Annotated in this window: 38 protein-coding genes (2 of these 38 cut by a window edge); 19 read left to right on the top strand and 19 right to left on the bottom strand. The window is 46.3% G+C overall.

The window, feature by feature from the left end; translation table 11 throughout:
• The 3 genes from R8O10_RS11540 to R8O10_RS11530 form a co-directional block, all read right to left on the bottom strand.
• A protein-coding gene (locus tag R8O10_RS11540) for a methyl-accepting chemotaxis protein (protein ID WP_262649351.1) crosses the window boundary here: on the bottom strand, positions 1–568 show its 5' portion. Its footprint begins 1,433 nt before the window's first position; the window shows 568 of its 2,001 coding nt (coding positions 1–568); the start codon lies at positions 566–568; its stop codon lies beyond the left edge, outside the window.
• A 121-nt stretch (positions 569–689) separates the two neighbouring features.
• Positions 690–1,043, bottom strand: coding sequence for a hypothetical protein (locus R8O10_RS11535; RefSeq protein WP_005375589.1), 354 nt, complete (start codon positions 1,041–1,043; stop codon positions 690–692).
• A 432-nt stretch (positions 1,044–1,475) separates the two neighbouring features.
• The gene (locus tag R8O10_RS11530; protein ID WP_318191421.1) at positions 1,476–24,455 is read right to left on the bottom strand and encodes a tandem-95 repeat protein; all 22,980 of its coding nucleotides are present in this window, start codon (positions 24,453–24,455) and stop codon (positions 1,476–1,478) included.
• Positions 24,456–24,637: 182 nt separating this feature from the next.
• Between R8O10_RS11530 and R8O10_RS11525 the strand changes: the two genes are divergently transcribed.
• The 7 genes from R8O10_RS11525 (at position 24,638) to R8O10_RS11495 (ending at position 34,190) form a co-directional block, all read left to right on the top strand.
• On the top strand, positions 24,638–25,006 hold the full coding sequence (locus R8O10_RS11525; protein ID WP_031777210.1) for a hypothetical protein: 369 nt from the start codon (positions 24,638–24,640) through the stop codon (positions 25,004–25,006).
• A 9-nt stretch (positions 25,007–25,015) separates the two neighbouring features.
• A complete protein-coding gene (locus tag R8O10_RS11520; protein ID WP_033906830.1) occupies positions 25,016–26,365 on the top strand; it encodes an HlyD family type I secretion periplasmic adaptor subunit in 1,350 nt (449 codons plus the stop codon).
• A gap of 3 nt (positions 26,366–26,368) precedes the next feature.
• The gene (locus R8O10_RS11515) at positions 26,369–28,600 is read left to right on the top strand and encodes a response regulator (protein WP_318191420.1); all 2,232 of its coding nucleotides are present in this window, start codon (positions 26,369–26,371) and stop codon (positions 28,598–28,600) included.
• Positions 28,575–29,999, top strand: coding sequence for a TolC family protein (locus R8O10_RS11510; RefSeq protein WP_318191419.1), 1,425 nt, complete (start codon positions 28,575–28,577; stop codon positions 29,997–29,999). Before R8O10_RS11515 ends, R8O10_RS11510 begins: the two co-directional genes overlap by 26 nt.
• Entirely contained in the window at positions 29,989–31,575 is a 1,587-nt protein-coding gene (locus tag R8O10_RS11505) for an ATP-binding cassette domain-containing protein (RefSeq protein WP_005389021.1), read from the top strand. The genes R8O10_RS11510 and R8O10_RS11505 overlap by 11 nt, the downstream gene beginning before the upstream one ends.
• Positions 31,572–33,710, top strand: coding sequence for an ATP-binding cassette domain-containing protein (locus R8O10_RS11500; protein WP_262583755.1), 2,139 nt, complete (start codon positions 31,572–31,574; stop codon positions 33,708–33,710). The genes R8O10_RS11505 and R8O10_RS11500 overlap by 4 nt, the downstream gene beginning before the upstream one ends.
• A gap of 105 nt (positions 33,711–33,815) precedes the next feature.
• Positions 33,816–34,190, top strand: coding sequence for a hypothetical protein (locus R8O10_RS11495; protein ID WP_025768457.1), 375 nt, complete (start codon positions 33,816–33,818; stop codon positions 34,188–34,190).
• A 26-nt stretch (positions 34,191–34,216) separates the two neighbouring features.
• On the opposite strand, the gene R8O10_RS11490 is transcribed toward R8O10_RS11495, so the two are convergent.
• The 3 genes from R8O10_RS11490 to R8O10_RS11480 all read right to left on the bottom strand — a co-directional run bounded on the left by R8O10_RS11490 (position 34,217) and on the right by R8O10_RS11480 (position 37,401).
• The gene (locus R8O10_RS11490) at positions 34,217–35,107 is read right to left on the bottom strand and encodes an RNA polymerase sigma factor RpoD/SigA (RefSeq protein ID WP_318191418.1); all 891 of its coding nucleotides are present in this window, start codon (positions 35,105–35,107) and stop codon (positions 34,217–34,219) included.
• A gap of 333 nt (positions 35,108–35,440) precedes the next feature.
• Positions 35,441–36,883, bottom strand: coding sequence for a sensor domain-containing diguanylate cyclase (locus R8O10_RS11485; protein ID WP_318191417.1), 1,443 nt, complete (start codon positions 36,881–36,883; stop codon positions 35,441–35,443).
• 230 nt (positions 36,884–37,113) lie between these two features.
• Positions 37,114–37,401 carry an alternative ribosome-rescue factor A gene (locus tag R8O10_RS11480; protein ID WP_017821594.1) on the bottom strand — a complete coding sequence of 96 codons (288 nt, stop codon included), beginning with the start codon at positions 37,399–37,401 and terminating at the stop codon, positions 37,114–37,116.
• A 365-nt stretch (positions 37,402–37,766) separates the two neighbouring features.
• On the opposite strand from R8O10_RS11480, the gene R8O10_RS11475 reads away from it, so the two are divergent.
• From R8O10_RS11475 to R8O10_RS11460, 4 genes are all read left to right on the top strand, one after another.
• Entirely contained in the window at positions 37,767–37,976 is a 210-nt protein-coding gene (locus R8O10_RS11475) for a cold-shock protein (protein ID WP_005375625.1), read from the top strand.
• A gap of 89 nt (positions 37,977–38,065) precedes the next feature.
• Complete coding sequence (locus R8O10_RS11470) at positions 38,066–38,611, top strand: YaeQ family protein (RefSeq protein ID WP_005375627.1); 546 nt, start codon at positions 38,066–38,068, stop codon at positions 38,609–38,611.
• Positions 38,598–39,140, top strand: coding sequence for a hypothetical protein (locus tag R8O10_RS11465; protein WP_053303766.1), 543 nt, complete (start codon positions 38,598–38,600; stop codon positions 39,138–39,140). Before R8O10_RS11470 ends, R8O10_RS11465 begins: the two co-directional genes overlap by 14 nt.
• 111 nt (positions 39,141–39,251) lie before the next feature.
• Complete coding sequence (locus R8O10_RS11460) at positions 39,252–39,611, top strand: glutaredoxin family protein (protein WP_005375631.1); 360 nt, start codon at positions 39,252–39,254, stop codon at positions 39,609–39,611.
• 191 nt (positions 39,612–39,802) lie between these two features.
• Here the strand turns inward: R8O10_RS11460 and R8O10_RS11455 are convergent, their stop codons facing one another.
• Positions 39,803–40,429, bottom strand: coding sequence for an OmpA family protein (locus R8O10_RS11455; protein ID WP_025768460.1), 627 nt, complete (start codon positions 40,427–40,429; stop codon positions 39,803–39,805).
• 282 nt (positions 40,430–40,711) lie between these two features.
• Between R8O10_RS11455 and R8O10_RS11450 the strand changes: the two genes are divergently transcribed.
• Both R8O10_RS11450 and R8O10_RS11445 read left to right on the top strand, forming a co-directional pair.
• Positions 40,712–41,344, top strand: coding sequence for a thiol:disulfide interchange protein DsbA/DsbL (locus R8O10_RS11450; protein WP_042521488.1), 633 nt, complete (start codon positions 40,712–40,714; stop codon positions 41,342–41,344).
• A gap of 13 nt (positions 41,345–41,357) precedes the next feature.
• Positions 41,358–41,831 carry an FKBP-type peptidyl-prolyl cis-trans isomerase gene (locus R8O10_RS11445; RefSeq protein WP_005375638.1) on the top strand — a complete coding sequence of 158 codons (474 nt, stop codon included), beginning with the start codon at positions 41,358–41,360 and terminating at the stop codon, positions 41,829–41,831.
• Positions 41,832–41,913: 82 nt separating this feature from the next.
• On the opposite strand, the gene cyoE is transcribed toward R8O10_RS11445, so the two are convergent.
• Genes cyoE through R8O10_RS11425 form a run of 4 tightly spaced genes read right to left on the bottom strand, consistent with a single transcriptional unit; the run spans position 41,914 to position 45,154 of the window.
• The gene (cyoE, locus tag R8O10_RS11440) at positions 41,914–42,813 is read right to left on the bottom strand and encodes a heme o synthase (RefSeq protein ID WP_318191416.1); all 900 of its coding nucleotides are present in this window, start codon (positions 42,811–42,813) and stop codon (positions 41,914–41,916) included.
• Entirely contained in the window at positions 42,806–43,825 is a 1,020-nt protein-coding gene (locus R8O10_RS11435; RefSeq protein WP_017635865.1) for a COX15/CtaA family protein, read from the bottom strand. The genes cyoE and R8O10_RS11435 overlap by 8 nt, the downstream gene beginning before the upstream one ends.
• 11 nt (positions 43,826–43,836) lie before the next feature.
• Entirely contained in the window at positions 43,837–44,373 is a 537-nt protein-coding gene (locus R8O10_RS11430) for a cytochrome oxidase biogenesis cluster protein (protein WP_318191415.1), read from the bottom strand.
• Positions 44,363–45,154, bottom strand: coding sequence for an SURF1 family protein (locus R8O10_RS11425; protein WP_165935320.1), 792 nt, complete (start codon positions 45,152–45,154; stop codon positions 44,363–44,365). The genes R8O10_RS11430 and R8O10_RS11425 overlap by 11 nt, the downstream gene beginning before the upstream one ends.
• Between R8O10_RS11425 and R8O10_RS11420 the strand changes: the two genes are divergently transcribed.
• Complete coding sequence (locus R8O10_RS11420; RefSeq protein WP_318191414.1) at positions 45,153–45,389, top strand: DUF2909 family protein; 237 nt, start codon at positions 45,153–45,155, stop codon at positions 45,387–45,389. The genes R8O10_RS11425 and R8O10_RS11420 overlap by 2 nt on opposite strands.
• A gap of 24 nt (positions 45,390–45,413) precedes the next feature.
• On the opposite strand, the gene R8O10_RS11415 is transcribed toward R8O10_RS11420, so the two are convergent.
• Genes R8O10_RS11415 through coxB form a run of 4 tightly spaced genes read right to left on the bottom strand, consistent with a single transcriptional unit; the run spans position 45,414 to position 49,701 of the window.
• The gene (locus R8O10_RS11415) at positions 45,414–46,298 is read right to left on the bottom strand and encodes a cytochrome c oxidase subunit 3 (protein WP_005385214.1); all 885 of its coding nucleotides are present in this window, start codon (positions 46,296–46,298) and stop codon (positions 45,414–45,416) included.
• Positions 46,299–46,349: 51 nt separating this feature from the next.
• Positions 46,350–46,889: a cytochrome c oxidase assembly protein gene (locus tag R8O10_RS11410; RefSeq protein WP_005385211.1), complete on the bottom strand. Its 540-nt coding sequence runs from the start codon at positions 46,887–46,889 to the stop codon at positions 46,350–46,352.
• 20 nt (positions 46,890–46,909) lie between these two features.
• Complete coding sequence (ctaD, locus tag R8O10_RS11405; protein ID WP_005375510.1) at positions 46,910–48,541, bottom strand: cytochrome c oxidase subunit I; 1,632 nt, start codon at positions 48,539–48,541, stop codon at positions 46,910–46,912.
• Positions 48,538–49,701: a cytochrome c oxidase subunit II gene (coxB, locus tag R8O10_RS11400; RefSeq protein ID WP_005385208.1), complete on the bottom strand. Its 1,164-nt coding sequence runs from the start codon at positions 49,699–49,701 to the stop codon at positions 48,538–48,540. Before coxB ends, ctaD begins: the two co-directional genes overlap by 4 nt.
• Before the next feature lie 330 nt (positions 49,702–50,031).
• Between coxB and R8O10_RS11395 the strand changes: the two genes are divergently transcribed.
• Complete coding sequence (locus R8O10_RS11395) at positions 50,032–51,726, top strand: phospho-sugar mutase (protein ID WP_318191413.1); 1,695 nt, start codon at positions 50,032–50,034, stop codon at positions 51,724–51,726.
• A 98-nt stretch (positions 51,727–51,824) separates the two neighbouring features.
• On the opposite strand, the gene R8O10_RS11390 is transcribed toward R8O10_RS11395, so the two are convergent.
• Complete coding sequence (locus R8O10_RS11390) at positions 51,825–52,247, bottom strand: GNAT family N-acetyltransferase (RefSeq protein ID WP_005375519.1); 423 nt, start codon at positions 52,245–52,247, stop codon at positions 51,825–51,827.
• A gap of 79 nt (positions 52,248–52,326) precedes the next feature.
• On the bottom strand, positions 52,327–52,959 hold the full coding sequence (locus R8O10_RS11385) for a LysE family translocator (RefSeq protein WP_086047290.1): 633 nt from the start codon (positions 52,957–52,959) through the stop codon (positions 52,327–52,329).
• Positions 52,960–53,188: 229 nt separating this feature from the next.
• Here R8O10_RS11385 and R8O10_RS11380 point away from each other — a divergent pair, with 229 nt between their 5' ends.
• From R8O10_RS11380 to R8O10_RS11370, 3 genes are all read left to right on the top strand, one after another.
• On the top strand, positions 53,189–54,016 hold the full coding sequence (locus R8O10_RS11380) for an AraC family transcriptional regulator (protein WP_318191412.1): 828 nt from the start codon (positions 53,189–53,191) through the stop codon (positions 54,014–54,016).
• A gap of 79 nt (positions 54,017–54,095) precedes the next feature.
• On the top strand, positions 54,096–54,806 hold the full coding sequence (locus R8O10_RS11375) for an AzlC family ABC transporter permease (RefSeq protein ID WP_318191411.1): 711 nt from the start codon (positions 54,096–54,098) through the stop codon (positions 54,804–54,806).
• Positions 54,806–55,117: an AzlD domain-containing protein gene (locus tag R8O10_RS11370; protein WP_042521501.1), complete on the top strand. Its 312-nt coding sequence runs from the start codon at positions 54,806–54,808 to the stop codon at positions 55,115–55,117. The genes R8O10_RS11375 and R8O10_RS11370 overlap by 1 nt, the downstream gene beginning before the upstream one ends.
• On the opposite strand, the gene R8O10_RS11365 is transcribed toward R8O10_RS11370, so the two are convergent.
• Both R8O10_RS11365 and R8O10_RS11360 read right to left on the bottom strand, forming a co-directional pair.
• Positions 55,114–55,728, bottom strand: coding sequence for a fumarylacetoacetate hydrolase family protein (locus R8O10_RS11365; RefSeq protein WP_017635857.1), 615 nt, complete (start codon positions 55,726–55,728; stop codon positions 55,114–55,116). The two genes, R8O10_RS11370 and R8O10_RS11365, sit on opposite strands and share 4 nt — an antisense overlap.
• 221 nt (positions 55,729–55,949) lie before the next feature.
• Positions 55,950–57,008, bottom strand: a complete 1,059-nt coding sequence (locus tag R8O10_RS11360) for a porin (RefSeq protein WP_017821605.1) — start codon at positions 57,006–57,008, stop codon at positions 55,950–55,952.
• 609 nt (positions 57,009–57,617) lie between these two features.
• On the opposite strand from R8O10_RS11360, the gene R8O10_RS11355 reads away from it, so the two are divergent.
• Positions 57,618–57,671, top strand: the 5' portion of a protein-coding gene (locus R8O10_RS11355; RefSeq protein ID WP_318191410.1) for a porin. The gene runs 924 nt beyond the window's last position; the window shows 54 of its 978 coding nt (coding positions 1–54); its start codon is at positions 57,618–57,620; its stop codon lies beyond the right edge, outside the window.

Raw genomic sequence — 57,671 nt, 5'->3', positions numbered from 1 at the left:
CATTGGCAAGGGAGGTATAACTGTCGGCGTAGACTTTAAACAAACGCTTTCTGTCTCCACCAAATGGATTTCCCGACTCTTCATTGATTAAGCTTTGAAGCTGGTCAAGTGCCACTTCTGCAATGGGTGCCGCTTCGTTAATAAAGAGGTTGTGTGCGGGTAAGTTCTCATCACTGTGGCTAAGTTCAATCAGCTTGTTCAAAGAGACTTTTACCGCGTCCCACTGGCTTTGGATCGCTTGAAAATCCTGTTCAGAGATCAACGCCTGCAACGTCGGAAGTGACTCGTCTGTAGATGCCATGATATTGCGTACGTCCTCACTCAGACGTGCACTCGCCTCTTCATCGCCACCTAGCAACATGTAGGCTCGAATCGAGGACAGCGACGCTTGAACGGACTGTTGGATACCGCGACTGGTGTCGACGGTCGGTAAATCGGATTTAAGTAACGAAGAGGCGTATTGCTCTACGGTAGTGACGTTGCGATACGTGAATACCGCTGATGCCATAAAAAGTACGGCTAGCAGCACAAAACTGAGCTGCAACTTCCCTGATATCGTAAGGTTCATCCATAAACTCCTGACAACGATGAGCCTTAAATATAACGATGTTTACAAAAATGTTAAATACGGGTATCAAAAGTTACTAAGAAAACCATGTAAACCACTATTTCAAGCCAAGAAATGGGACTTATTCGAAGTATGGTATGCGCTCACTACGTAAAATCAGATAATTAACGTAAGTGGTTTCTAAGCAGTCTTGCTCCCACAACGAGAGAATCCGCTTGGTGGCAAAGTAGTAATCTTTATTACGCAGTAGCACGCCCACCGTACGGCTGAGCTGCTCAAAGCGCTGTTGCTCATTAGCAGAGATGTAATTGTCTTCATTCTGAATGATGGGCGCCAATCCATCAGCAAACCAATTGTTCAGAATTTCACGCATCTCAAGCTCTGACTCCGGCACATCGATACTCGACAACTCTCGATGCTGTGGTGGTGGCACTATGTACTTCGATGCTTTTGGCGAACTGACATAACGGTACATGTCGCTCCTCCTTGTAAATGACTCTTATACCCAAGTGACTTCAAGATGCAGGATTCAGAGCGTTGTCATTGATTCGGGGTCAAGGAAAACAACGCAGCGTAATAGTCAGCTCTTTCCAAGTTGTTTGACACAGAAACCGAGTCAATGACACGCTCCCGAAGGGCGAGCTGTCTTGGTTTGTATACTTTGTTGTCGATTCTTGATTTAGACCCACTAGACCTTTAAATCGCCGCCGCGTCTACAAACCAAGCCATTCTCGCTGAACCTAACATCTCGAGGTTACTTGGGTATAAACTAGCTAAGAATACTTTTTTCAATTTCCAAGTTTTTTTCTACAGCTCATAGAAAGAAGCCCAACAAAAAAGCCATGCAAAGTAGGCTCTGCATGGCTTTGGTTCGGGCAGCAATGACACTGCCCTTGTCTAGGACTGGTTACATTGAGCTTTGATCGAAATCGTTGCCTTGGTCAGTACCCGTTTGAGTATCCGAGTCGAAGCTGCCAGAGTCATCCGTGAAGTCGACACCTTGCTCTTGACCTCCCGCACTTGTCCAGTCGCTGCCGCCAGATTCCATACCCGCCATGTCTGGTTGCTGATCTTGAGCAGAACCTTGCATGGTGTATTGATCATCGACTTCAACTTCAACTTTGCCACTCGCACCTTCTACTGCGCTGCCCAATTCATCGTAACCTTGGAATTGGATTTCGGTCGTACCTTCGTAACCTTCTGGTAGGTCAACCGATACTGGTTGGTTCAGGTTGCCACTTAATGTGAAGCTGCCATCGCCATTATCCAGTGCGTTGCTTACTGATGCACCATCAGGTAGACCGGACATTTCTGCATAATCCACCGATTCGTTACCACTGACCTCATCTGGAACCGAGATAGAAATGGTATCGCCTGGTGCTGCAGTCACATCAGCTGTGCTCTCGTCTTCACTGTCTGCACCGTTTGCTGCTTGTTCTTCAGGCTGTTGCGCTTCGCCAACTTGCTGCTCTGCTGATGCTTGAGCAGTTTGGATTTGTGGCTCGTCGCTTTGCGCTGAATCGTCCGCAACTTGGATGCTCAGATTCTGAGTCGATACTTCACCATTGTCGTTGACCTGAACATCCATAGCCAAATTGCCATCGAAGTCATCGTTCGGCCAGTATGTCCACTCTTCATCACCTGATTTCGCAAAGAAACCAGCATCGTTTGCATCGGCGACATCCAACACTTCTGCAGAAGGGCTAATGCCAAGCTCATCAATCAACTGCGCTTCTGTTAGGGTTAGTGAACCATCATCAGCCAGTGCGTAGCCTTCACTGGTTGTGGTTTCACCTTCACCTTGGATGTCGACATTGAAGAAGCTCTCAATGCGGTTTTCACCGTCAGTTGCAATGAAGCCAACTTGAACATCTCCGGTGTAGCCTTCTGCTGGTGTGAATTGGTAGTTACCTTGGTTATCGGTCTCTATCACACCTTGACCTTCCATTAGGCTCACTGACTCAATGCTCAAGCTGTCGCCTTCTGCATCGCTCAAGGTCGATAGCATGTCATCATTGGTGAACGACAAGGTGCCATCCGCTGCCATTTCTGTGGTAGAAATGCTGTCGATTTCTGGAGAAGCATTCTCTTGTGGTGCGTCTTCTTTCACGACCACACCTGTTTGCTCATCATGAAGCACACCGTCTTTATCAATCACATAAGCGATATCCGCTTCACCAGTAAAGCCTGGTGCTGGATTGAATGTCCATGTGCCATCACCGTTATCGACAATCTCACCTTGGCTGCGATCAGCTAGGTGAACGAATTTCACTTCATCACCCGCATCAGCGTCTACGTTTTCTGCCAATCCGATTAGGTCATCAGCGGTTAGGATAACGGGTTCACCCGCTAGGGTTTCGAAGTCACCTGAATCGATGCCATCTTCGAACTCTTCTGGCTCGTCACCGTAATCCACCGTTGTTGCGGTCACGGTTACGAAGAACTCGCCATTAAAGTCAGCCGGAGGCGTCATTTGCAGGTCTGAGATATCCCACTCGTTCAAGTCGATGTATTGACCCGGTTCCGTGATGGTAATGGTGTTCACACCATCCGTAACTTCGAAGCCAACAGGGAAACCAGTCATCACTAGGTTACTTAGCGTTTCTGAATCGTCGATTAGACCAACATTCAAGCCTAGGTGACCTGTTTCGTCCTCACCGAAGACTAACGGACCATCATGGTCGGTTGTGATGACCGCGCCATCCGCAACAGGGCGAACAAACACTGGTACATCAAGAACCGTCTCAAACTCACCGTCACTTACCACAACTTGCAAGTCAGAAACCCCTGCAAAATCGCCAGTCGGTGTGAATGTCCAAGTACCGTCACCGTTGTCTGTTACCTCACCACCATCTTCACCTTCTGCGGTGATAATGCGTGATACGACTAGGTTTTCAGTATCGATATCGCCGAACAAGTTCATCAGGTCGCCAGCGTCGAAGGTGAATGCGCCATCCTCGTCGGTTGCCATAAAGGCATTACCCACATTGAATGGAGCATCGTTGACTGGAATGACATCCACATTCAACGAGCCTTCAACCACTTCTTCACCATCCGTCGCGGTGTAGCCCAGTTCCACCAAACCATTGAAGTCTTGAGTGGTCACCAAGTGGTACATACCATCTGGTTGTTGGGTTAATGTCGCGTTTGCAGGAGCACGAACCGTGATGCTTTCTACGCTGATTTCGTCACCATCAAGATCCGTAACTTGATCAGCGATGTAAGCTGGGTCAATCACCATGACCACATCTTCTTCGCCTTGCATCTGGATGGTTGGCGCTTCTGGTGCATCGTTAACCGCTTCGACGTTTAGATTGCCTTCAACCGGCGTAACTAAATCACCATCGCTGACGCCGAACGACATTGGCACATCACCATTGAAGTTCTCAGCCGGAGTGAATGACCAAGTACCATCACCGTTGTCTAGCAAGTCACCGTATTGCTCATCAATCACTAAGTCGACAGCAGACAGTTCGTCGTAGGTGTTATCGATGTCTGTCGCGTTAACAAGCAACATGTCCTGCGTGATAAGAATGGTGGTATCTTCGGTGCCAGCAATATTCACTGGCGTTGATTGCGGCGCATCGTTAATTGGGTTCACCGTTAGGTCGACGCCCACTTCCACGCTCGCACCATCGTTATCAATCAAGTCGAAGCTTAGGTCGATATCGCCATTGAAGTTCGCATCAGGCGTAATCGTAAAGCTACCATCTTGGTTCTCAACAACGGTTGCATTGGCTACCGCGGTTAAGTTCACTGCTTCTAGATTATCGCTGTCTACGTCACCCGCTTGAGCCAGTAACTGCTCTTGACTCAATGTGATTGAACCGTCTTCATCGACGCTGTAAGCCAAGTCGCCAGATACCGGAGCATCGTTGACTGGCAATACATCAATGTTCGCGTTGGTTGTCGCAGTTGCACCGTCTTCATCAGCGACGACTACGTCTAGGCTTACGCCAGCGTTGAAGTTTTCATTTGGTGCGAAGCTGTAAGTGCCATCGTCATTCGCCGTTAGAATGCCGTCGTTACCACTGTAAGAGACGCTTTCTAGGCTCACGTCGCCTTCCACATCGCTTGATTGCGCTAGCAGTTGCTCTTCCGTGAAGATAATGACTTCGTCTTCATTGACAGAGTAACTTGTCGCACCTGCGATTGGTGGATCGTTCACCTCAAGAACGGTAATACCCGCAGTGGTTGAGTCTGTCGCACCCTCTTCATCGACAACCACAACGTCTAGGCTGACCTCGCCATTGAAGTTCTCGTTTGGAGAGAAGGTGTACGTACCATCACCATTGTCTTGGAACACGCCATCTGCGCCGCTGTAGCTGACACTATCAATCGCGACTTCGCCTTCGACGTCAGATGAGTTAGCCAATAACTGCTCGTTACTGATGGTGATCGAATTGTCTTCATGCACCGTGTAAGACGTGCTGCCTGCAACCGGTGGATCGTTCTCTGGCGTCACACTCACATCAATGTTGGCAGAGGTCGTATCCGTACCGTCTGACACATCGAAAGTGAAGTTCACATCGCCATTGAAGTTCTCGTTCGGCGCGAAGCTGTACGTGCCATCGCCATTGTCGGTTAGGACACCGTCTGCACCTGTGTAAGTCACGCCTTCAACTGTTAGGTTGTCACCTTCTACATCCGTCGCGCCTGTTAGCAAGTCTGCATCTGTAAAGGTAAGAATACCGTCCTCACCCACAGTGAACGCTTGGTCTTGTGGCTCTGGAGCGTCATTGACTGGTGTCACCGTTAGATCGAGACCAGCCGCAACCACTTCTTCGCCATCCGTGACATCGTAACTAAACTCGATGTCACCGTAGAAGTTCTCGCTCGGAGTAATGGTGAAGCTGCCATCCTCGTTCATTTCAACCGTTGCATTTTCATCATTTGTGCTTAAGTTGATTGCGCTCAGATCGTCACCATCGATATCAACGGCATGCTCAAGTAACTGTTCTTGAGTCAGCGTGATGCTGTTGTCTTCGGCAGTGACTGCGGTGATATCACCCGTCACTTCTGGTGCATCATTGGTTGGCGAGATATGAATCGTCACATCTTGCGTCGCTGTCGCCGTTGTACCTGTATCCACATCTGTAGAGGTTGCGTTCACGGTTAGCGTCACATCGCCGTTGAAGTCCGCAGAAGGGATAAACTCTAGTCCTTCTAGCTCGCCTGGTTGTAGTGACCAAGTGCCGTCCCCGTTATCAACACCAGCCGATAGTGCGCTGCCTTCTGGCACATCTTCAATCAAGATAGAGAGGTTTTCTGAACCATCGGTATCGGTTAATACTGCATCGATATCAAGCGGCACTGGCGTATCTTCGGTACCAATGATTTGGTAATCCGCGTCCGCTACCGTGATTTCGATGTTGTCGATACCAAACGATTCATCCCAAACGTCTTGATTCAAGGTTGAACCGAAGCCGAGTTGCAGTTCGCCATCCTCGACAGGAACCGTCAGGTTGATTTGGTGAGCTTGGTCATTCCAACCACTGAAGCCTTCACGTTGAGAGGCTCCATGAATCACTTCACCCACTTCATTACCATCTGAGTCGTAAAGCGTTGTCGTACCATCTTGAGTACGGAACGCGGAGTTTTCCAAGGTGGTTAGCTGTTCGCCACCCACAAAGATTTGGAACGACTCGCCATCCCAAGAATCGATTTCGTAGAAGCTAAATGAGATATTTACTTCATTGACATCGCTTGGGATCTCGTAGGTTTTACTGACCGCTTCATCACCGCCAGTGCCACCAATACGACCCAACATGTTGCCCGTTTCGAAGCCTTGTGAGCTCTCAGTGTTCGCGTTCCAACCGTTCGAGCCAGACTCGAAGTTATCAGACGCAATCACCAAGTCCGAAGCAATCGACAGCTCTGGCATATCAACCACAGATTGAACGTCAATGTTCGCTTCAGCAGGAACAGTTGCAGTGCCATCGTTGACATCAAACGTCACGTTCACGTTGCCATCGAAGTTTTCATTCGGTGCAAAGGTGTACGTGCCGTCACCGTTATCAACCAAAGTACCGCTGTCAGAAGCAACATTTTCAACCGTTAGGTTATCACCATCGATATCACCTGCATTTTGCAGCAGTTGCTCTTCGGTGAAGGTGAAGCTGGTGTCTTCTTGCGTAACAAACTGTGGCTGACCAACCGTTGGCAAGTCGTTTACTGGGTTCACAGTCAGATCGGCAGTCGCTTGAATGGTGGCATCGCCGTCCGTAATGTCGAAGCTCAGATCAATATCGCCATTGAAGTCTGCATCCGGCGTGATAGTGAAGCTACCATCGTCATTCGCAACAACGGTCGCATTGCCATCAACAGTCAGGTTCGATGCGGTTAGGTCATCACCATCCACATCGCCCGCTTGTGAAAGAAGCTGCTCTTGGCTGAGAGTGATAGAACCATCTTCATCCACGCTGTAAGCCAAATCACCTGATACTGGAGCATCGTTGACTGGCAATACATCAATGTTTGCATTGGTTGCTACCGTTGCACCATCTTCATCGGTCACGACAACATCTAGGCTGACATCACCGTTGAAGTTTTCGTTTGGTGCGAAGCTGAATGTACCGTCGCCGTTATCGGTAAAGATACCGTCGGAGCCGCTGTAGCTGACGCTATCAATCGCGACATCACCTTCAACGTCAGAAGCATTCGCCAATAGCTGCTCAGAGCTAATGATGATGACTTCGTCTTCGTTCACTGAGTAACTAGTCGCGCCCGCGATTGGTGGATCGTTAACCTCAAGTACCGTGATACCTGCCGTGGTTGAATCCGTAGCACCGTCTTCGTCTACCACAACAACATCTAGGCTGACTTCACCATTGAAGTTCTCGTTTGGCGAGAAGGTGTAAGTGCCGTCACCATTGTCTTGGAACACGCCATCTGCGCCACTGTAGCTCACGCTATCAACCGAAACATCGCCTTCAATATCCGATGAGTTCGCTAGTAATTGCTCATCGCTGATGGTGATTGAGTTGTCTTCATGCACCGTGTAAGACGTGCTACCTGCCACCGGTGGATCGTTCTCTGGCGTTACGCTTACATCGATATTTGCGGTCACGGTATCCGTGCCATCGGAAACATCGAAGGTAAAGTTCACATCGCCATTGAAGTTTTCGTTTGGCGCGAAGCTGTAAGTGCCATCACCATTGTCGGTTAGGACACCATCTGCGCCTGTGTAGCTCACGCCTTCAACCGATAGGTCATCGCCATCGATATCCGTTGCGCCATCAAGTAGGTCCTCATCAGTGAAGAGCAAGACGCCATCTTCACCAATCGTGAACGCTTGATCTTCTGGCTGTGGTAGGTCGTTAACTGGATTAACCGTTAGATCTGCCGTCGCGACCAAAGTGTCAGAACCATCACTGATATCAAACGTGATATCAATGTCACCATTGAAGTTCGCATCTGGCGTGATGGTGAAGCTGCCATCGTCGTTAGCAGTCACTGTCGCATTACCATCTACAAGCAAGTTTTCAGCAACAAGGTCATCGCCGTCCACATCGCTCGCTTGAGACAACAATTGCTCTTGGCTCAATGTAATGGTGTTATCTTCATCTACGTTGTATGCCAAGTTGCCCGATACTGGCGCGTCGTTGATTGGCAATACATCCACTGTGATATAGGTGTCGACTTCCGCGCCATCTTCATCACGAATAGTCACGTCCAACGAAACTTGACCATTGAAGTTCTCATTCGGTGCGAAGCTACAAGTGCCATCGCCATTTACTGAGAAGATGCCATCTGGACCGTCGTAGCTGATACTTACAAGCTCAACATCCCCTTCGACATCCGAAGCATTCAGAAGCACTTGTGATTCACTGAACGTTAGAACTTGGTCTTCATCGATGGTGTACGCAGTTGGACCTGCGATTGGCGGATCGTTCACCTCAAGTACCGTGATACCTGCGGTAGTTGAATCCGTCGCGCCATCTTCGTCGACTACAACAACATCTAGGCTCACTTCGCCATTGAAGTTCTCGTTTGGCGAGAAGGTGTACGTGCCATCACCGTTGATTTCTAGCACACCATCGTTACCGCTGTAGCTCACGCTATCAATCGATACATCACCTTCAATATCCGATGAGTTCGCTAGTAACTGTTCATCACTGATGGTGATCGAGTTATCTTCATGCACTGTGTAAGACGTGCTGCTTGCCACCGGTGGATCGTTCTCTGGCGTCACACTCACATCGATATTCGCGGTCACGGTGTCCGTGCCATCGGAAACATCGAAGGTAAAGTTTACGTCGCCATTGAAGTTTTCGTTCGGTGCGAAGCTATACGTGCCATCGCCATTGTCAGTTAGGACACCGTCCGCGCCAGTGTATGTGACACCTTCTACCGATAGGTCATCGCCATCGATATCCGTTGCGCCATCAAGCAGATCTTGGTCAGTGAAGGTCAACACACCATCTTCACCAATAGTGAACGCTTGATCTTCCGGCTGCGGCAAGTCATTAACTGGGTTAACCGTTAGGCCCGCCGTTGCAACGATAGTATCGCTGCCATCGTTGATATCGAACGTGATATCAATGTCGCCATTGAAGTTCGCGTCAGGCGTAATGGTAAAGCTACCATCGTCATTAGCCGTAACCGTCGCATCACCGTCAACCACTAGGTTAGAAGCGGTTAGTGCATCACCTTCTACATCCGTTGCTTGTGCCAACAATTGTTCTTGGCTTAGCGTGATTGAGTTGTCTTCGTCGACACTGTAAGCCAAGTCACCCGATACTGGAGCATCATTGATTGGCAGAACATCAATGTTTGCCGTCGTCGAAGCGGTCGCACCATCTTCGTCCACGACTACAACATCAAGATTCACTTCACCATTGAAATTTTGGTTTGGTGCAAAACTGAACGTACCATCACCATTGTCGGTAAAGATACCTTCGCTGCCACTGTAGCTCACGCTATCTAGTGCTACCTCACCTTCAATATCGGAAGAGTTTGCCAACAACTGTTCTGCACTGATGGTAATGACTTCATCTTCATCAATGGTGTAACTGGTTACGCCTGCGATTGGTGGATCGTTCACCTCAAGAACGGTAATACCCGCTGTTGTTGTATCAACCGCGCCGTCCTCATCAACCACGACAACATCTAGGCCAACATCGCCTGTAAAGTTTTCGTTTGGTGAGAAGGTGTAAGTACCATCGCCATTAATTTCTAGCACACCGTCGTTACCGCTGTAGCTCACGCTGCTGATCGCAACATCACCCTCGATATCAGACGAATTAGCCAGTAGTTGCTCGTCACTGATGGTGATCGAGTTGTCTTCATGCACAGTGTAAGACGTGCTGCCCGCAACTGGTGGATCGTTCTCTGGCGTAACTGTTACATCGATATTTGCCGTCACGGTATCCGTGCCATCGGAAACATCGAAAGTGAAGTTCACGTCGCCATTGAAGTTCTCGTTTGGTGCGAAGCTGTACGTGCCATCGCCATTGTCGGTTAGGACACCGTCTGCACCTGTGTAAGTCACGCCTTCAACGGTTAGGTTGTCACCTTCTACATCCGTCGCGCCTGTTAATAGGTCTGCATCTGTAAAGGTAAGAAGACCGTCCTCACCCACGGTGAACGCTTGATCTTGTGGCTCTGGAGCGTCATTGACTGGTGTAACGGTTAGGTCAAGACCAGCCGCAACCACTTCTTCGCCATCCGTGACATCGTAACTAAACTCAATGTCGCCGTAGAAGTTCTCGCTTGGAGTAATGGTGAAGCTGCCATCCTCGTTCATTTCAACCGTTGCATTTTCATCATTGGTGCTCAAGTTGATTGCACTTAGGTCATCGCCATCGATATCAACAGCGTGCTCAAGTAACTGCTCTTGAGTTAGCGTGATGCTGTTGTCTTCGGCAGTGACTGCAGTGATATCACCCGTCACTTCTGGTGCATCATTAGTTGGCGAGATATGAATCGTCACATCTTGCGTCGCTGTCGCCGTGGTTCCGGTATCTACATCCGTAGAGGTTGCATTCACGGTTAGCGTCACATCGCCGTTGAAGTCCGCAGACGGAATAAACTCTAACCCTTCTAGCTCGCCTGGTTGTAGTGACCAAGTGCCGTCACCATTATCAACACCTGCTGATAGTGCGCTGCCTTCTGGCACGTCTTCAATCAAGATAACGAGGTTTTCTGAACCATCGGTATCGGTCAATGCGGCATCAATATCAAGCGGCACTGGTGTATCTTCGGTACCAATGATTTGGTAATCCGCGTCCGCTACCGTGATTTCGATGTTGTCGATGCCGAATGACTCGTCAGGAATACTTTGGTTTAGCGTAGAACCAAAGCCTAACTGAAGCTGACCGTCTTCCACCGGAACGGTTAAGTTAACTTGGTGTGCTTGGTCGTTCCAACCACTGAAGCCTTCACGTTGAGAGGCTCCGTGGATCACTTCACCCACTTCATTTCCATCTGAGTCGTAAAGCGTTGTCGTACCATCTTGAGTACGGAACGCTGAGTTCTCCAAGGTGGTTAGCTGTTCGCCGCCGACAAAGATTTGGAACGACTCGCCATCCCAAGAATCGATTTCGTAGAAGCTAAACGAGATATTCACTTCGTTGACATCACTTGGAATATCGTAGGTTTTGCTGACCGCTTCATCACCGCCAGTGCCACCAATACGACCCAACATGTCGCCCGTTTCGAAGCCTTGTGAGCTCTCAGTGTTCGCGTTCCAACCGTTCGAGCCAGACTCGAAGTTATCAGACGCAATCACCAAGTCCGAAGCAATCGAAAGCTCTGGCATATCAACCACAGATTGAACATCAATGTTCGCTTCTGCTGGCACGGTAGCGGTTCCATCGTTGACATCAAACGTTACGTTCACGTTGCCATCGAAGTTTTCATTCGGAGCGAAGGTGTACGTGCCGTCACCGTTGTCGACTAACGTACCACTGTCAGAAGCAACGTTCTCAACCGTTAGGTTATCACCATCGATATCACCTGCATTTTGCAGCAGTTGCTCTTCGGTGAAGGTGAAACTGGTGTCTTCTTGCGTAACAAACTGTGGTTGACCAACCGTTGGTAGGTCGTTCACTGGGTTCACAGTCAGATCGGCAGTGGCTTGAATGGTCGCATCGCCGTCCGTAATGTCGAAGCTCAGATCAATGTCGCCATTGAAGTCTGCATCCGGGGTGATTGTGAAGCTGCCGTCATCGTTCGCAACAACGGTCGCATTGCCATCAACTGTCAGGTTGGATGCGGTTAGGTCATCGCCATCCACGTCGCCGGCTTGAGCAAGAAGCTGCTCTTGGCTGAGAGTGATAGAACCATCTTCATCCACGCTGTATGCCAAATCACCTGATACCGGAGCATCATTGACTGGAAGAACATCGATGTTTGCATTGGTTGCTACCGTTGCACCATCTTCATCGGTCACGACTACATCTAGGCTGACATCACCGTTGAAGTTTTCGTTTGGTGCGAAGCTGAATGTGCCATCGCCGTTATCGGTAAAGATACCGTCGGAGCCACTGTAGCTGACGCTATCAATCGCGACGTCACCTTCAACGTCAGAAGCATTCGCCAACAGCTGCTCAGAGCTAATGGTGATGACTTCGTCTTCGTTGACTGAGTAGCTAGTTGCACCGGCAATTGGCGGATCATTCACCTCAAGAACAGTAATGCCAGCGGTGGTTGAGTCCGTCGCACCGTCTTCATCTACCACGACAACATCTAGGCTGACTTCACCATTGAAGTTCTCGTTTGGCGAGAAGGTGTAAGTACCATCACCATTGTCTTGGAACACGCCATCTGCGCCGCTGTAGCTGACGCTGTTGATTGCTACTTCGCCTTCGACGTCAGATGAGTTAGCCAATAGTTGTTCGTTACTGATGGTGATCGAATTATCTTCATGCACCGTGTAAGACGTGCTGCCTGCCACTGGTGGATCGTTCTCTGGCGTCACACTTACGTCGATATTTGCGGTCACGGTATCCGTGCCGTCAGAAACATCGAAGGTAAAGTTCACGTCGCCATTGAAGTTTTCGTTTGGCGCGAAGCTGTAAGTACCGTCACCGTTGTCGGTTAGGACACCATCTGCACCAGTGTAGCTCACACCTTCTACCGAAAGACTATCGCCATCGATATCCGTTGCACCATCAAGCAGATCTTCATCAGTGAACAGCAAGACGCCATCTTCACCAATGGTGAACGCTTGATCTTCTGGCTGTGGTAGGTCGTTAACTGGATTAACCGTCAGGTCAGCTGTTGCAACAATAGTGTCGCTGCCGTCGTTGATGTCGAACGTGATATCAATGTCACCATTGAAGTTCGCATCAGGCGTAATGGTAAAGCTGCCATCATCGTTTGCCGTAACCGTTGCATCACCGTCAACCACTAGGTTAGTCGCGGTTAGCGCGTCCCCTTCTACATCCGATGCTTGAGCAAGAAGCTGCTCTTGGCTTAGCGTAATTGAATTGTCTTCATCGACACTGTAAGCCAAGCTGCCCGATACTGGCGCATCGTTGATTGGCAATACATCGATGTTTGCGTTAGTTGCAGCAGTTGCACCGTCTTCATCAACAACCACAACATCTAGGCTCACATCGCCATCAAAGTTGGCGTTTGGTGCGAAGCTGAATGTGCCGTCACCGTTATCGGTAAAGATACCGTCGGAGCCGCTGTAGCTCACGCTATCAATCGCAACTTCACCTTCAACGTCAGAAGCGTTCGCCAACAGCTGTTCAGAGCTAATGGTGATAACTTCGTCTTCGTTCACTGAGTAGCTGGTCGCGCCTGCGATTGGTGGATCGTTCACCTCAAGTACTGTAATACCCGCGGTGGTTGAATCCGTCGCACCGTCTTCATCGGCCACGACAACATCTAGGCTCACTTCGCCATTGAAGTTCTCGTTTGGCGAGAAGGTGTACGTACCGTCACCATTGTCTTGGAACACACCATCTGTGCCGCTGTAGCTAACGCTATCAACCGCGACATCTCCTTCGACGTCTGATGAATTCGCCAGTAACTGCTCGTCACTAATGGTGATCGAGTTATCTTCATGCACTGTGTAAGAGGTGCTGCCTGCCACCGGTGGATCGTTCTCTGGAGTAACTGCGACATCGATATTCGCGGTCACAGTATCCGTGCCATCAGAAACATCGAAGGTGAAGTTCACGTCGCCATTGAAATTCTCGTTTGGCGCGAAGCTGTAAGTGCCGTCACCGTTGTCGGTTAGGACACCATCTGCGCCAGTGTAGCTCACACCTTCTACCGATAGGTCATCACCATCGATGTCCGTTGCACCATCCAACAGGTCTTGATCCGTGAAGGTCAACACGCCATCTTCACCAATGGTGAACGCTTGATCTTCTGGCTGCGGCAAATCATTAACTGGGTTAACAGTAAGGTCCGCCGTTGCAACAATAGTATCGCTGCCGTCGTTGATATCGAACGTGATATCAATGTCGCCATTGAAGTTCGCATCTGGCGTGATAGTGAAGCTACCATCGTCGTTTGCCGTAACCGTTGCATCACCGTCAACCACTAGGTTAGACGCAGTCAGCGCATCACCTTCTACATCCGATGCTTGAGCAAGTAGCTGCTCTTGGCTTAGCGTAATTGAGTTGTCTTCATCAACGCTGTACGCCAAGTTACCCGATACTGGTGCGTCATTGATTGGTAAGACATCGACTGTGATGTAAGTATCAACCTCTGCGCCGTCTTCATCGCGAATGGTCACATCAAACTGTACTTGACCGTTGAAGTTTTCATTCGGTGCAAAACTACAAGTTCCATCACCGTTTACTGAGAAGATACCATCTGGACCGTCGTAGCTGATGCCAACTAGCTCGACATCCCCTTCAACATCGGAAGCATTCAGTAGCACTTGCGATTCACTGAAGGTTAGAACTTGGTCTTCATCGATAGTGTATGCGGTAGGACCTGCGATTGGTGGGTCATTTACCTCAATCACAGTAATGCCTGCAGTGGTAGAGTCCGTTGCACCCTCTTCATCGACTACGACAACATCTAGGCTCACCTCGCCGCTGAAGTTCTCGTTTGGTGAGAAGGTGTAAGTACCATCACCGTTGATTTCCAGCACGCCATCGTTACCGCTGTAGCTCACGCTATCAATCGCCACTTCGCCTTCTATATCAGACGAGTTAGCCAACAGCTGTTCGTTACTAATGGTAATCGAATTGTCTTCATGAACGGTGTAAGCCGTGCTGCCTGCAACCGGTGGATCGTTCTCCGGCGTCACGCTTACGTCGATATTCGCCGTCACGGTATCCGTGCCATCGGAAACATCGAAAGTGAAGTTCACGTCGCCATTAAAGTTCTCGTTTGGTGCGAAGCTATATGTGCCATCACCATTGTCAGTAAGAACACCGTCCGCGCCTGTGTAAGTGACGCCCTCAACAGATAAGTCATCCCCTTCAATATCGGTAGCGCCTGTTAGGAGATCCGCATCAGTAAAGGTCAGCACACCATCTTCACCAATGGTGAACGCTTGATCTTGTGGTTCAGGCGCATCGTTAACTGGTGACACCAATAACTCAAGGTTGGTTGAGACAACATCATCGCCGTCAGACACATCGAACGTAAAGGTGATATCACCATTAAAGTCCGCATCTGGCGTTAAGGTGTAAGTACCGTCGCCATTGTCTGTGATGGTGATGTTTTCATCATCCGTAGCCAAATTCAGCGCTGTTAGTTGGTCTCCATCCAAGTCACGCGCATTAGCGAGTAAATCTTCTTGCGTAATTAGGATTGAACCATCTTCTTCAACCATCGCTGAAACAGGCAATGCTTCAGGCGCATGTTCAATGTGGGCACCTGTTGCATTGACGTAGATGGTTTGAGAAACGGTTTCAGAATCATTATTTGATAGCTCTGTTGCCGTTGCCGTTACATTGATTTCTAGCTGTTGGTTAAAGTCTTCTGGCAATTGAATCTGTAGCTCTTGTTCAATTGCTGTGGTTGGAAGCGTTACAGAACCATCTGGACCGACTGTTACTTCACCGCTGTAGATCTGGCTGTTCACTTCACCTACATCAATGGTGAAGTTGAAGTCGGTGTAATCGGCATCGCCGCCACCGTAGAGATCTTCAAAGCCGTAAACCAGTTCACCGTCTTCGTTCACGGTAGTTCGGGTATGTTCAATGCCATCTTGGTTGAGCTCTGAGCTTGAACCACCATGGAAGACTGCATCACCGAATTGGCTTTGAATTACGGTTTCAGAACCATCAGCACCAACAAACACGAGTTGTGGGTCAACCGTATCCATGTTCGCAGGAGAGCCATCTGCTGCACGGAACTCGTACTGACCATCTTGCATGGATGCAAAGTCATTGAAGTTATGACCGTTAGGAATCAAGAATAGGTTGAAGCTTTCCCCTTCCGAGATTTGGAAGCTGAACTGATCTTGTCCCGGAACGAGGTCACCGCCGCCACCAACTTGAGAGGCGTTTTCGTACACCACTTCAACGCCCGTGATGTTGCCATCTTCATCGACTTTGTAGTAACCCGCTGTGTTTTGGTAACCCGCGGTTTCACCTTCAAACGTAACCGTGATTTCAGTATCGTTGAAACTAGTGATACCGTTGTCTTGATCGTTAAGTACCCCTTCGTTGTCGTAGCTGATCACCGAACCTTCTGGAACACCATCCACGGTCACAGTCAGCGTTTCTGACAAGTCTTGGTCAACCAATGCTGCGGCGATGTTCACTTCAACAATACCGCCTGGCTCAACCAAGATCGCTTGGTCATCCACGTTTCGACCATCGCCATCAGTGATGACTAGGTCTGGCGCATCTGCCACGGCTTCGATAAGGACATTAATGTCTTGCTCAACTTCATCAGTGCCGTCAGAAACCGTAAAGCTGAACTGCAAGTCACCACTGAAGTGCTCTTCTGGTACGAAGCTAAATGTACCGTCACCGTTGTCCGTTACAGTACCTTCATCACCCGAGTAGTTAATGCTGGTAACGGTGAGGTCATCACCATCAATATCAATCGCGCCACTTAGCAGATCTTCTTGCGTGAACAGGATGCTGCCATCCTCTTCAATTTGGTACATGCCAGGCGCAACAATTGGAATGTCATTGACTGGATTCACCGTCAATGTCATTTCATTAGCAACACTTAGTTCACCGTCACTCACTTCATAAGTGAATGCAATGTCACCATTGAAGTTTTCCGACGGTGTCACCGTGAAGGTGCCGTCGCCGTTGTCCACGATAGAGGCATTCGGATCATTGGTTTCTAGTGCCGTTGCGTATAGTTCATCACCATCTTGATCGCTGGCGTTTTCAAGCAGCATTTCTTGTGTCACGAGGATAGAGCCATCCTCGTCCACGTCTGCCACGATTGGTGCTGCTTCTGGTGCGTCGTTGACGAACTCAACTTTCAAGTCGATGTTTGCCGCCACCACATCGGTGCCATCGCTCACATCAAACGTGAGGTCAACATTACCAAAGAAGCCCTGCTCTGGCGTTAACGTGTAAGTGCCATCGCCATTGTCTGTCACTTGAACCGTGTCGCTTAAACTCGTCACGTTAACAACAGACAGATCATCGCCTTCGATGTCCGTCGCTTGAGCCAGCAGCTCTGCTTCAGTAATCGTGATAGCCTCGCCATCTTCTGTAGTGAAGGACAAATCAGGTACATCTGGCAGGTCGTTCACTGGATTAACGGTGAGGTTTAGATCCGCGGCGACGGTTTCGATCGCGTCAGTTACGTCATAAGTAAATTCGATTTCACCAAAGAAGTTTTCGCTCGGTGTAATCGTAAAGCTACCATCAGCGTTCTCAACGATGGTTGCATTAGGATCGTTGGTCGACAGGTTCACCGCTTCAAGGTTGTCACCATCCACGTCCGTCGCGTTCGCCAACAAGTCTTCTTGAGTGATGGTAATTGAGCCATCTTCATCGACGACCGCATCAACAGGACCGCTGACCTCTGGACCTTCGTTGACGATCTCAACATCGATCTTCGCAGTGCTTGGTGCACTTGCTTGACCATCGCTGATGTCGAAGGTCAAGTTCACTTCACCGTAGAAGTTCGAAGTTGGCTCGAAGGTAAAGGTGTTGTCGCCGTTATCTGTCAACGTACCTTGTGACTGGTCAACAAGCAGCAGATTCTCGATATGCAGAATGTCGCCATCCACATCAGTCGCACCTGATAACAGGTCTTTTGCTTCGATGATGATGGTGCCGTTTTCTAGCATTTGAGTATGCAGCGGTGCACCAGGAACTGGCACATCGTTGACCGGAATAACGGTCAGATCTAGATGGGTATCGACTTCATCGGTGCCATCGAAGACTTTGTAGTCAATGTCGACTTCACCATTGAAGTTTTCATTCGGCATAAAGGTGTAAGTGCCGTCGCCATTGTCGACAAGCTCACCGTTGTCACCACTGTAAGAGATATCAGAGATAGACAGCGCATCGCCTTCTACATCACTTGCATTCGCAAGCAGGTCGTCCGCGCTAAACGTAATGCCCACATCCTCATCAGTCGACAATACAATCGGACCAGAAACGATTGGCGCATCGTTTACTGCTTCGAAGTTGATGTTGATGATGTTGTCGTCAGTGAGTTCACCATCCGTAACTTGGTAGCCAAGCTCAATCTCACCGTAGAAGTTCTCATCTGGTGTGACTGTCCATGTACCATCGCCGTTGTCGGTTAACGTAGCGTGCTCCGCGTTATCCCCCACCAGCTCTAGGTTTTGAATATCAAGTACATCACTATCGATATCACTCGCTTGTGCGAGAAGCTGCTCTTCTGTGATTACCACAGAGGCAAACTGCGTAGAACCTTCGGTATCAATGGTCACATTTGGTAGATCAGCAGTCAGTTCGATTTCACTGTCACCTTCACGGATATTCAATTCTACCGTTTCAGTGATTTCCGTGCCATCCACGCCAATAGATGTGAACACCGCTTCATCATGACAAGTTTGCGAAACCGTCATGTTTTGAACCACGTATGTACCGTTACCTTGAATCGTACCTAACTCAAAGTAAGACACCGGCTCGTTCACCGTTAGGGTGTAATCCGTCTCATAGCTACCACGATCTTCTTTGTGGTAAGTCATCGAATCGATCAAATCACCATCGGAGTTGAATGCGCGAATTTCGACTTCGGTAAAGTGGCGAGACTCTTCCATAAACCAGCCGCCTAGACCATCTAGGTGGAAGCTGATTTCGTTGATGTCTTGACCTTCAACGCTCACAGTCAGTTTTTCATCACCACTCAAGCCTTGGCGGTCAGTATCGCCAATACCGTGACCGATGTGTGTTTTACCATTCCACGCACCGAGTGGGTCATCATTACTTTGAACGGTAACTTTCAAATCACCATCAACAAACTCACGTGTGTAAGGGTCAACAGCAGTACCCCAATCATCGAGGCTAGCGTTGTCGTCAAAGGTACCAATTTGACTCGTATGCGTACCGTTCGCTAATGCATCATCATTTGGAATGAAGCGCACTTCCGTGTCTGCAGGAACCTCCTGCCCGACTTCTAGCTGTACCCATTCGTCATTTAGATTTGCTTCAATGATGCCGTTTTCAGGGGCTTGGTCGAGACGTAACGCAGGCTCTTCACGCAGAGAAACACCCACTGTTTGGTCTTCTTCCGCTTGAATAAAGATCTCGTCGCCCGCTTCTGGCGCATCGTTGACAGGGTTAACGGTCAGATCCAGCGTGGTCAAAACATCATTTTCGCCATCGCTGATGTTGTAAGTGAAGTCCAACTCACCGTTAAAGTTTTCGGTGTGCGTAATGGTGAAAGAACCATCGTCGTTGGCTACGATCGTCGCATCTGGGTCATTGGTTTGTAGATTGCTGGCAACAAGGTCATCACCTTCAATGTCTGTCGCATTCGCAAGCAATTGTTCTTGCGTGATGGTGATGGCGTTATCTTCATCCACTTCAGCTTGAATGCCTGACGTTTCAGGTGCGTCGTTCACCGCGATAACATCGATGCCTGCGGTTGTCGTATCTGTTGCACCATCTTGGTCGATGACCGTAACGTCGAGCGAAATGTTACCGTCAAAGTTCTCATTTGGCGTAAAGGTATATGTGCCGTCGCCATTGTCCACGAAGCTACCGTCGTTACCAGAGTAGCTAACATTCGCCAAGGCTACGTCGCCTTCCACATCAGAAGAGTTGGCTAACAACTGCTCGTCACTAATGGTGATTTGACCATCTTCTTGAACCGTGTAAGACGTAGAACCTGCCACTGGTGGATCGTTCACTGGTGTCACGCTGACATCAATGAATGCAGGTGTTGAACCTGTGCCGTCAGACACATCGAATGTGAACTGAACATCACCGTTGAAGTTCTCATTCGGCGCGAAGCTATAAGTGCCATCACCATTATCGGTAAGCACACCGTCCGCACCTGTGTAGAGTACGTTTTCGATAGACAGATCATCGCCGTCAATATCCGATGCGCCTTCCAATAGGTCTGCATCCGTGAACAGCAAGGTGCCATCTTCTTCTACCGAGAACTGTTGATCTTGCGCTTGTGGCAAGTCATTCACAGGATTAACCGTAATATCCAGACCAACTTGTACCGAGCCACCATCGTTATCAATGATATCGAAGGTCAGATCTAGGTCGCCGTTGTAGTTTTCATCCGGTGTGATGGTGTAACTGCCATCATCGTTGTATTGAATTGTCGCGTTGTCATCTGTCGATAGATTGATGGCTTCAAGGTTCTCGCTATCAATATCGCCCGCTTTGGCAAGCAACTGCTCTTGGCTTAGCGTAATTGAGCTGTCTTCGTTGATGGTGTAAGCCAAATCACCCGATACTGGTGGATCGTTGATTGGCAATACGTCGACATTGATGTGCGTATCAACGGTCGCCCCATTTTCATCTTGAATGGTCACATCCAACTGAACTTGGCCATTGAAGTTCTCGTTTGGTGCAAAGCTGCAAGTACCATCACCATTGACGGTAAAGATACCATCCGAGCCTTCATAGCTGATGCCAACAAGCTCTACATCGCCCTCGATATCAGATGCGTTGGCAAGAATTTGTGACTCACTGAATGTCAGTACTGAATCTTCATCAATCGTGTAAGACGTTGGACCGGCAACTGGAGGGTCATTCACTTCAATAACCGTAATGCCTGCAGTTGTTTCGTCAATCGCACCTTGCTCATCCGCCACAATCACATCAAGGCTAATATCACCACTGAAGTTCTCATTCGGCATGAAGGTGTAAGTGCCGTCACCGTTGTCTTGGAATACGCCATCGGTGCCTGAATAGGTCACGCTATCGATGGACACTGCGCCTTCCACATCCGAAGAGTTAGCCAGAAGCTGCTCGTCGGAAATGGTAATCGCGTTGTCTTCATCAACCGTGTAAGACGTAGAACCCGCAACCGGAGGATCGTTCACTGGAGTGACGCTCACGTCCACATTTGCAGGTACGGTCTCAGTGCCGTCAGAAACACCAAAGCTAAAGCTGACATCACCGTTGAAGTTTTCGTTTGGTGCAAAGGTGTAAGTACCATCACCGTGGTCAGTCAACACACCATCGCTGCCTGTGTAGCTAATGCCGTCAACCGTTAAGTTATCGCCATCGATATCGGTCGCGCCAGCAAGCAAGTCTGCATCGGTAAACTGAAGCGTGCCGTCTTCTTCAACACTGAACTGCTGGTCTTGAGGGACAGGAAGATCGTTAACCGGATTAACCGTTAGATCCGCCGTTGCTTGGATAGTGTCTGTGCCGTCCGTAATGTTGAATTGGATATCAATGTCACCATTAAAGTCCGCATCTGGTGTAATCGTGAAGCTGCCATCATCGTTCGCTGTAACGGTTGCGTTTCCATCGACAGTCAAATCGCTAGCAGTCAGGTCATCGCCCTCAATATCAGACGCTTGAGAAAGAAGCTGCTCTTGGCTGAGTGTAATCGCACCGTCTTCATCAACGCTGTAAGCCAAATCACCCGATACTGGCGCATCATTGATTGGCAATACATTCACATTGATGACGGTATCAACTTCTGCTCCATCTTCATCTCGAATGGTCACATCAAGTTGAACTTGCCCGTTAAAGTTCTCGTTTGGCGCGAAGCTGCACGTGCCATCATCGTTAACAGTGAAAATACCATCCGGACCATCGTAACTAATGCCAACAAGCTCTACATCGCCTTCCACATCAGAGGCATTCAACAGCACTTGCGACTCACTAAAGGCCAGAACTGAATCTTCATCAATGGTGTAAGAAGTTGGTCCTGCGACTGGTGGATCGTTCACTTCCAGTACTGTAATGCCAGCAGTGGTGACATCCGTTGCGCCTTCCTCATCAGCGACGACAACATCAAGCGTCACTTCACCATTAAAGTTTTCATTTGGAGAGAAGGTGTAAGTACCGTCACCATTGATTTGCAACACACCATCGCTGCCAGAGTAGCTCACGCTATCAATCGAGACATCCCCTTCTAAATCCGAAGAATTTGCCAACAGTTGCGCGTCAGAAATGGTAATAGAGTTGTCTTCGTGAACTGTGTAGGACGTTGAACCAGCCACCGGAGGATCATTCACCGGCGTGACGCTCACATCTACATTCGCTGAAACCGTATCTGTGCCATCAGATACGTCGAAGCTGAAGTTTACATCGCCATTGAAGTTCTCATTTGGCGCAAAGCTATACGTGCCATCGCCATTGTCAGTTAGAACGCCGTCGGTTCCTTCGTAGCTAATTCCCGTTACAGAAAGGTCATCGCCTTCAATGTCGGTCGCGCCAGCAAGCAGATCCGCATCGGTAAATTGCAGCGTACCATCTTCTTCCACGCTGAATTGTTGGTCTTGAGGAACAGGCAGATCGTTGATTGGATTAACGGTTAGGTCAGCGGTTGCTTGAACGGTATTCGTGCCATCTGAGATATCAAAGCTGATGTCGATATCACCATTAAAATCTGCGTCCGGCGTGATGGTGAAGCTACCATCGTCGTTTTGAGTCACCGTCGCGTTGCCATCTACCGAAAGATTAGATGCCGTCAGTGCATCGCCTTCCACATCGGAAGCTTGCGACAACAACTGCTCTTGGCTCAAACGAATCGAGCCATCTTCGTCCACCGAGTAAGCAAGATTACCAGACACCGGCGCATCATCGACTGGAGTGACGCTTACATCAATGTTGGCAGAAACCGTATCTGTGCCATCGGATACATCAAAGCTGAAGTTCACATCACCATTGAAGTTTTCATTTGGCGCAAAAGTGTAAGTCCCATTACCGTTGTCGGTCAGGATGCCGTCACCACCGTCGTAGCTTACGCCCTCAACTGTTAGGTTATCGCCTTCAATATCCGTTGCGCCAGTAAGCAGGTCTGCGTCCGTAAAGATCAGCGTGCCATCTTCTTCCACGCTGAACTGCTGGTCTTGAGGAACCGGCAAATCGTTGATTGGGTTAACGGTTAGATCAGCGGTTGCTTGAACGGTGTTCGTGCCATCTGAGATATCGAAGCTGATGTCGATATCACCGTTGAAATCTGCGTCCGGCGTGATGGTGAAGCTACCATCGTCATTTTGAGTCACCGTCGCGTTGCCATCTATCGAAAGGTTAGACGCCGTCAGTGCATCGCCTTCCACGTCAGAAGCTTGCGACAACAACTGCTCTTGGCTCAAACGAATCGAGCCATCTTCGTCCACCGAGTAAGCAAGATTGCCAGATACTGGCGCATCATCGACAGGTGTGACGCTTACATCAATGTTGGCAGAAACCGTATCTGTGCCGTCGGACACATCAAAGCTGAAGTTTACATCACCATTGAAGTTTTCATTTGGCGCAAAACTATAAGTCCCATTACCGTTATCGGTCAGGATGCCGTCGCCACCATCGTAACTTACACCTTCAACTGTGAGGTTATCGCCTTCAATATCCGTTGCGCCAGCAAGCAGGTCAGCATCGGTGAAGATCAGCGTACCATCCTCTTCAATCTCAAAGGTTTTATCTTCAGGCACTGGTGCGTCATTGATTGGACGAACAGTTAAATCAATCGAGCTAGAAATGGTTTCTTGACCATCACTGATATCAAACGTTAAGTCGAGTTCACCATTAAAATCTGTATCAGGTGTGACGGTATAAGTGCCATCACCATTATCCACAACCGATGCATTAGCACCCACTTGCACGTTGAATGCGGCAAGATCATCGCCATCAACATCACTCGCGTACCCGAGAAGTTGTTCTTGAGTGAAGGTAATGGTGCCATCTTCATCCATGATGTATGCCAGATCTTGCCCTACTTCTGGCGCGTCATTTTCACCTTCGACTTTAATTTGGAACGTTTCGCTCGTAGTTTCGGAGTCGAAATCGTCTTCTACTTGCGTCGTGGTTTCTTCGCTGGTGTCTTGTACATCCACCGCGAAGCTCTCTTCAGTGGTTTCTGAATCTAGCTCGTCACCACCTTGAGAACCTTCAGAGTCTGAAGAAGCACTTGGCGCAGATGAAGTTTGTACCGCTTGTCCTTGCGCTTCATTGCCTTCTGCGTCCGAACCACCTTCAGAGCCAGAGGCATCACCACCACCGACCGCTTGGGCACCCGCCCCAGAATCCGAACCACCGCTGCCCAGAGCCTCGTCACCTGATTCTCCGCTAGAAGCTACACTATCAACAACATTGGATTGTGCAGCGTCAGAGTCGCTGCTACTTTCAGTATCCTCTTCTTGAACTGCGCCACCCGAGCTCACTGCTTCTTCTTCCGTACCCGCGCCACTAGGATTTTCTTCCATCGCACGATTGGCTTCATCAACAGCATCTGCACTTTCAGCACCAGTCGCTACAGTCGAAGAGACGGTCGACTGCTGTTTTTCTTCTTTTGTCCCCGTATCCTTCGTTTCTGTTTGCTCTACCGCATCGTTAAGCTTTTCATTGTCTTTTTCTTGATTAGTGTCGCCTGCCATTACAGCCTCCGTTGCTTTTAGCTAACTGATCGTATTTAGAGGCAGTAAAGGACACCATTTTTAGAAACCAACTTTTTTATACAACTTTTTTCATACCTTTCGAGTTCCATAAAAACAAAAAAATTTGAAAACCCAGTATAAAGATCCTTACTTGTTGTCATTAAAGCAATTAGTGCGGTGGGATAATGATAAATATGACAAATCTGTTGCGCTCAGTCGACAACAGCCATAAGGGGCTGCAATTGCTATTAGGCGATTTTTACCAAGATTTCAGTGATGCAGGGATTGATATTGAGATGCTGCATAAACAAAACCGTTTTGAAGCACTCAGATGTTATTCAAAAAGGCTAAAGACCATTCTCGTCTTGTTATGTGATGACGACTTACCACCAAAATTGGCAAAGCTTGAACACTTAAACAAACACCATTTCCCTGCTCCTAATGAATTGATCGAGGACGTTAAAACCGAGCTTAACAACGTAAACAAACAAATTAGCCAGCTGTTAAAAATCGAAAATTCAATCGATAGCCGCACAGGTAGTGAATCGTAGGGGTGGCTCATGAGTAATAAGCAAATAGAACATCACCTCAAAAAGGCGCTTGTTTCGAACAACGAAGCGTCGAAGGTAACAGCAGACGATACAATCGTCCTAGCCAGTGCAATGACCAGCGTACACAAAACCTTGCTGGTTATCTTTTTGCTTTCCATGGTGGCTATCGCCGTGGCATCTCAGGCTCGTATCGACATTGTGGTGTCGGTGCGCGGTGAGCTATTGCTCGAATCTGACATCGAAAAAGTGCAACACCTTGAAGGCGGTATTCTAGAAGAAATGCTAGTGCGCAAAGGCGAAGTGGTTTACGAAGGTCAACCTATTGCACGCCTTCGCTCTCTGGATAGAAACACTCAACTTGATACGGTAAACACAGAGATCATTCAGCTTGAGCTAGACAAGATTCGTTACGAAAGCCTGCGCGATATGGTGGAACCCGATTTTTCTGCCTACATCGAAAAGTACCCAGAGTTAGTGCAAGTCAACATGAATACCTGGCAGCAAGAATTTTCTAAAAACCGTTCCAATGAAGAGTTGATCACTCACGATATCCAACATAAGAATTCGCTTATTGATTCAATGCTCAAGCGCCGTAAAAGCTCCGAGAACCAGCTCTCCTTGATACGCAAGCAGCTCAATATTAAGAACACCTTGTACAAAGAGGAAATGGCGTCTTACGTCGATGTTCTGAATATGCAGGTTCAAGAGTCAAACATGGTGCGTGAGATTGAAAACCTTGATGAGTCGGTCATGAATGAGCGCTTCCAACTCGACAAACTAGAGAAGCAGTACCGAGACTTGGTGGAGAATCGTAATGCCGAGTATCAAGCACAAATCATTCAAGCAAACAAGGACTTAAAGTTGAAACGTATATTACGTCCTCAACACTCAGATAAAGTGGATCGCCTCGTGGTTTACGCCCCTATTGACGGTGTAGTAGATAAAGTGCACTTCAACTTCCGCTCCGCTGTGATACCGCCAGGTGAAAGCATCGCGGACATTGCACCGATCAATAACGCCCTTCATGGAGAGGCGAAGATCCCGCGTAAAGACATGGGTTTTGTAGAAATCGGACAAGCGGTCAAAGTGAAGATGGATACCTACAACTTTGCCAAATACGGATTTTTGGAAGGTCGAATTGCATCGATCAGCCGTTCTTCTTATGAAGAAGAAGACGCTGAATTCTACCTCGCGGAAATCCAAATCAGTCAAAACTATCTAGAGCGCGGAGGCACACAATACAAGCTGTCCCCTTATATGGAGTTTACCGCAGACGTGAAAACAGGTTCACGCCGGGTTATCGAATACGCAGCGAAGCCGGTTATGTCGGCTATCGAAGACGCATTCGATGAGAGGTGATGGATGAGTAACAAACCTTCCTACAATATTTCCGTTCCTGTTATGCGCCTAAGCATTGCTTTCAGTTTGGTGCTGGCTGCCCTCGCCTTTTATTTGTATATCTCTTGGGAAAAAGTGGATTCAGTCGAGAAAGTGCAAAACGCGCCTCTGTTGGTTCAAGCTCAACAGCTCAACCAAACTATCGAGTTTGATATTCAAACGCTTCAACGCTGTTTAAGCGCACGTTATTGCAGTACAACAGAGCTTGATTTTGAGGTTCTGAAAGACGAAATTGACCAATTTAAGTCGCTCGCGTCACTCAACAAAACCGAGTTTAGCTTGGTGGGCGCGACCGAATACACGCAGCTTGAACTGGCAATCAATCGCTTCTCAGACAGCCAAAAAACACGCGACGATGTGTTGGCACTGTACCTCTCGCTCACCAATAACTACCTACAAATGGACGACAACTACCGGACCATATTTAACAACCATGCGAGTGACCTAATGATGGAGAAAAACGAGTTCTTCATTTGGTTGTTTGTGGTCGTTGTCGTACTGGTTGTTATCGCCGTCCTATCGAATTTAGTGGCAATCCTAAAACTGAAAAAATCCAGTTCGAATGAGCGAGACATTGACCAAGAGTTCGATGGGCTTTATCAAGAGCTCAAACAACTGGATTTACAAAGGCTGGAAGAGTTGCTGAACGAAGTGAGCATCAATCCGAAGCAGCGTCAGATTTACTCTCACCTAAAACTGATTTTCAGCAAACTCGAAGAACAAAAACGCAATAACGATCTCTACAAGCAGCTCTATGCTCTGATTGGTTACGAGATTCGTGGCATCACCAACACTATTAACGGCGGCGTGCAATATCTCGTACAAGAGACCGATGAGAGCGGCGTGTTGATGGCGCAAGATATAACCTCGGCTGCCAATACCCTGTCTGAATTGGCAGAGAACTACAACCGACTCATTTCACAAGGGACCGAGAGCAAATCGAAAGAGTTTTCACTGCTAAATGTACTGTCTGAATTGATGATTCACATCAGTTCCAAAGTGCAGCGAAATGAAGGTGAGCTAGACTGCTTTATCTCGGATAACCTACCAAACCGTGTTGAAGGACAATCCACCAGCTTATTCTGGGTGTTGTTCCTACAGTTATCGAATGCCATCCAACTCAAAGCCGATAAGAAACTGTTTGTCACCATTGAGTCAGGCGCAGCGTCAGACATTGAAAACACTCGCCTGACCATCAATCTAAACTTCTTAACCACACTGGATGTGCCGTTTGCCAAGCTCAATACCCTACACTGGAGCGACCATAAACAGCACACCGCAACCAAAGACGATTTGGCGAAAAGCGTACTGAAAGATTACGGCTATTACGAGAGCCATTGGTATCAATCGGGCAATCAGGAACGTTTTCAAATTCAGCTCGATTTGAAAGCCAAAAGCTTCCACACCGAGAAAACTCGCTTCGACAATAAGCGCCTATTACTGTGTGCCAACTCTCAGCTGCGCATTGATGTAATGAACAAAATGTTAGTCAACTTGGGCTTGGAGATCACGCCAATTCGAACGCCGAACGAACTCTTCTCTGCTGCAAAAACCTTTGGCGAATACGATGCCATCATGCTGACCGACACGTTCGAGCCAAACAAGCTGCCCTCACTGAGCAAAACGGTGAAATCGCAACTGCGCAATCACCCGAACACCAAGTTGTTGCTTTCAGTCACTAGCACTCAGCAAGCACAAGAGAGCCATACCTTTGTCGACAAGATTCTGAACTCCCCTGTGATTCCGTATGAGTTCATCCCTAACCTATTGGCAATCATGGAAGCGGAAGCCTCTGAAGAACAGATGGAGAACAGCTCATTCCTGATTGTGGAGGATGACCGTGTTCAACAGATTCTACTCAAACGTATTTTGAGCAAGCAAGAATACGAAGCCGACACCGTTGGCGATGGCGCAGACGCCGTTCAGCATTTCATGAATCAGCGCTCGGACATCATCTTTATGGACTGCATCATGCCGGGCATGGGCGGTATTGAAGCAACCAAACGCATTCGACAGTACGAACAAGAAAGCGGACAAAACCCTTGCACCATTATAGGTGCGACAGCATTGACCAGCAGTAATGAACACCAAGCTTGTATCGAAGCTGGAATGGATTACGTGATCAGCAAACCTTATAAAAACGACGAAATCATCAAGGTGATCAACAAGTATGTGGCGGTACAGAAACTTAACTAGCTGTGTATTGGCAGCGCTTACATTGAGCAACGCTCCTTCGGCAATGGCGACCACCTTGCTTGAGGCGGTCAAACTCGGCTTGGAAAACAATTTATCTCTGCGCGCTAGTGACAAAGGCGTAGAAGAAAACGAATACAACATCGACATTAGCCGTTCTAAGTTCCTGCCCTCTTTAAACGGTGCCGCTGATACCACATGGAATGAAAACGAAACCATATTAACGGGAACACCGGATACACGTTCAAGCTACAACTCAAACAGCTACAGCGTATCTTTATCTCAATCGGTGTTTAACCTTGGCGACATCTTCAAATACGGCACCGCGAAGCTTGATTTCAACATTGAAGAAATCAAGCACGAGAACAAAATCCAGAGCACCATTTCTGAAATCGCGACGCAATATTTCGAATACCTCAAAAACAACGCGCAAATCAAAGCCACCCAAGTAGAACTTAAATCGTCTGAAACTCGTGAGCGCCAAATGCGTCGCAACGTGGAGCTTGGCAACACTGCGGCGAGCGAGTTGTATGAGGTAATTGCTCAGAAAGAAGGCATTGCCAATCGTTTAAGAACCTTAGAGAAAGATCGACGTGTAATTTTGAACGGTTTAGAGATTCAAGTTCAATACCCGGTCACCCCATCGCAGGACATCTACGAAAGCGTGCCCTTGGCGGAAATCAGCGAATCCGAACAACGTGCGATTCTTGAACAAGCTTTGAAGCTCAATAACGATTTATTGGTTGCGAAGAAAACCGTCGAACGAAGCCGAAGAGGCTTGAAAGAAAGCGGTTCAAACTTTGTGCCGACTGTATCGCTCTCTGCCAGTTACCGTTACGATGATGCGAACAACTATGACCGAACCGACCCAACCGCAACAGGGGACAGTAATTCCACCAGCGTCGGTTTGAACTTGAATGTGCCCATTTTCTCAGGCGGTTCGGATTACTACGGTTTTCAAAAATCATCGACTGCCATCGAGCGAACGGAGCTGCTGTACCAAGATTCGTTGTTCACGACGCGCAATAGCGTTAACACCTCAGTACTCAACATTAATGACTTCTCCCGCGCCATCAGCAGTTACGAGAATATCATCCGTGCAAACTACGCTTCCTACAAAGGCATTCAACGCGCTTACCAGCTTGGTACGCGAACCATTACCGACTTACTGGCAGCGGAAAGTAAACTGTTTAGCGCGCTACGTGATTACGAGAGCGCGCGCTATGACTACATCATTGAATCGATCAATCTTGAGCAAATCAAAGGCATGCTATCGGTTCAATCTATCGAAAGCATCATGCAGTTGATGAGCGATATCGAAGGCAGAAGCAATCAAGACTTAGTTCCAAAACACCTTCTCTCTAAACCATCGATTAAGAAAGGAGGTCGCAATGCAAACTGAGCACTTTTCCCAAAAGATTAACTTTGCTGACAAGTGTTATCTGACTTTCTCAACGGTCATCTCAACACTGTTTGGTTTAGTGCTGCCCTTTTCGATTCTTATTATCTTTGACCGTGTTTTACCTAACCAAGCCAAAGACACGCTGTTTCTTCTGTTTGCCATTATCTTGATCACCATCTTCCTCGACTATCACTTAAAGAATCAGGAAGAGAAGATTTCGTCGGTGATCATGAAGCAATTCGAAACCAACTTAACCAACAAGGTGTTTCAATCAATCTGTTTGGCTGAGATATCGAAGTTTCGTCGTCTAGAACCCGGTGAATACCTAGAGCGTATTGCGACCATTCCAGAGATTAAATCCTTCTTTGGCGGAGAATCTGTACGGGCATTGATCAACCTTGCCGTCAGCATACTGACCATTCTGATTATCGGTGTGATCAACATTTGGGCGGGAGTGACCATCTTGCTCGCCTCCATCATTTTGGCGGTGTTCGCACTCAGTCTTTCCAAGCAAAAAATCAACAGCTTAGAAAACAAATCCGACATCGAAGGCTTAACTACTTCTAAAATCATCGAGATCATCTCTAGCCCACTCGATATCAAAGCGCGCAATATGGAATATCGCGTTGAGAGCTTGATGACACAAATGGTGGAAGAACGTGAAGTCGAGAACATCAAATACGAGCAAATTGAATCAAACTTCAACCTTATCTTGTCGCTCATACAACAGCTCTCCATCGCTTGTGTGGTGGTGGTTTTGGCAACGGCAGTTATCAACATGCAATCGAGCCAAGGCATCATGGCTGCCATCATCATGCTTACCAACCGCTACTTCGCGCCATACCAGCAAGTAATGCGCACGGTGAGTCGATGGGAGTTGAACAAGCTTCATATTCAACGTATCGCCGAGCTGCTTGAGCTTGCTGCATCTATAGAACAACAAAACGACACGACAGAAGTCGAGCGCATCTCGGTGAAGTATTCGGAAAAACAACGCATTGAGTTTGAACGCGGTCAGGCTTACTTGCTGACGGGGAAAAGCGGCGCAGGTAAAACCCACCTCGCCAATTGCATTACGCGGCAAAACACCGACAGCAAGCTCGATATCCAAATCAACGAGACACCGCTCGATGACGTCAACTACAACGTCTGGCGTAATAGCGTGCTCATGGTCGACAAAACCAGTTCGTTCGTCGAAGGCACCATCATCGACAACTTGACTTGTTTCCGCCCAAGCTTAAATAACACGGCATTTGCGCTTTGCGAAACCATGAACATCAAGGCACAAATCGATGCCCTTCCCGCTGGTTTTTACACCGAGCTTAAAGGACATTTACGCAACCCATTCTCGCGCCAAGTCGCTTATGCCTTGTTGTTAGTGCGTGCCTTACTCGCGAACAAACGTGTGTTGATCTTCGACGACATCGACTGTGTTTATGATGACGACTTTGCTCGATTGGTTTTGACCAGCACCGCCTATCGCGCCAACGACAAAATCCTCATCATCGTCAGCAACAAGATGGACAAACTCAATCATCGCCTCAAACGCGTCAAACTTACCGGAGGTGACCAATGAGTATTTTGGTTGATTTTAATAATGTCCCTCAGCGCTTGTTGGACTTTGAGGCTCGCAGTTATGACGAGCGATACAATGAGTCACCTTTGATTCGTGGTTTAGCTTACACCCTCATAGCGCTTGAATGGGAAGGCACGCCTTCTATCCTCAGTGACGCTTTTATCCCTAAACCAAAAGACAGCGACAGTTTTATCGCTACGATTGAACGCCTTGGTTACCGTTGTGACGTCACCAAACTAAAAACGTTGGAGCACATCGAGGGGCATCCTCATCCTTGTTTTATCGAGATAGAAAACCTCACTGCGATTTTCTTGGGCACTAAAGACGGCAAACTGATCCTGTTTGATTACACAAATAACAACACCATTGAATACCCGCTCTGCAAGAAGCCGTGCTTGTTGGTCTCGATCAGCGAATACTCCCGCTTATTCCGAGAACCGCCACCTGAATCTCAAGACCGCAGTAACTGGATTAAATACGCGTTTTATCGCTACAACAATGAACTCAAAAGCCTGATTATTCTCAGCTTCGTGGTCAGCATTCTCGGCGCACTCCAGCCCTTTTTTATTATGAGCGTGTACAACTTCGCCTTAACCTCTAGCTCGCAAGCCACGCTTTATTGGCTCACGTTATTTGCTGTGATTGTTGGGTTCTCGGAATACTTTTTCAAGAAAATGCGGGTCAACATCATCGCCACATCAGGAAAGGATTTGGCGGTGCATATTTCTCAAAACGTAATATCCAAACTGTTGTGGCTTCCTTATTCGATGACATCTACCGCTGGTGTCTCTTCTCAGTTAGCACGATTGAAGGACATCGACACTTTCCGCCGTTTGGTAACCGCAGAGTCAACATTAAGCTACTTCGACATGCCGTTTGTTATCGTATTCATTATTGCCATTGCTCTTATGTCTGGTACCGCAGCGCTAGTCGTTATGGCGGGGTTGATTCTAATGTTGGTGTTCTGTGTTTATTCTCGTTACATCTACTCGCAAGCCACGTCCAAGAGCTCTCGCGCCAACGCCATGGTTTCTTACCAATGGAATGAGATTCTTCGTGGTATAAAAACCATCCAAGGCTTGCCATTATTGCGTGTTATCCAGTCCCGCTTTAGCGCGTCGCATTTACAAAGCACCAACGATGCAGAACATGTTTCAGTGACTAATAGCAGGGTTCAGGCAGCAGGCGGGAGTTTGATTCAGGTTATTGGTACCGCAAGTATCGTCGCGGCCGTTATCGGCGTGATGGACGGCACCTCCGATGCAGGTGCAATGCTTGCTACCGTAATTTTAGTCTGGAAGGCGTTGGGGCCTATTATGGGCATCTACAACTCTATTTCTAAGTTCCAATCCATTAAGGCGTCTTCTGCGCAAATCAACAACCTTATGGCGATGAATGACGATAAGCTAACGTTAGAGAAAAGCCCCCCTATTCGCCTATTTCAAGGTAGTATCGTCGGCTCTGGTGTGAGCCATCGTTATAGTGGTGCGGCAACAGGCTTAACTAATCTTGGTTTTAAAATTCCACCGGGCGCAAAAGTTGTGATTTGTGGACCAACAGGTTGCGGTAAAACGACGCTCATTTCTATTATCGCTGGGCTAGAGGAACGCTATCAAGGCTCAGTTTCGGTGGACGGTTATAACATCAAACAATTCAACAGTTACCGCTATCGAACCTCGATTAACTACATCCCGTTTAACCTGCATATTTTTGAAGGCTCCTTGGAGACTAACTTCATCTTGCATAATGGGTTAATCCCAACAGAAAAAATGCGTGAAATGGTGAGTTTCTTTGAGCTCGATACATGGTTGCCACAAGGCCTGGAGACTCAATTGAGCGTTGATATCTGTAAAAGTTTACCAAATGGTATTCAACAAAGACTGCGGCTCGCATTAGGGCTAGGCAACTGCGAACAATCTTTGATTATCATTGACGAGCCATTTAATGGTGCAGAGCAAGAAAACTCGCACTACTTCAAGCGGTTATTCAGCGACAAACTACTCAATAAGACCGTTATTTTCTCAACGAATGATCCGGGCATGATCTCTACATCCAACATGAGCTTAGTCTTGGAGCCAGATGGCAACCTGAAATATTTCGGGTTAACCGATAAGTACTTAAAAAGTCTAAGTTAAGTTCGGAATGTGGTGTGGTTCATCATTCATACTTGAGCACGGTCATTGACAAAAATGTAAACGATGAGACTATTTACTCTGTAAGCGCGTACACTAAGGAATTCGATGTATACATTTGTTGCAGACAAATTGGATGTGGTTTATTTATCAACGATACCAGAAAACTACCAGTTACAAGACTTCGATGTGCCTGAAGAAGAACTCGAAATTCGTGAAATTGTAGAGGTATGGTATGAGTGTGCGTTTCTTCCTGACTTTAACCTTCAACACATCGACATCGAAAACAAAACCGCATTGGTCGAGACACAAGCGCAAGTCGTAAACAACTACACTAGTACGCTCGCTTTTTTACTCAAAAGTCGTGCTTATCGCGCAGCACTTAACCGATTATTGAGTGTATGGAGATTGGAGGCAGCAGCTAAAGCACAGCTTGAGCTGCTGTTACTTACGGAAGAACAGAGTAGCAAGCCAGTAAATTAATCGGCTAGGATAAGGGGATAAAAATCTCAAACCCAACCATCGAATCGGAGACGCTTCTGCACGCGTTCAACCGCCTCTATCTGCATCTGACGAACACGCTCGTTAGATACGTTTAATAACAGGCCTATTTCCGACAAGGTTTTCACTCTCTGGTCAAATAATCCGAATCGATGGATCAAGACTTTCTGCAACTTAGTTGGCAAAGTTTTAATAATATTTTCAATAGCTTGAGTAAAGCACTGGTTTTCACAGTCTTGTTGTGGATCTGGCGTATACTCACTTTCACACAGTTCAAGAACAAATGGAACACGATGTAGGTCCGCAGTGGTAGATACATCAATAAAACCACTAAGCGCAACAAGTTCATCTATACGCTCTGCTTTCACCCCTGAGCAGCGTGAGAGTTCAGAAATAGACAACTCCTTGCTCTCACTTTTTGACGCATCGAGCTTTTTTAAAGCCAGGCTATTTATCTCTTTGCACACATGAGCAGGTAAACGTACCGTGCGGCCATTGTTCATTAATGCCGCTTCTATATTCTCGCGAATCCACCATACCGCATAAGTAGAAAAACGGTAGCCTGGCTCAGGATCGAACTTATCGACCGCTTTTATTAAACCAATATTACCTTCTTCTATTAAATCGAGCAGAGTAAAGTTATTACCTGGCCGTTTGAGGTAACCTTTTGCGATTTTCACAACAAGTCGAAGATTAGACTCAATCAACATTTCGCGCGCTTCTTCATCACCAGCTCGATTAAGTTTGGCGTAATGCAACTCCTCCTCACGAGACAACAAATCAATGCCCACAATATCTTTGAGATAGTGAGCATAAGGGTCTTTCCCAACTGACAACGATTCATTCATTGACAGTTCATCCGTGACAGCTCGGAACCTAGCAAAGCATTCGTTGTTCATTCCCCGTCCTTCTCAAGCCAACTTATTTCTTATCTTCTTTAATTGTTTTTGTACAACACTGTATGCATCATGCTTTATATGCATTACTTTACACTGAGTGTAGACAGGGGTTCTGATCTTTACCAAGAAATCGCTTATCACTTTAAAACAATTACTGCTTCTATGATAAAAACGTGAGCAGGTGGGGGGTTATATATATGAAAGTGCGAATATTTGTACGCAAATTGGCCTCAAAGAAAACAACGCAACGTGATCGTTAACGCTTACCACGTTACTCTGACTAAAACTTTGAGGCTTGAGGATGGTTTGAAGTATCAGTTGAATTAGCGAGATCTAATTCACTTGACGAAGCGCAGGTTGAAGCTGACAGTCTGTTATAACTTGGAAAACTGCACGATTCTTTCCTTCAGACTTACCTTGATACATCAACTCATCAGCATCTTGCAAGCTCACGATGTGGGTAAACTCAGGATAGTAAGCACAGCCCAAACTGATACTCAAATGAATTGCTTGTCCGCCCAGTATAACAGGCTGATCGTAAACGGCTTTACAAAGCATATTGGCAAAATTGAGCGCTTCTCGCTCTGACAGAGAAGACGTAACGAGTGCGAACTCTTCTCCTCCAATTCTCGCCAATGTCATTCGGTCATCAGTCATCGACTTAGCGGCATCTGCGATGGCAACTATTGCTCGGTCTCCAGCAAGGTGGCCATATCGATCATTGATTGATTTAAAATCATCAATATCAAACACCATCACCGTTAAGTTTCGCTTCAAATGATTCAGTAGCGCCAATTGCTCAATCAGGTGTCTACGGTTGTATAGCTTTGTGAGAGAATCCGTCAACGTCATCTCCAGCAATTGCTGATTGGCAATCGTTAATTGCCTTGTCCGAAGAGCAACCATACGTTTGAGGGCAAAAATATGATAAAGCGTTGCGACCGCCATAATGAAAATAGCAATAGGGAAAAGATAAAGTGGATAAACCGTTTTCACCAGACTCCAACGGGTGAGGATCCGCTCACGATCCGTATCGATGACTTTTTCAAACGCTCGTGATACCTCTAAAATGGAAGTTGCACTGTGCATTCCTGCGGCAATCCGAAGATCTTTACTATATAAGCTAATTGTCGGGACAAACATACCCGCTCCCGGCGTGGTTGCCATGTAAAAGTTAGCAACTTGCAGGTCTGCAACGAAGTACAGCACCTTTTTATCGACGGCTGCTTGTATCATCGAATCATTGTTAATGTACTCTGCAATAGGTGCATTTGGATAATTCGTCTGAACAAACTCAGACTCGTAACTTCCTTTAACAACGCCAATTGGCAGCGTCATTTCGCCAGTTAAAACACTCCTGATATCAACCGAAAGTACATCTTTATTTACGTACAGTTTGGTTTGGATAGGCATTATGACTGCGCCAAAGTCCATATACTTCGCTCTTTCGGGCGAGTAGACAAGTCCTCCGTGAAAGTCAGCCTTACCCTCTTTTACGGCTTGTAAAGAAGCATCCCAATCCAAAAGGAGAAACTGAACGTCGATTTGGTTGTTCGCCGCGTACTCTTTCCAAAAGTCGATTAAAATACCTTTAGGTTCACCATCTGGGCTAAGGTAAGAGAACGGCTTCCACGCTTTGGAGTTAGCAACAATTAAAGAATGAGACTCTGACTTGTGTGCATGCGCCATCGGACAAATGGACAGCCACAGTAGTAATAAAGAAGCACACGCTTTTTTACATTTGCAACCATAAGTACCATAACTCGTCGATGACATACCTACTTCTCACCAGTCTTTTTAAACCATAATCTCGGCTGTTTGATTAGACTAAAGATATAGTAGAGTTGCATAATACAGGAAGTGACGCTTATTGATATGAATCTAACTTAGTAAGTTTTAGTACTTAATTGGTACTTTCAACGCCTGGTTCGCTGAAGCAGTTGAAGCAGTTGAAGCAGTTGAAGCAGTTGAAGCAGTTGAAGCAGTACATGATAAATTAGGAAAACTTATCTGGTACTAAAAAATTGAATATCATCAGTTTTGCAAACACCTAGTACCAATAAAAAAGCCCTATTCAAAATCCACCTTGGGGAGAACTTTGAATAGGGCTCTTTGCCTCTATGCTTCATTTTACGGCTGAAGCTACCTTTACCTTTTTTCGCTTTAACGACTCGTGTTTGGAACAGCTGACTGGTAACAACCGCTTTTAACGCGTTGTCTTTGATTTCACCTCTGCCGAAGTCGGTCTCATGTTGTGAGCCACTCGGTTGAGGACTGATTTTACGCTTTGCCATAAATCCTCCTTAATGGTCGAACCAGATTGGACAATAATTATATAAATAAGTCAAATTTATAGATTTAGTTGAATTTTATGCTAAAAAACTTCACATCACCGTCATTTATTTGAAATTTAATCAAAAACATGCTGGTTAAATAGTGACTAAATACAAATATTTGCCCATAAAGCACTAATATATGTTGACTCTTCGTGGAATTAACCTAGACTCAAACACGGCTAGAAAGAAAGTTCTTTGTTTTCACATTTCGTTGGATTACTTGTAACCCGTCGTCCTGTGGTACGCAATAGCAATTTATTTTTCCACGCTATAAGCGCCGTTGAGGCGAAAGATTACATTATTTAGATATTTAGGAAATAGACATGTCTAACACAGCTACTGGCACAGTTAAGTGGTTCAACGAAACTAAAGGCTTCGGTTTCATTCAACAAGAAAACGGTCCTGACGTATTTGCTCACTTCTCTGCAATCACTGGTGACGGCTTCCGTACTCTAGTTGAAGGCCAGAAAGTAGAATTTGTTATCTCTCAAGGTCAAAAAGGCCCTCAAGCAGAGCAAATCAAAGTACTTTAATTCTTAAAGAATTTGATACGATAGCCAGCTTTTAAAGCTGGCTATTTTTTTGCCTAAAACTTATTTTGCCAACAAAACGATATAAATCTATGGCTCTTAAACCAACCATTTACAAATTTCGTATCGCCATTTCCGATATGAACAATGACTATTACGATTCTAAAAATCTAACTATCGCCCTTCATCCTTCTGAAAAGCCGCAACGAATGTTGGCTCGCATTCTAGCTTACTGTTTAAATGCTCAAAGCAATCTGGAGTTTACAAAAGGACTCTCTACGATTGAAGAGCCTGATTTATGGCATGTTGGCGATGATCAAAGCATTACTCACTGGATTGAAATTGGCGAACCAGAACCAGACAGAATTAAGAAAGCTTCTCGCCTCGCAAAGCATGTAAAAGTTTACACTTATAACACCAAAGCGGCTGTCTGGTGGGACAAAATGTCAGGAAAGTTCTCAATGCTTCCCGTCAACGTAGAGAGCTTTGACTATGACGCTATCGACTTGATTTGTCAGCACCTTGACCGAGGTACTAGCCTTTCTGTTATGATTACTGGCAGCTCAATTTTTGTTGATATCAATGATCAACATATCGAAGTAACGGTGAAGGAACTAAAAAACCATGACGTCTCTTAGTGAACTGAGTCAAGAGATGGGATTTGAAGAAATCCCCTTTGTTAAAGAACATAAAGCAGCAAAGCGACGTTGGTTAAAAGAACAGTCACAACTATTTACAAAAGTTTGTGAGAACAAACCCACAACAGCACCTACTCTTCACCTGCTTGGCCTTTTGACCAAATCACATATTGAAGCAAGTGCTAACTACGAGCAACATGCTCACTCTACCCAGCGTATGCAGCAAGTTCTGACTGACTCCTTGGGTAATGAGCTCGCGGATAAGTTTACTAACCAATCTGCTGAAGACCTAATCTTAGTCACCCACCTTTGGTTATACACGCAAGGCTATTTAAATATGGATTTCAGCTTGGCGCACGATCATGCCGAGCAGACTCAAAATACATTGCAGCATGAGCTTGTCATAAAACGCATGGACGTTGATGCATTCAGAACCGAACTCATGCAAAGTTTTTATCAAGGTAAAGAAGCCCGTCCGGCTTCAGCAAGTGGCTTTTGGGGTTGGTTTAAACGTCTATTTTCCGCATAAAATACATGGTTTTATCCATTTCAAACAACTGATAGACTTCACGCTCAGTGCAACAAGCATCATGATTGCATTCTTAAAGGACAGTTACCCAATGAACATCAAGGGATCATTATGAAGTTTATCCGTTGGATTTTAGGCAAGGTTATCTTATTGCTGAACGCGGTGTTCTCACCTCGTGGTATTAAGCGCACCGCAGAAGAACAGCAACGTATTGATGAAAAAGCGAAACAATACGCACTTTACCAATTTGAAGCCTGCCCTTTTTGCGTAAAGGTCCGCCGTGCAATGAAGCGTCAATCGGTGAACATTGAGCTACGTGATGCAAAAAATAATCCTACTCATCGAGCTGAACTAGAGCAAGGTGGTGGGCGAGTTAAAGTCCCTTGCCTTCGTATCGAAAAAGATGGCGAAACACAGTGGTTATACGAGTCATCTGACATCGTCGCTTACGTTGAAAAAGAATTTGCCTAAGTTCCCCCTATGAACATTGGCGGATGTAAAAGAGGCACCTAACGGTGCCTCTTTTCTATTTTTTCTAGCTAAATGTTGCCGTGCGAGCTTTCCTTATTCAGTCTTCTTGCTCAACTCCGAACTTAAACTCCACTAAGCAAATAACGGGTATGCAAGAACAACACAACGAAGATTACCACCCAACGTCTGCGTTATTCATCCACGATCAATGTTAGCTCTACGCGCCGATTGCAAGCTTTACCACTCGCTGTCGCATTGCTGCACTTCGGTACATACTCTCCGAAGCCTCTAGAAAACACTCGTTGACGTGGAATACTCGTCGCCAATAATTGTTTTTCTACTTCACGAGCTCGCTTTTCAGATAGCGTGTCGTTGAAACTTTCAGCTCCCGTACTATCCGCATGACCATCAATCACGACATCAACATCAGTTCTTCCCGCCAGATAGTGACCAATGTTTCGAATCCAGTCTTGAGATTGAGCAGATAACCGTGCAGAGCCCGTTTGAAAATGCACTTGCTCTTTCAAACGTATCATCAGGTGACCACCACTGAGCGTCTCGTGAGGAATGTTATGCCTGCTCAGGAACATTTCCAGAGAGGTCACGTTTTGCGACTTTTTTACTGACGCCCTCGCCGTTTGATATGAACGAGGGGAAGAAGCCACATTGGATGCGCTCGGGTATCCCCATTCTGGGTGTCTCAGCTCAGTGTTTGATTTAGGAGCTGTATCTAAAATGTTCCCACCTGGGACCATATCTTGATCGAGGCTACTGCACCCGGCCAGAATGCCACAAACAATTAAAAACCAATGCTTCATACCATTACCAACGTAGAAAAACTCTTGTTCATTGTGTCGACAAAACACGCCGAATCTTTAGCGCTTTTGTCCACCGATTGGTTTGTCTATGCAGCGTTCATGCCACTGGAGTCAATGCCAAATCATCTCTCAAATAAAAAGCAACACTAAAATACCCTACCCTTACAGCCCATACGTCAGGCTAAGTCTGTTACCAATGGTCTCACTTTATTGTTATTTAATGGTTTTAGTCACTATCGTTAACCGATAAACTAACGCAAATTTCTCATTTAGAGCACTACTATGTTAAAAACCATATCGAAAGGCTTTGCTGTTGTTGTTGCCGTAATGGCTTTGTCGGCATGCGATAGCGGCAAGAGTCAGCCTCAGCAAGGCAAACAATACGAAGTTTTGCCAGTATCCCTTGAAGAATATGATTTAGCTCCCCTGACTGAAGCATTCTCTTTAACTTGTGGCCACTGCCGCTCAATGGAAGAGTTTGTCCCTCAAATTGAATCATTGACCGATCAAAGCGTTGAAAAAATGCATGTAACGTTCAATGAAAGTGCACAAGTGAGCGCCATCATCTTTTATACTGCCGTAATGCAGCTTGAATCAACACCAGATAAAGCGTTTATGGCAGATCTTTTTACTGCTGTGCAAATGGGTGCCGATGCAACGGCTGAGGAACGCCAAATCGCTGTTGAGAAAGCCTTTGAGTCTCGCAACCTTATCAGCCCTTACCATTTAGATGAAGCACAGCAAAAAGCGCTGTTTGAGTACATCACTAAGGCAGAAGCGATCACCACGCGAGGCCAAATTAACTCCGTTCCAGCCTTTATCGTAAACGGAAAATATCAAGTAATTACTGGTGGTCATGACAGCGTTGAAGCCATGGCAGAAACCATCAACTTTTTGCTAAAACAACCTAAATAGACAAGGAGATTACGTGTCTAAATTTTTGTTTCCTCTTATTATTTTTATTTTGGCGGGCTTTTTCATTTACCGTACTTGGACAAACCATAAAGTAGCAGACGAAAACTTTGCCAAAGGCCAAGCATTCTTACTAGAAAATGCGAAAAAAGAAGGCGTCATCACAACAGAAAGTGGCCTTCAATACATGGTTCTTGAAAAAGGCGAAGGTGAGGTTCACCCAACGGCAACAAGTAAAGTAAAAGTACACTACCACGGCACCTTGATTGATGGCACGGTATTCGATAGCTCTGTTAATCGTGGTGAGCCTATTTCATTTGGTCTTAACCAAGTCATTAAAGGCTGGCAAGAAGGTCTACAATACATGGTAGAAGGTGAGAAAATCCGCCTTTTCGTACCAAGCACGCTTGGCTATGGTAAGAGTGGCTCTGGCCCAATTCCACCAGCAAGTGTTTTGATCTTTGATGTTGAACTGCTAGAAATTCAATAAATCTAGAAAGCTTTGTCTTAAAGCCAAAGTATCAAAACCAAAAACGCCGCGAACCACGCGGCGTTTTCTGTTTTAAGAGAGGTTAAAAACCAATATAGTGATCCGAAAGCAATGCAATGAACAACGCCAAAAGATGATAGATAGAGAATTTAAACGTCTCCATCGCGGTATTTGGCTCTGGTGCATATTTTAGCTTCCATGCATGGTACATAAAGCCAGCATTGAGTAGTAGCGAGGCAAAAAGATACACCACGCCGACCATACCAACCAAAACCGGTAGGACACAAACCAAAGTCAATAGCACCGTATACAACAGAATAGAAGTTTTGGTGTACTCAATGCCGTGTGTCACTGGCAGCATGGGAATATCTACCTTGCGGTAATCCTCGACACGATGAATAGCCAGAGCCCAAAAATGTGGTGGCGTCCAGATAAAAATGATCATTACGAGCAGCCAAGCATTCGCATGTAATTGCTCTGTTACAGCAGTCCAACCGAGAAGAGGCGGCATCGCACCGGCAATCCCTGCAATGACGATATTTTGGGGCGTAGCACGTTTGAGGTACATTGTGTATACCATCGCATAGCCGAGCAAACTCATCAAAGTCAACCATGCCGTCAGCGGGTTGACCATCGCATAGAGAAGTACAAACCCTAAGACACCTAAAACTGTAGCGAAGGCTATCACCGATGATGGTTTAGTCTCACCCGATGGCAATGGTCGTTTGTGTGTACGTGCCATTCTCGCATCAATTCGGCGGTCAATTAGATGATTAAACGCTGCCGCAGACCCTGCCATCAGACCAATCCCCGTTAGGCCAACTACCGCCTGCAACCAGGGGAAATCATCAACCGGGGCTAAGCTCATCCCTACTACTGCCGTCACCAACATTAACGCCACCACTTTAGGTTTCGTTAACTTCAAATAAACGGAACTTAGTCGCTTTCGCCCATTTAACGACAGCGCGATTTCTTTACTCATAGCGAACTCCTTTCGCGGTGTAATTCCAAGCCGTTTTACCCTGCCACAAGTAAAACTGGCTAACACAAACGAGACTCAACATAACAGCGGCACCAAGGTTGTGCGCCACCGCGACATAGATAGGAAGTTGAAATACTACGTTGCTTACACCCAGCATAATTTGGCACACCAGAGTGAATAACAACCACCCTCCGATTCTCTGTGAATGATGAGAATCTTGCCTCATAAGCCCAATACTATAAGCCAATACCACGGTGGCGGTAACAATAGCGCCTATACGATGAGTGACGTGTATAGTCATTCTTGCCGGATACTCCAAGACACCAAATTCATAATTCTCGAATCCAGTTTGCCAGAAAGAAAACGCTTCTTTCCATGAGAGATGGCTCATCCAGTCTCCCTCACAAATCGGCAGTGTGGTACACATCAGCGCAGCATAATTTGACGAAGTCCATCCTCCAAGGAGCACTTGCACCAAAACAACCAGGAAAACCAACAATGAAAAGCCTCTCAGAGAGCTAGAAGATGGAGAGAAATAGAGATTGTTTTGCGCTTTTAATTGGCAGTAAAAAATCGCCTGTAACGCCAATAAAACAAAACCACCGAGCAAGTGAAGCATCACGATGACGGGCATTAATTTAAGAGTAACTGTCCACATCCCCAAAAGTGCCTGCCCAATCACCAATACGCTTAGCAACATCGGAATGGTTGAATTTACACGCTCAGACCTTACTGATATCGCTGCCATCGCAAAAATGACTAAACCTAACGTTCCTGCAAAATAGCGATGAATCATCTCAAGCCATGCTTTCTCATGCTCTACTGCCCGCTCGGGGAAGTTCAGGTTAGCACGTATGACGTCTTCTTCTTGATGCGGCACAGAAAAGTGCCCATAACAACCAGGCCAGTCCGGGCAACCTAACCCTGCATCTGAAAGGCGAGTATATGCCCCTAGCATGATCACCACGAGAGTTAGGAGCAAACTGAATCTAACCAACTGAATTAATTTCATATGCACTTCCTCTAACCGACTCGTGACAGTTTTAAGAGCTTGCGTAAGTCCGCCAACATACCTTTATTCAATAGGACTAAGTCCTCATTTGGTTTCGGCGAATAAGACATCACCAGTTGCCCAAGAGGATCAACGATCAACATTTGCCCAGGTTTCACTTTTGCGGTAACCAATTCATTCATTTGCATCGCTAACATCGATACTTCCATGGGATCTGAATGCTCAGTCTGCCAAACGACTGGCACTACTCGCTCTTGATACTTACCTAAAGCAACATGGCTTTGCTGAAGCAGGTAAAGCTGCTGTTTACACTCTTCAGTGCATTCGTTAGGCAATACATAAGCGAGTTGCCAACCATGGTCTTTGAGAGGTGACTCTTGATCAAGTTGCTCTAACGTCGTGTATGGTTCGACTAACTCGCCTCTATTGGTCACTCCGCTTTGATACCACCCTTGTGTGAGAATGACTTTTGCAATGACAGCGGGAAGCGCGAACGTACAAACCAGCGCAATCAACATTAGTCGTCCTTTGGTTACTTTAGATGTCATGCTTCACCTCCATGTGACGCAACTTTTTTTGCCAACGAACAAAAACAATTAAAGTCAGTATTAAGAAAACACCTGCCATCGAAAACCATTGAATCGAATAGCCAAAATGTTTGGCACTATTGAGTGGTAATGGATTCCAAGGAAAGTCATAGGGCCAACGAGTTAAATTGTCTGGCTGCAAGACTGCGGGCATAAGTTCAATATTCAGTAGCTGATTCAATTGCGCGATGTTTAGGTTTTGCACGCGAATAACATCACCAACTTCCGGCATTAACTCTGAGCTCAGTGGATTAGTAGATTTTCGGTACAGGCGTCCTGTGATGAAAGTCGGATTATCGAGTTTGGTGACCGTTGGTAACATTGAGCGTTCTGCTCTTCCCTCGACAAAACCAAGCTCCAATAACGCATAGGTACTAGGCTCATCGCTCGTCAATACAATCTGAAATGCTAAATATCCCACACTGCCTTGATGCGTTTGGTTGTCTAACAGAATTACGGGAAACGCCTGAGGAACAACATTAACTTCCACTTTTTTCCCGAGGATACTTTCCTCTCGCCAGTCGTTGTCTTCAAGAACGACGCTTAGTGCTTGGTACGCACTATCCGCACGCGCGAGAATGGCTTGTTCCAATGCTTGTTTTTCTTGCCCTCTCTCAAACTGCCAAAAACCCAGTTTGACCAAAAGAGAAAACACAACCACAGTTAAACCAACTGCAACCCAAAACCGTTTCGATAGCCATAATTGTCTTGATAACAACAATGATGAAACCGGAGGTGCCATGTCCACCGTATTTCTATTCAAACTGACGCTTGTCCTTTTGCTGCTTTTCATTATCTTCAACCTCGCAAAAGCGCTTATCGAAATGGTTCGTGAAGACCCAGATAATCCTGAAAAAAGAGACAAACCCATGAGTCATTACTTAGGCCGTCGAGTCATGTTCTCCGCTTTGGTGGTCGTCCTTTTGCTTATTGCGCTCAGCTCGGGTTCGCTAGCACCAAACCCTCGCCCTTATTAGTCGAACCAAGAGTTCACACTGCGCCTAAAGTACGTAAACAAACACAAACAGACATAACCAAACCACATCCACGAAATGCCAATACCAGCTGCCGGCTTGAAAGGCAAAATGGTTCTTTGGCGAAAAGTGATCTTTAGCGATTCTGAACAGCAGCACGATCAAGAAGATAGTCCCAAGACAAACGTGTAAACCGTGGAACCCCGTCAACATGAAGAACGTGTTACCGTAAATACCGGACTGCAACGTGAGCCCTATGTCTTGATAAGCATGAACATACTCAACCGCTTGGTAATATAGGAAAAAGCCAGCAAGTACGATGGTTATCTCTAACCAAACAATCAGTGCCGTTCTTTTGTCTTGTTCAAGGCTTATATGCGCCATATGTAGCGTAATAGACGACAATAGCAGCAAGATAGTATTGGTAAGGGGTATGCCCTGCCACGGCATAGCTTGTGTTGTTTCTCCTCCCGGCGTCAGTGTGAGTGGCCACATCGCTTCGAAGGTTGGCCACAGGACTTCGTTAGTCATGAAGTTATTATCTGCCCCGCCTAACCAAGGCACAGAAATCATTCTGGCGTAGAACAAGGCACCAAAAAAGGCACCAAAAAACATCACTTCAGAAAAGATAAACCAGCTCATTCCTTGGCGAAAAGAACGAGTAATTTGCGAGCTGTATTTTCCACTCAGTGATTCAGTAATCACATTACTAAACCAACCAGCCAACATGTAAAGCAAGAACAAGAAGCCCACCGCTAGCACAATGCCACCAATGGTTCCCACTGCACCGTCACTTTGTGTCCCCTGGACGGTCATGCCTGCGCCAACAGCAACCAAAAACAGAGCAAATGCACCGATGATCGGCCAGCTACTTTGAGCGGGAACATAATATGTTCCTGGCTTGTTACTCATAATTTCTCTCCTTACTGACCAACCTTGGTCTGTATCTCTCTCCCTGAGTGGCTAAGAGCCTGTAGGAGGGGGAAGTTTATAGAGTGTGTAAGACAGCGTTAACGTGTGTATAGACTCCGGCAAGTCCGGTTCGATATAAAAAATCAACGGCATTTGAGCTTGCTGTTTACCATCCAGAGGCTGCTGGTTAAAACAAAAACACTCAATCTTATTGAAGTAAGCAGCTCCAGTCCCGGGAGAAACAGAAGGAACGGCTTGCCCCACCAACTTCTGCCCGCTTTCATTAAATGCAAGGTATTCGGTTTGTACGACTTCACCTGGGTGAACATCCATCGAAATCACTTTGGGTCTAAACTCCCAAGGCATATCTGGGCTTACATGCGCCATAAATTCTACACGAACAGTTCGGCTCATGTCCGGTTGCATACCTGTCGGTTGAATGGCGGCTACTTCACTTGTCTTTCCATTGATTCCCAGTGCGTCGCACATCACGTCATAAAGTGGGACCAGTGCATAGCCGAAGCCAAACATTAACAGGGTCGCCAAAAGCAACTTCACTGTGAGCTTCTTGTTTGATGGATTCGGTTTCATGTCACTCACCCCACTCTTTGCTAGTCAATCTTAGGCGGTGTAGTAAACGTATGATGCGGCGCAGGGCTTGGCACTGTCCACTCTAAGCCTTCCGCACGTTCCCACGGTTTTGCAGAAGCCTTTTCCCCTCCACGAATACACTTGATCACCAACCATAAGAAGATCAGTTGTGACAACCCAAATGCAAACCCACCAATTGATACTATTTGATTAACATCAGCAAACTGAATGGCGTAATCCGGTATGCGCCTTGGCATGCCTGCTAAGCCTAGGAAGTGCATTGGGAAAAACAGGACATTGACGGAAATAATTGAGCACCAGAAATGCCATAAACTCAGCTTGTGGTCGTACATATTGCCCGTCCACTTAGGTAGCCAGTAGTATGCCGCTGCCATGATCGAGAATACCGCACCAGATACCAACACATAATGGAAATGGGCAACCACGAAGTAAGTGTCATGATATTGGAAATCCGCCGGCACAATCGCCAACATCAGTCCCGAGAAGCCGCCAATAGTAAAAAGTACAATAAAGGCAATGGCAAACAACATTGGCGTTTCAAATGTCAGAGCTCCACGCCACATGGTGGCAACCCAGTTAAAGACTTTAACCCCCGTTGGTACCGCAATCAGCATAGTGCAATACATGAAGAAGAGCTCAGCAAAAACTGGCATCCCCGTGGTAAACATGTGGTGCGCCCACACAAGGAAAGATAACAATGCAATGCTGCACGTCGCGTAAACCATCGAATGATAACCAAACAGCTTCTTACCACTGAAAGCAGGCAGAATGGCGGAGATGATTCCAAACGACGGTAAAATCATGATGTACACTTCTGGGTGACCAAAGAACCAAAAGATGTGTTGGAACATTACCGGGTCACCACCACCAGCTGCGTCAAAGAAGCTAGTCCCGAAATATTTGTCAGTAAGAACCATGGTCACCGCACCCGCTAATACCGGCATAACCGCGATTAGCAAGAAAGCGGTAATTAACCAAGTCCAAACAAACATTGGTAACTTGAACCAAGTCATTCCCGGAGCTCGCATATTTACGATCGTCACGATAACGTTGATCGCGCCCATAATGGAGCTGATACCCATGATATGCACAGAGAATACAAACAGCGCAGTGCTATCCGGGCCATAAGTCGTGGACAGCGGAGCATAAAACGTCCAACCAAAATCAGGACCGCCGCCAGGTAAAAACAACGAGCTCAACAAGATGAGAAATGCAAAAGGTAAGATCCAAAAGCTCAAGTTGTTCATGCGCGGCAGCGCCATATCTGGAGCGCCGATCATCATCGGGATCATCCAGTTAGCAAGCCCCGTAAATGCTGGCATCACCGCACCAAATACCATCACTAAACCGTGTACCGTGGTCATTTGATTAAAAAACTGCGGATCGACTAGCTGTAGCCCTGGCTGGAACAGTTCGGCACGAATGATCATAGCCATCGCACCACCTGTTAGAAACATCGCAAAGCTAAACCAAAGGTAGAGGGTGCCTATGTCTTTATGGCTTGTAGAATACAACCAACGAGTGATGCCCTGGGGTGCATGATGCTCGTGACCATCATCAATCGCAATGGTACTGTTCGCACTGGCTTCTGCTGGCGCAGACTTCACTGCCTTATCTATTGGCTTACTCATATTTCCTCCTTAGCACTGCCTTGTGCTTTAAAGGCATTCACATCGGATGCTTGCACTGTATCGCCAGTATCGTTGCCCCATGCATTTCGTTGATATGTGATAACCGCGCCAATTTCTTTGTCACTTAACTGATTAGAAAAAGCCTGCATTGCGGTGCCCGGGCGACCGTTGACAATAATATCTATGTGCTCTGTAACATCTCCGGTTGCAATAGGACTGCCTTTAATCGCGGGAAATGCACCCGGAATCCCCTCACCATTTGCCTGATGACACACAGCGCAACGCGCCGTGTATATCGATTCGCCTTGCGACATCAATTCATCCATAGATAAGTCTTGAGAGAGCGCTTCTTGTGCCGCCGCTTTTTGAAGTGCGAGTTCTTCCTTCTTACTCGCTAGCCATTCATCGAACTTTTCTTCTTCCATCGCATGCACCACCACTGGCATAAATCCATGTGCACGACCACATAGCTCCGCACACTGACCGCGATATACGCCTGGCTCATCAATTCTTGTCCATGCTTCATTAATAAAACCTGGAATGGTGTCTTTCTTGACGGCAAAGTCCGGTACCCACCAAGAGTGAATGACATCATCAGAAGTCATCAAAAAACGCACTTTGCGATTCACAGGCAACACCAAAGGGTTATCTACTTCCAGTAAGTAATGTGCGCCTTTAGCTTCGATTCCATCAATTTGTTTTTGGCTGGTGGCAAGCAAACTAAAAAACTCAACATCTTCGCCAAAATAGCTGTAATGCCATTTCCATTGCGAGCCTGTGATCTTGACCGTGATATCCGATTGGCTTGTGTCTTCCATTGCTACTAGAGTTTTTGTTGCGGGAATCGCCATAGCGACAAGAATGATGATGGGTATGACCGTCCAAATAATTTCCACTTTTGTACTTTCATGGAAATGTGCGGCAACTGCTCCTTTTGACTTGCGATGACGGAAGATGGAATAGAACATCACACCAAAAACAATCAAAGCAATTACACAGCAGATATAGAAAATCAGCATATGTAATTCATACACTTGCCCACTTATCTCTGTGACCCCTTTTGTCATGTTGTAGTCATTTTCCTTTGACCAACCAAAAGAGGAAAATGTGATTAAAATCACATTCAGTGATAAGGCTAGAGTAGTCGTTAATCTTTTCAAAAGATCTCTCCTCTGCTCAGCCGCTACGCCTACGCGAGCTTCCTTGCGTCCCGATGCAAATATCGAACAACTTTACGAAAAATCACAAAAACTACGATTTCGACACGGTTTGTTATATTTATGTTAAAAGGCTAGTTATAGTTCCAAGGTTCTTCAAGAAATTAAATATGATTAAATTTTGTTCGGATAAGAAAAATTAATTCGGTTTATCGATTGCTCTCTTTGAAATGTAATTGAGAACCATTTACATTGATTTAAAAGAAAACATTGAGATACTTACCAAACGAAGTGTCCAAGAAAGTAGGCTCCCCCTACTAAGGAATGACTGATATGACAGCACTAATTACGCAATGGCTAGAACGAGACCCTGATCCTAAGACTCGTGAAGAGCTACAACACCTCGTCGATACGAACAATGAACAAGAACTTACTGATCGCTTTGGCTCACGCCTTGCCTTTGGTACTGCAGGCTTACGTGGCAAAGTGGGCGCAGGTCCAAACCGAATGAACCGCTTGGTGATTCAAGAGACCGCCACTGGTTTAGGGAACTATTTGCTTGAGCAAGTCAAAGATGCCGCGAGTCGTGGTGTCGTTATTGGCTACGACGGTCGTCCCGATTCAAAACAATTCGCGCATGATACCGCATCCGTACTGACGGCCCTTGGTATCAAGGTTTACCTAACGTATGACGTTGCAGCAACCCCAATTGTTGCGTTTGGTGTCCGTACATTGAATGCGGCGGCCGCTGTTGTTGTTACTGCCAGTCACAATCCACCAGAATACAATGGTTTTAAAGTATATTGGGAGAATGGCGCACAGATTATTCCTCCGCACGACTCTGGAATCGCAGCGAAAATTGATGACGCAACAACGAAGCCATTACCTTTAATGTCTCTCGATGATGCAAAACAGCACGGTTTGTTAGTTTGGTTGGAAGACGACTACTACCAAACTTACCGTAAGACAATGAATGAAAACGCGCTGCTTACTCCTGACAACAATACCGATATATCTATTGCTTACACCGCAATGCATGGCGTTGGCGCGAATATGGCGGAAACGCTACTTGCCGACGCAGGCTTCCAAAAAGTGGCAAGTGTTAAGGAACAGCGCGAACCTGATGGAAGCTTCCCAACCGTCAACTTCCCAAACCCTGAAGAAGCCGGTGCAATGGATATGGTGATGGCATTAGGTAAGTCCGTAGATGCCGATATCGCTTGCGCGAACGATCCAGATGCAGACCGTTTTGCCGTGGCAGTTAAACGCCCAGATGGCGAGTATCAAATGCTAACAGGTGATCAGGTGGGCTCACTGTTTGGCGATTACTTGTTGGAACAGCAACCTAACGCTTTGGTTGGCAACACCATCGTATCCTCAAGAATGCTGAGCAGCATCGCTAAGGCGCATGGCGCACAATACTATCAAACATTAACTGGCTTTAAATGGCTTACTAACGTTGCCATGGAACAAGAGACAGAAACCAACCCATTCTTGTTTGCTTATGAGGAAGCGCTCGGTTATACCGTGGGTAACAAGGTGTGGGATAAAGATGGTTTATCTGCAATCGTCGCGTTTTCACAGCTAACAGGCAAGCTTAAAGCGCAAGGCAAAACACTGTGGGATAAACTGGAAGAGCTGTACCGCGAGCACGGTTTCTACTTCAACGCACAACGCAGCATCGCTCTCGACCCGAACTCTCCACCAACCGGCGACAAACTCCGAGCAAATCCACCAACAGAGATTGCTGGTAAAAAAGTTGCAGTAACCGAAGATCTTAAAACATCGGTTCGCATGTTTGACGACGGCTCTGAAGAATCCATTGACTTACCAGCAAGTGACGTATTGATTTATCACCTAGAAGATCAATCTCGCGTGATTGTTCGTCCTTCTGGTACTGAGCCAAAACTAAAATGTTACTACGAAGTCATCAACCTCTTCCCTGCGGATATGAGCTATGAACAAGCACAGCAAGCAGCAGAAGCGAAGATGAACGAACTTATCGACGCGCACCAGCAAAGTTTGTAAGTCAAAGAGAAACATAGATATTTGATACAACAAGAGGCGCAAATTCGCGCCTCTTTTTTTATTTTCACTAGCACAAGTCAAGCTAACCCGTGCTTTCCCTAGCCTACAATTTCCTTTTGTAGAAAGTACTTGTGGATGCCCTCTGCAGGATAGCCTGAGTACTGCCCCACTTTCTCAAAACCCAATTTGAGATAGAACTCAAGAGCTTGAAAGCTGTAGGTATCCAAATAAACATGGGTAACCCCATGAGGCTTTACTTTTTGTTCTAGCATCGACATTAATTGACTACCGAGACCAGAGGTTCGACTTTCAGCGTCTACCCACAAAAACTCAACAAACACCGTATTTTTAAACATTTCGCCAGTCAAGCCACCCATGATCTTGCCATTCTCATCTTTTGCGAAACAGCCTACAGCATGCACTTCCCCTTCAGGTAAATGCAGTCGGTTATAAGATCGAATACCTTCACGAACAAAATCAAGGTCTGTTTGATCTGGATTTAAACAAAATTCAAGCTTCATATACCCTCTCCTTAGGAAACACCAATATCCTAAAACAAAAAGCCAGCAATTGCTGGCTTTCTGATGGCATATGATAACTTTACAAGGCGAAACTACTCAGTATCCACAACGCCAGAATAACAAACACTAACCCCATTAGTTTATGTTGATACGTGCGGAATTTTTCGTTCTCGAGCAGCCCTTTGCCCAATGTGCCTGCTAACCCAACAAGTAATAAATTGAATGACAAGCCAAGAACGTTCAACAATAACCCTAGCGCTAGCATCTGCTCACCAGAAGATGCCGTGATATTGCTTGAGACAAACTGCGGCAAAAACATCACAAAAAAGACCAAGGCTTTAGGGTTGAGCAAATTACTCATCAAAGCACGTTGATAATAAGTTGATGCCATTTTGTTTTGACCATCAAGCTCTGGAGCCGAAGATGCCTCAGCTCGTAAGCAGTCCCAACCCATTTTTAACAAGTAAGCGCCACCTAGTAGATGAAGGACTTTAAGGGCTATTGGGCTCATGGCAATCAGGGTAGATACGCCCATCGCAGCAAGCAAAGTAAGAATAACACCAGACGTCGCATTGCCTAAGCTAGCAAAAAGACCGACCTTCTTACCGTAACTCATACTAGAACTCGCTATCAGCAACATATCGGGCCCTGGTAATAGCAACAAAGCCATTACTGCGGTGAGATAAACAGGAAGTACAGATAAATCAATCATGATGAAACCGCTTTTCTACAACAAGGCGGCGAATGTTATACCAACAAAATGACATCATCCAGCCCAAAATAGCCAAGATAATTCAAAAAATAAAAATCATAGTTTGCCCATGTGAAAAATAGCAATCAATTCGCCTGTTTATCAAAATCGAATAGCAATTTTGTACAAAAATAAGCACGATGGATCCGTTACACTTCTAAAATGATTTTCTTGAGCAGACCGGATAAAGATGAAAGAAAAGAATAAGGAAATCGCTACCTTCAAGATAGCTCAAGAGCTCGGAGGTTTAGAGCTTCTCGATGCAAAGTATGAGAAGCAGAATTTTTCACGCCATAGCCACGAAGGTTACACTATTGGTGTCATCGAAAAAGGGGCACAACAATTTTTTAGGACGGGCGGGAATCATATCGCGCCACAGGACAGCATCATCCTTGTTAATGCAGATGAAGTACACAACGGGCATTCAGCCTCGGAAGGCGGCTGGGAATACAAAGCAATGTACCCCGTACCTCAGCAGTTTCAAACTTTAGGACAAGAGCTTGGCTCACCAAATGTAGCTCTGCCCTATTTCCCTCAACCTGTGGTTTACGATCCTGAGCTGGCTAGTCAGTTACGACTGGTATTTGAAACACTAGAAAAATCAGACAACCGTTTATTGAGAGAAACTTTGGTTTACGGCACGTTGATCAAGCTAGCCAGTAAACACAGCACTCATCGGACACCACTGAAAGAGTCAACCAGAGCTCAGCGACAAGTGCAGCTCGTCAGAGAATTTTTGGAAGACTTTCCACAAACGGACGTCTCACTAGAAGAACTCGCGAAACTGTCTGGATTAAGCCCTTTTCATCTGCTGAGAGAGTTTCAAAAGCAATTTGGCTTTCCGCCTCATGCCTATCAAATTCAGCAACGTTTACGTATGGCGAAGAAGCTACTAAAAATGGGACAAAAAATTTCAGACGTGGCACAAGAATGTGGCTTCCATGATCAGAGCCATCTGCATCGACACTTTAAAAAAGCCATTGGCGTCACTCCCGGCCAATACGTCCGTCACAGCTAAAGCAGCAATATTGTACAAGGCGTTATGCGACTACCGAGCTATCTTGGTAATCTGATTTAGGAATAAATAAGAAGAAACTATGGACCACACTTTGCCGTTACAAAAAGAATCAAAAGCCACGCTATTTTGGCAAGGTACACTTGCGATGATGCCTCTGAGTATCGCAGTGCTCCCTTGGGGCTTACTCGCAGGCTCATTCGCAATTGATACTGGGCTTCACCCTTTGGAAGGACAAGCACTATCCGCCATTTTGTTCGCAGGTTCTGCACAGCTCGTCGCGATGGGAATGATTAAAACGGGAGCAGGTCTAGTGACCATGTTACTGACAACGTTTTTTATCACCTCTCGACACTTCCTCTACAGTGTATCGATGCGCAGTAAAATTGCACCGCTCCCTCTAAAATGGCGATTATCACTCGGCTTCTTACTTACTGACGAGCTGTTTGCGATTGTAGGCCACCATTTCGATAGACAATTTAATCGCTGGTATGCACTTGGGGCTGGTCTGAGTTTTTACCTGTTTTGGAATGTCGCGACATTGACGGGCATTATTGCGGGAAGTCTAATCCCTGAACTGAACGAAATGGGTTTGGAATTTGCTGTGGCCGCAACTTTTATCGCGATAGTAGTACCCACCATTAAAAATGCAGCGGTGCTCGCGAGTGTTATTGTGGCTTTGGTGAGCTCAGTTGCCCTAACCTATTATCAAATTGAGGGAAGTTTGATGATTTCGAGCATTTTAGCCATGCTTACTGGTTACTTTGTGGAACAAGTAAAGGAGAAACGCTAATGATCATGTTGGCTATTTTACTGATGACGGTACTTGTTTTCACCAGCCGCTACTTGTTTTTAGAACCCAAGCTGCCATTGCGATTAGGGACGCGCACTCAAAAAGTACTCAATTACGCTAGCCCCGCAGTACTGACTGCGATCTGGGCACCTATCGTTTTCATTCCCGATGGGGAGCTCAGCGTCAATGTGCAAAACCCATTTTTACTGGCTGCCGTACTGGCTTCTTTAATCGCTTATTTTACTAAAAATGTTCTTTTAACGACGGTTATCAGTATGGTGGTATTTCTCATTCTGCGAATTTGGCTTTAATCCGCCAACCACTCAATCTCCAACAAGGTGACATCGCCACACTTTAATCGACCAAGGAAGATGTCACCTTCATGTACCTCACCAACGCCCTTTGGTGTACCAGTCATCACTACATCGCCATCTTGAAGTGTTGTGTAACTGGTTAATTCATCCAGGATAGTTAGCGGCGGATAGAGCATTTGGTTAACGTGACCTTTTTGTACACGAACACAGTTAATTAAGAGCTCAAGGTTAAGGTCATTGATATCAATGTTATCCAAAGAGACAAACCGACTAAACACAGCAGAGCCATCAAATGCCTTAGCTCGCTCCCACGGCAACCCCTGATTTTTAAGCGAGGATTGCAAACCACGCTTGGTCAGATCCAATCCCAAACCAACCGCTGAATAACGTCCATCCTTGATCAAAAAGCAGATTTCAGCCTCATAATGAAGGGGCTCTTGATGGAATGAACGCAGAGTTGTTGATACGGAAGTTGCGGGTTTATTAAATACCACCATTTGCTCAGGCATTGCATTATTAAGCTCATGAATATGTTCAACGTAATTTCGTCCAACACAAAGCACTTTACCCACTTCTACTTTCTTTTCTTCAACTTGAATAACACTCATCATTCTTCCCTGCAAAACAAAAATCCCATCATAATCTAACCTATTGACTTAACGACACTAAATAGCAACCTCTAGTGTAAAAAATAAGACATTCACCCCGTTTTGAGTTTTGTATCATCTAATTGAAACAGCAAAGTATTTGTAAAACAAATAGACAAAAAAGCCAGCACGAGGCTGGCTTTAGATCAATGAGCTTGAATAATAGTTCTCGCTAAACCCTATTATAGGTAGTAACGAGCACCTAACGCCCATTTGTCATCAGTTTCACGACCATTGTCGTCATTTAGGTCAAATTGGTAACCCGCGTAACCAACAAATTTAGGCGTGAAGTTGTATTCTGCTTGTAGTGCCATTTCTTCACGAGCAGTTTCTGTTTTAGAGTTCTTAAACTCTTTACCTTCCACCATTTCATAGTTAACACTCAAGTTTAGGCTGTTCGCCAGAGCGTATGCGATGATCGCCTCGTACGCATCACTTTCTTCTAAACGGTCACCTTTTGCACTGAAGTTCATGTTTTCGTTTGAACCATAAACTGCAGCAAGGAATAGGCCTTGGCCGTACGCACCGTAAGATGCTGATACAACGTGTGATTCCGCCGTGTGCTTACCTGCATATGCAGGGTGCTGGAAATCGCCGCCATTGTAAGAGTAACCGATTTTAGCGCCCATGATTGAGTAAGAAAGCGCAGCTTGCACACGGTCATCGTATTTAGCACCGCCAGTTATAACTCCAGCATCGTTGCGCGTGTAATCATCGTTTGCACCCTGCCAACCAAGACCAAAGTTGATCACACCCGCTTCACCCAGCTCGATGGCATTACGGTAAGAAAGCATTTTATCCGCACGGCCAGTGCCAAGGTTTCCATGATCGTCATAGATGAAGTCGTTTGCAAACGCGATTGGCATATCTGCAATACCTGCGACATCGTAGTAAGGTGACCATTGCGTACCACCTACTGCACGACCATAAACCTCATGTGTTATACCTAAGTAACCTAGACGAGTTTTAAACGACTCTTCACCACCGTCTAAGTAGTTTAGCGCCCATTCACCACGTGCGTCTGCGGTGAAGCCATTACCCAAATCCTGTGTCGCAGAGATATTGATACGAGGAGAGTTAGTACCCACATCCGTGTCACCTTGCTCTGATCCATTTAAATTAACAGAAACGTGGCCGCCCATCGAAAATGTTGTGCCATCGTTATTATATAGTTCCACTGCAACTGCTTGAGTACCGAAGGTTGCTGCCGCGATTGCCGCTGCTAATAATTTTTTATTCATTTCTAAATCCATTACTTATTAGTTGGTTAGTCAGTTTTAGACCCGGCTTTGGTTCACTTTCGTAAAAACGAAATGATGAACAAAGAGAGGAATACAAAGGCTATCCGAGGCATCGTTTCCACCAGATTAGTTTTACCTTTGTGTAACAACTGCCGACACTTTATTTGATTAGTTCCTGACAACCGAGTGAAAAGATCTCAGACAAAACCTAAAAAGCAATCGTTTACTTAGCCTTCAAGAAATCGAGAAATAAAAACCTTACAATAAGAAATGCTTTAGAGAGAGTTAGCTCACAAATAGCTGATGATTCGCTATTTTTAGGCCAAACTTCCCTGCCAAATTGAAATGTTTACTTACATTTAGGGTCAAGAAACAATTCAGGAACTTTTTGAAAAAAACACAGTCTTCAACGGAGAGGAAAAAACCTCAAAAAAGATAAACCTTTCTTTTTATAAGTGGTATGAGAAGGGGCACTTATTCTCGCCAGCAATAAAAGTGCAATCAAATCATAACTTAACAGAAATCTATCTTTCATTTTCAGCCTTTACCTTAGCGTCATCAACACATCGGGCAAGAAAGCCCATCGATTACAACTAGGGTAATAAGAAAATGAAAAAGGCAGCACTAACTACTGCAATTCTTACAGCATTGGTATCAGCACCA

It is taken from the genome of Vibrio sp. 1727 (genome assembly GCF_033344415.1).
Taxonomy (GTDB): domain Bacteria; phylum Pseudomonadota; class Gammaproteobacteria; order Enterobacterales; family Vibrionaceae; genus Vibrio; species Vibrio alginolyticus.
This window is presented reverse-complemented; position numbering and strand designations above follow the sequence as displayed.

What these genes read in the sequence shown, in the direction of transcription:
- R8O10_RS11535 (WP_005375589.1), bottom strand. Translation starts at nt 1,043, where the DNA reads ATGTACCGTTATGTCAGTTCGCCAAAAGCATCGAAGTACATAGTGCCA.
- R8O10_RS11530 (WP_318191421.1), bottom strand. Translation starts at nt 24,455, where the DNA reads ATGGCAGGCGACACTAATCAAGAAAAAGACAATGAAAAGCTTAACGAT.
- R8O10_RS11520 (WP_033906830.1), top strand. Translation starts at nt 25,016, where the DNA reads ATGAGTAATAAGCAAATAGAACATCACCTCAAAAAGGCGCTTGTTTCG.
- R8O10_RS11515 (WP_318191420.1), top strand. Translation starts at nt 26,369, where the DNA reads ATGAGTAACAAACCTTCCTACAATATTTCCGTTCCTGTTATGCGCCTA.
- R8O10_RS11510 (WP_318191419.1), top strand. Translation starts at nt 28,575, where the DNA reads ATGTGGCGGTACAGAAACTTAACTAGCTGTGTATTGGCAGCGCTTACA.
- R8O10_RS11505 (WP_005389021.1), top strand. Translation starts at nt 29,989, where the DNA reads ATGCAAACTGAGCACTTTTCCCAAAAGATTAACTTTGCTGACAAGTGT.
- R8O10_RS11500 (WP_262583755.1), top strand. Translation starts at nt 31,572, where the DNA reads ATGAGTATTTTGGTTGATTTTAATAATGTCCCTCAGCGCTTGTTGGAC.
- R8O10_RS11495 (WP_025768457.1), top strand. Translation starts at nt 33,816, where the DNA reads ATGTATACATTTGTTGCAGACAAATTGGATGTGGTTTATTTATCAACG.
- R8O10_RS11490 (WP_318191418.1), bottom strand. Translation starts at nt 35,107, where the DNA reads ATGAACAACGAATGCTTTGCTAGGTTCCGAGCTGTCACGGATGAACTG.
- R8O10_RS11485 (WP_318191417.1), bottom strand. Translation starts at nt 36,883, where the DNA reads ATGTCATCGACGAGTTATGGTACTTATGGTTGCAAATGTAAAAAAGCG.
- R8O10_RS11480 (WP_017821594.1), bottom strand. Translation starts at nt 37,401, where the DNA reads ATGGCAAAGCGTAAAATCAGTCCTCAACCGAGTGGCTCACAACATGAG.
- R8O10_RS11475 (WP_005375625.1), top strand. Translation starts at nt 37,767, where the DNA reads ATGTCTAACACAGCTACTGGCACAGTTAAGTGGTTCAACGAAACTAAA.
- R8O10_RS11470 (WP_005375627.1), top strand. Translation starts at nt 38,066, where the DNA reads ATGGCTCTTAAACCAACCATTTACAAATTTCGTATCGCCATTTCCGAT.
- R8O10_RS11465 (WP_053303766.1), top strand. Translation starts at nt 38,598, where the DNA reads ATGACGTCTCTTAGTGAACTGAGTCAAGAGATGGGATTTGAAGAAATC.
- R8O10_RS11460 (WP_005375631.1), top strand. Translation starts at nt 39,252, where the DNA reads ATGAAGTTTATCCGTTGGATTTTAGGCAAGGTTATCTTATTGCTGAAC.
- R8O10_RS11455 (WP_025768460.1), bottom strand. Translation starts at nt 40,429, where the DNA reads ATGAAGCATTGGTTTTTAATTGTTTGTGGCATTCTGGCCGGGTGCAGT.
- R8O10_RS11450 (WP_042521488.1), top strand. Translation starts at nt 40,712, where the DNA reads ATGTTAAAAACCATATCGAAAGGCTTTGCTGTTGTTGTTGCCGTAATG.
- cyoE (WP_318191416.1), bottom strand. Translation starts at nt 42,813, where the DNA reads ATGAGTAAAGAAATCGCGCTGTCGTTAAATGGGCGAAAGCGACTAAGT.
- R8O10_RS11435 (WP_017635865.1), bottom strand. Translation starts at nt 43,825, where the DNA reads ATGAAATTAATTCAGTTGGTTAGATTCAGTTTGCTCCTAACTCTCGTG.
- R8O10_RS11430 (WP_318191415.1), bottom strand. Translation starts at nt 44,373, where the DNA reads ATGACATCTAAAGTAACCAAAGGACGACTAATGTTGATTGCGCTGGTT.
- R8O10_RS11420 (WP_318191414.1), top strand. Translation starts at nt 45,153, where the DNA reads ATGTCCACCGTATTTCTATTCAAACTGACGCTTGTCCTTTTGCTGCTT.
- R8O10_RS11425 (WP_165935320.1), bottom strand. Translation starts at nt 45,154, where the DNA reads ATGGCACCTCCGGTTTCATCATTGTTGTTATCAAGACAATTATGGCTA.
- R8O10_RS11415 (WP_005385214.1), bottom strand. Translation starts at nt 46,298, where the DNA reads ATGAGTAACAAGCCAGGAACATATTATGTTCCCGCTCAAAGTAGCTGG.
- R8O10_RS11410 (WP_005385211.1), bottom strand. Translation starts at nt 46,889, where the DNA reads ATGAAACCGAATCCATCAAACAAGAAGCTCACAGTGAAGTTGCTTTTG.
- ctaD (WP_005375510.1), bottom strand. Translation starts at nt 48,541, where the DNA reads ATGAGTAAGCCAATAGATAAGGCAGTGAAGTCTGCGCCAGCAGAAGCC.
- R8O10_RS11395 (WP_318191413.1), top strand. Translation starts at nt 50,032, where the DNA reads ATGACAGCACTAATTACGCAATGGCTAGAACGAGACCCTGATCCTAAG.
- R8O10_RS11390 (WP_005375519.1), bottom strand. Translation starts at nt 52,247, where the DNA reads ATGAAGCTTGAATTTTGTTTAAATCCAGATCAAACAGACCTTGATTTT.
- R8O10_RS11385 (WP_086047290.1), bottom strand. Translation starts at nt 52,959, where the DNA reads ATGATTGATTTATCTGTACTTCCTGTTTATCTCACCGCAGTAATGGCT.
- R8O10_RS11380 (WP_318191412.1), top strand. Translation starts at nt 53,189, where the DNA reads ATGAAAGAAAAGAATAAGGAAATCGCTACCTTCAAGATAGCTCAAGAG.
- R8O10_RS11375 (WP_318191411.1), top strand. Translation starts at nt 54,096, where the DNA reads ATGGACCACACTTTGCCGTTACAAAAAGAATCAAAAGCCACGCTATTT.
- R8O10_RS11370 (WP_042521501.1), top strand. Translation starts at nt 54,806, where the DNA reads ATGATCATGTTGGCTATTTTACTGATGACGGTACTTGTTTTCACCAGC.
- R8O10_RS11365 (WP_017635857.1), bottom strand. Translation starts at nt 55,728, where the DNA reads ATGAGTGTTATTCAAGTTGAAGAAAAGAAAGTAGAAGTGGGTAAAGTG.
- R8O10_RS11360 (WP_017821605.1), bottom strand. Translation starts at nt 57,008, where the DNA reads ATGAATAAAAAATTATTAGCAGCGGCAATCGCGGCAGCAACCTTCGGT.